We start from the raw sequence: 57,002 nt of genomic DNA, 5'->3' as shown, positions 1-57,002 counted from the left end.
AAATCGTGGGCGACCGGACCTTGCCGTTCTCCGACCACGAGGTCGCTGTGGCGGCACTCGGCAGTTTTGGAGGCTAGGCCATGGACGGGCAGGATGTTCCGGCAGCAAGCGCGTCGCCGACCGCGCCCTTGTGGACGGCGGGTGAGCTCGCGCAGGCCACTGGCGGCCGGCTTCAGGGCGTCGCCGAGGCGGACGTCACCGGTGCCTCCATCGATTCGCGCACCTTGCAGCCTGGCGACGCCTTCTTCGCCATCGCCGGCGAGCGCGACGGGCACGAATTCGCTGCTGCCGCCGCCGGGCGAGGGGCGGCGCTTTGCGTCGTCGCCGAGCCGAAGGTGGCGGATCTGCCGCCGGGCCTGAAGCTGCTGGTCGTCGACGACGTGCTTAAGGCGCTCGAGCAGGCCGGCCGGGCGGCGCGGGCACGTTCGCGCGCCCGCATCGTCGCGGTAACCGGATCGGTGGGCAAGACCACCACCAAAGAGGCGCTCAGGCTGGCGCTGGGCGCCGATGGGCCGACCCATGCCTCGGCCGCCTCCTACAACAACCATTGGGGCGTGCCGCTCTCGCTTGCCCGGCTGCCGGCGGGGGCCGCCTATGGCGTGTTCGAGCTTGGCATGAACCATCCGAACGAGATCACGCCGCTGACCGCCATGGTGCGTCCGCATGTGGCGGTGATCACCACCATCGAGCCCGTGCACATCGCCCAGTTTCCCAATGTCGAGGCCATCGCCGACGCCAAGGCGGAGATATTCTCCGGCGTCGAGCCGGGCGGGGCGGCGGTGATCAATCGCGACAATCCGCATTTCGAGCGCTTGGCCGCGGCGGCGCGCGCCGCCGGCATCGAGACCATTATCGGCTTCGGCGAGGCGCCGGAGGCCGAGGCGCGCCTCACCTGCGTTGCCCTCCAGCCGCAGGGCTCCACCGCCCTTGCCGACATCATGGGCGAGACCGTCAGCTTCAAGATCGGCCTGCCCGGCCGCCATATCGTGCAGAATGCGCTGGCCGTGCTCGCGAGTGCCAAGCTTGCCGGCGCCGATCTGGCGCTTGCCGCGCTGGCGCTCGCCTCGCTCGGTCCGCCGCCCGGGCGCGGCGTGCGGACGGCGCTCGCGGTCAAGGGCGGCACCGCGCTGATGATCGACGAGAGCTACAACGCCAACCCCGCCTCGATGCGCGCGGCGCTCGCGGTGCTGGCCGGCACGCCGGTGGAGGGACGCGGCCGCCGCCTCGCCGCGCTCGGCGACATGCTGGAGCTCGGTGCGACCGGCGAAGAACTCCATCGCGGCCTCGCGCCGGAGGCCGGCAGGGCCGACCTCGTCTTCTGCGCCGGGCCGCTGATGCGCGCGCTCTACGAGGCGCTGCCGGAAGGCCGGCGCGGTGCCTGGACCCCCGATGCCGCGGCGCTGCTGCCGCTGCTCGCCGAGCGCCTGCGCGGCGGCGACGTGCTCATGGTGAAGGGATCGAATGGCAGCCGCATGGGGCCGCTGGTCCGTGCGCTTGCCGAGCGCTTTCACATTCAAGTCGACGCCTCGGCGGAAGGTTGATCCGATGCTTCAATGGCTGGCCCAGTTCCAGGAGAGCGTCCCGGCGCTCAACGTGTTCCGCTACATCACCTTCCGCACCGGCGGCGCGATCATCACCGCCCTGCTCTTCGTCTTCATGTTCGGGCCGGCGATCATCGCGCTGCTGCGGCTGAAGCAGGGCAAGGGCCAGCCGATCCGCACCGACGGTCCGCAGTCGCATCTTCTGACCAAGAAGGGCACGCCGACCATGGGCGGGCTGATGATCTTCTCCGGGCTGATGGTGGCGACGCTGCTGTGGGCCAACCTCGCCAATCCCTATGTGTGGGTGGTGCTGTTCGTCACCATCGGCTTCGGGCTGATCGGCTTCTATGACGACTATCTCAAGGTGACCAAGCAGTCGCATGCGGGCCTGTCGGGCCGGGCGCGGCTTGCCATCGAGTTCCTGATCGGCGGCGTCGCCGCGATCGTCATCATGCATGTCGGCCGCGAGCCGCTGTCGTCGTCGCTGGCGTTCCCCTTCTTCAAGGATTTGCTGATCGACCTCTCCTGGTTCTTCGTGGTGTTCGGCGCCTTCGTCGTCGTCGCCGCCGGCAATGCGGTGAACCTCACCGACGGGCTCGACGGCCTCGCCATCGTGCCGGTGATGGTGGCGGCCGGTAGCTTCGGGCTGATTTCCTACCTCTCCGGCAACGTGCTGTTCGCCGATTATCTGCAGATCCACTACGTCGCCGGCGTCGGCGAACTGGCGGTGATCTGCGGCGCCTTGATCGGGGCCGGCATCGGCTTTTTGTGGTTCAATGCCCCGCCGGCTCAGATCTTCATGGGCGACACCGGCTCGCTGGCGCTGGGCGGCCTGCTCGGCACCATCGCGGTGGCCACCAAGCACGAGATCGTGCTGGCGGTGATCGGCGGCCTGTTCGTGCTGGAGGCGGTGTCGGTGATCGTGCAGGTGATCTCGTTCAAGCTCACCGGCAAGCGCGTGTTCAAGATGGCGCCGATCCACCATCATTTCGAGCAGCTGGGGTGGACCGAGCCGCAGATCGTCATCCGCTTCTGGATCATCGCGGTGGTGCTGGCGCTGATCGGGCTTTCGACGCTGAAGCTGCGCTGAGGCGCGATACCGGCGGCCCGGCCGGCCGGAGCCGCCGGTGCCCTCGATAGCCCGCGGCCTAGCTCTTCAGTACCTGCTTCACATTGTTGGCGTGCACCTCCTCATAGGGGGCGAAATAGGTGAGGATGCCGTCGGCGACGTCGCCGGCGATGAAGGTGCTGAGATCCTGATCCGCCAGCGCCATGTCGACATGGACCCGCAGCAGCTTCTTCACATAGCGGATCGTCGCCTCGATCAGCTCCGGCCCATAGCCGCCGGCGGCGATCACATCGGGGGCGCCGTGATTGGGCAGGATGCGCGGATAGCCCCATTCCCGGATCCGCTTGAGTTCCTCGACATGCACGACGAGCCGCTGCGGCTCCGCCACATAGGTGATCGGCTCCTCCAGCGTGTCGCCGGCCAGCATCAGGCCGAGATCGGGCAGCAGCAGGATCAACCCATCATGGCTGTGGATCTCCGCCGGCTGCAACTCCACCTTCAGGCGCCCGACCGCAAGCTCGGTCGGGCCGGAGATGATCCGGTTCGGCATGATCAGCGGCCGGATCGCCGGCTCGCCGGTCTCCAGCGCCGCGCGATGGTCGGCGAGGGCCTTCTCGGTCTTGTCGAGGGCGATGATCTCGCAATCCGCGAACACCTCGTTCCCGGCGACATGGTCGTCATGCCAGTGGCTGAGCACCACGCGGATCGAGGTGACGCCGGCCTCCTCCAGCGTCCGGCGCATCATCCGCGCATGGGTGAGCGAGATGTGGGTGTCGTAGAGAATGGCCTCGGTCCCGTCGACTACCGCATAGACGCAGACGCCGAGCGCATAGGCGCCGTCGTCGAGCCAGTTGGGCGCCGCCGAATGCGCCCGCGCGCCTTCGATCCGTCCGTCATAGAAGGCGAGGACGTTGGGATGCGGGCGCAGCACCCGGAGGGTGGAGCCGAGCGGGAGCAGGGTCGGGCTGGAAGCGGGCATAAGCGGGATTCTCGCGTTGGCGGCGGACGGCGCGATCTTTCCATCCGGCGCGGAAATGCGCTAGCCAGAGATGCCCTGTCCGGGCGCTTGCCGTTCCAAGGTTCCGCCCATCCCGAGGTCCCGCCTGCCATGATTCCCGTCACTACCTTCCGCGACCGCCGCGTCGCGCTGTTCGGTCTCGGCGGTTCCGGCCGCGCCACCGCCCACGCGCTGATCGCCGGCGGCGCCGATGTCATTGCCTGGGACGATGCCATCGCCTCGGTGGAGGCGGCGGACGACGAGGACATCCCGACCGGCGACCTCCGGGCGCTGGAATGGGGGGCGGTGGACGCGCTGGTGCTGGCGCCCGGCGTGCCGCTGACCCACCCGAAGCCGCATTGGAGCGTCGAGCTCGCCCGCGCTGCCGGCGTCGAGGTGATCGGCGATATCGAATTGTTCGTGCGCGAGCGGCGGACGCAGGCGCCGGGCGCGCCGATGGTGGCGATCACCGGCACCAACGGCAAATCGACCACTACGGCGCTGATCGCGCATCTGTTCCGCTTTGCCGGACGCGAGGCGCCGATCGGCGGTAATTTCGGCCCGGCGATCCTGTCGCTCGACCCGCCCGCGCCCGAGCGGGTGCATGTGATCGAGTGCTCGTCCTATCAGATCGACCTGGCGCCGACGCTGGACGCCAGCGTCGGCATCCTGCTCAATCTGTCGCCCGATCATCTCGACCGCCACGGCGACATGGCGCATTACGCCGCCGTGAAGGAGCGCCTGGTCGCCGGCGTCGGGACCGGCGGCACGGCGGTGGTCGGGGTCGACGACGAATGGAGCCGCGCCATCGCCGACCGCCTCGATGTAGCGGGCCGCAAGCTGGTGCGGATTTCGGTGCTGCACCGGCTCGGTGACGGCATCTGCCGCGATGGTGACACGCTGCTGGTGCGCGAGGGCGGCCGCACCGTCTTCACCGTGCCGCTCGCCGGCATCGGCTCGCTGCGCGGCGCCCACAACGCCCAGAACGCCGCCGCCGCCTTCGCCGCCGCTTCCGCGCTCGGTCTCGCGCCGGAGGTGATCGTCGAGGGGCTGAAGAGCTTCCCCGGCCTCGCGCATCGCATGGAGCAGGTGCGGACGATCGGCAGGGTGCTGTTCGTCAACGATTCCAAGGCCACCAATGCCGATGCGGCGGAGCGGGCGCTGACCAGCTTCGAGGACATCTACTGGATCCTGGGCGGCAAGCCGAAGGCCGGCGGCATCGAGCCGCTGCGCCCGTTGTTCGGCCGGGTGCGCAAGGCCTATCTCATCGGCGAAGCGGCGGAAGCCTTCGCGGCGACGCTCGGCGATGCCGTGCCGTTCGAGATGTGCGGCACGCTGGAGGCCGCCATCCCCGCCGCCGCCCGCGACGCTTCCATCTCGGTGGTGGCGCATCCTGTGGTGCTGCTTTCCCCTGCCTGCGCGAGCTTCGACCAGTTCCCGAATTTCGAGGTGCGCGGCGACCGTTTCCGCACGCTGGTGCAGGGGTTGCCCGACGCCTGATCTGCCTTAAGCGTCCGTCAACCTTAACCGGATGATACTGGCCGGCGGCGGGGGGTAGCCCGCGGCTGGAGAGTGGCGTTCCATGATTTCCCGTGCCGAGAGGACCGTGGTCGGCGAGTGGTGGTGGACGGTTGACCGTCTGCTTCTGGGGGCGCTGGCGGCGCTGATGATCATCGGCATCGTGCTGGCGCTGGCGGCCAGCCCGCCGGTGGCTTCCCGCCTCGGCATCGCCGACCCGTTCCACTTCGTGAACCGCCAGGTGATGTTCCTGCTGCCGGCACTGATCGTGCTGATCGGCACCTCCTTCCTGTCGCCGAAGCAGATCCGGCGGGTGGCGCTGGTGCTGTTCCTGCTGTTCCTCGGCCTGGTCTGCGCCACGCTGGTGTTCGGCCCGGAAGTGAAAGGCGCGCGGCGCTGGCTGAATATCGGCCCGATCGCGCTGCAGCCTTCCGAATTCCTCAAGCCGAGCTTTGTCATCATCGCCGCGTGGCTGTTCTCGGAGAGCGTGCGCCGGCCGGAAATGCCGGGCCAGATGATGGCGGTGGCGCTGCTTGGCAGCGTCGTCACCCCGCTGGTGCTGCAGCCGGACTTCGGCCAGACGATGCTGGTGTCGCTGGTGTGGGGCGGGCTGTTCTTCCTCGCCGGTCTGAGGATGATCTGGGTGGTCGGGCTCGGCGGCGTCGGCGCGGCGGGGCTGTTCCTCGCCTATCAACTGGTCCCGCACGTCACCAAGCGCATCGACCGGTTCCTCGATCCGGAATCGGGCGACACCTACCAGATCGATCTCGCCATCGATTCTTTCCTCAATGGCGGCTGGCTGGGGCAGGGGCCGGGCGAAGGCACCTTCAAGAAGATGCTGCCGGACGGGCATACCGACTTTATCTTCGCCGTCGCGGCGGAGGAATTCGGCGCGGTGCTGTGCATCATGATCGCCTGCCTGTTCGCCTTCATCGTGCTGCGGGCGTTGAGCCGGGCGATGCATGACGAGGACCCGTTCGTTCGTTTCGCCGTCGCCGGGCTTGCCATGCTGTTCGGGCTGCAATCCTGCATCAACATGATGGTCAACCTGCACATGATGCCGGCCAAGGGCATGACGCTGCCCTTCGTCTCCTATGGCGGCTCCTCGCTGCTGTCGCTGGCTTTCGGCATGGGCATGCTGCTGGCGCTGACCCGCCGCCGTCCGCGCAGCGCGACGCTTGCCGAGCTGGAGCGGCTCGGCACCCGCCTCGGCTCGCCGGCGTCGACGCCGGCCGCCGCGACCGCGTGAGGCCATGGCGATGGCCGTTGGAGCGGGCGATGCGCCTCTCGTCCTTATCGCTGCCGGTGGTACCGGCGGCCATCTGTTTCCTGCCGAGGCGCTGGCAAATGCATTGAGCCGGCATGGCGTGGTGGTCGATCTAGCGACCGACGAGCGGGCGGCGCGCTATGCCGGCCACTTCCCCGCCCGCCAGCTCCATGTGCTGCCCGCCGACACGATGCGCGGCCGTTCGCCGGTGGCGCTGGCAAGGACTGCGCTGGCGCTCGGGACCGGGCTGGTGAAGGGGCTGGCGCTGGTGCGCCGGCTGAAGCCGGCGGCGATCATCGGCTTCGGCGGCTATCCGACGGTGCCGCCGCTGCTGGCCGGCACGCTCTCCGGGCGACCAACACTGATTCATGAGGCCAACGGGGTAATGGGTCGGGCCAACCGGCTGCTGGCCCCGCGCGTCACCGCCATCGCCCTCGGCTATCCCGACGCTGTGGCGGGCGATGCCGCGCTCAAGGCCAAGGCGCATCACACTGGCAATCCGGTGCGCCCGGCGGTGCAGGCCGCCGCCCGCCTGCCGTTCGAACTTCCGGCGCCGGACGGGGAATTCCGGCTGCTGGTGTTCGGCGGCAGCCAGGGCGCCCGCATCATGAGCGAGATCGTGCCGCCGGCGGTGGAGAAGCTGCCGCCGGAGTTGCGCGCGCGGCTGCGGATCACCCAGCAATGCCGGCCGGAGGACATTGCCGACGTCCGCGCCGTCTACGACCGGCACGGGGTGCGGGCCGAGCTGGCGCCTTTCTTCGACGACCTGCCGGCGCGCATGGCGCTGGCGCATCTCGTCGTCGCGCGTTCCGGCGCCTCCACGGTGGCGGAGCTGAGCGTGATCGGACGCCCCTCGGTGCTGGTGCCGCTGCCCGGGGCGCTGGATCAGGACCAACTGGTCAACGCCACCTCGCTCGCCCGCGCCGGCGGGGCGCTGCTGATGCCGCAGGCCGAGTTCACGCCCGCGCATTTCGCTGCCGAGCTGGCGCGGCTCATGAATGAGCCGGCCGCGCTCGAGGCGATGGCGCGGACTGCGCGCGACACCGGCCGGGCGGATGCCGACGAGCGTCTTGCCGATCTCGTCCTGCGAATAGCCAAGATCGATGTTTAGGGCGGCGGGGATGACGGAGCGTCGTGCCTCGTCTAATTGCCTCGTCTCATCCTGCCCGCCCGCCGGAAGGCCAGTCGCCGACCGGCTGAAAAGGACATAGCCGCATGAAGCTTCCGCTCTCCCTCGGTCCCATCCATTTCGTCGGCATCGGCGGCATCGGCATGAGCGGCATCGCCGAGGTGCTGCACAATCTCGGCTATACGGTGCAGGGCTCCGACGTCGCCGAGAGCGCCAATGTGAAGCGCCTGACCGAGAAGGGCATCACGGTCCATGTCGGCCACGCCGCCGAGAATCTCGACGGCGCCGAGGTGCTTGTCGTCTCTTCCGCCATCAAGCGCGACAATCCCGAGCTGGTCGCCGCCCGCGCCAAGCGCCTGCCGGTGGTGCGTCGCGCCGAGATGCTGGCCGAGCTGATGCGGCTGAAGAGCTGCGTCGCCATTGCCGGCACCCATGGCAAGACCACCACCACCTCGCTGGTGGCGACGCTGCTCGACGCGGCCAATCTCGATCCGACGGTAATTAATGGTGGAATCATAAACGCTTACGGCACCAATGCCCGCCTCGGCGATGGCGAATGGATGGTGGTGGAGGCGGATGAGAGCGACGGCACCTTCCTCAAGCTGCCGGCTGAGGTGGCGATCGTCACCAATATCGACCCCGAGCATCTCGACCATTTCGGCACCTTCGAGGCGGTGCAGCAGGCGTTCCGCAGCTTCGTCGAGAACGTGCCGTTCTACGGCTTCGCGGTGATGTGCATCGACCATCCGGTGGTGCAGGCCCTTGTCGGCCGTGTCGAGGACCGGCGCGTCATCACCTATGGCGAAAACCCGCAAGCCGATGTCCGCATTACCGAAATCGACCTTAGGGGCGGCCAGTCGCGCTTCACCGTGGTGTTCCGCGACCGCGAGGGCGGCGTGGCGCAGGAGCTGCGCGACCTCGTGCTGCCGATGCCCGGCCGGCACAATGCGCTGAACGCTACCGCTGCCATCGCGGTGGCGCGGGAGCTCAAGGCGAGCGACGAGCAGATCCGTGCCGCGCTGGCCGGCTTCGGCGGCGTCAAGCGGCGCTTCACCAAGACCGGTGAGGTGTACGGTGTGACCATTTTCGACGATTACGGCCACCATCCGGTGGAAATCGCCGCGGTGCTGCGGGCGGCCCGCGCCTCCACCGAGGGGCAGGTGATCGCGGTGGTGCAACCCCACCGCTACACCCGGCTGGATTCGCTGTTCGACCAGTTCGCCACCTGCTTCAACGATGCCGACCACGTCATCGTCGCCGATGTCTACGCGGCCGGCGAGGCGCCGATCCCCGGCATCGACCGCGACCATCTGGTGGAGGCGCTGCGGGCGCGCGGGCATCGCTCGGTGCAGCCGCTGCCGTCGCCGGAGGCGCTGGCCGGCATGGTGAAGGGGCTGGCGAAGCCGGGCGACTACGTCATCTGCCTCGGCGCCGGCAACATTACCCAATGGGCCTATGCGCTGCCGGGGCAGCTGGAAGCGAAGGAGCTTGAGGCGAAGGAAACCGGCGCGTGAGCTTTCCCGACCTGACCGCCGACCTCGCCGCCCGGATGCCGGAGCTGCGCGGGCGGCTGCTCGCCAACCAGCCGCTGGCGCCGCTCACCTGGTTCCGCGTCGGCGGGCCGGCGCAGGTGCTGTACACTCCCGCCGACGAGGACGACCTCGGCTATTTCCTCGCCCGCCTGCCGGAAGAGATCCCGGTGACGGTGGTCGGGCTCGGCTCGAACCTCATCGTGCGCGACGGCGGCGTCGCCGGCGTGGTCGTCCGCCTTGCCAGGGGCTTTTCCGACATCGAGGTGGAGGAGGGGCATCGCCTGCGCGTCGGCGCCGCGGTGCCGGACGTCAAGCTCGCCCGCGCGGCGGCGGATGCCGGCATCGCCGGGCTGGCCTTCTATCGCGGTATTCCCGGCGGCATAGGTGGTGCGCTGCGGATGAATGCCGGCGCCCATCACGGCGAGACCAAGGACCGGCTGATCGAGGCCCGCGCCGTCGACCGGCAGGGGCGGCTGCACGTGCTGAGCAATGCCGATTTCGGCTTCAGCTACCGCCATTCCGGCGTGGCGGCGGATCTGATCTTCACCCGCGCGCTGTTCCAGGGCGAGCCGGGCGAGACGGCCGACATCCTGGCCGAGATGGACCGAATCACCGCCGCCCGCGAAGCCTCGCAGCCAATCCGCGAGAAGACCGGTGGCTCCACCTTCAAGAACCCGCCCGGCCAGAAGGCCTGGCAGCTGGTCGATGCCGCCGGCTGCCGCGGCCTCGCCCGCGGCGGGGCGCAGGTGTCGCAGATGCACTGCAACTTCCTGATCAATACCGGCGGCGCCACCGCGGCCGATATCGAGGAACTGGGCGAGGAGGTGCGGCGGCGGGTGAAGTCCGGCTCCGGCATCACGCTGGAGTGGGAAATCAAGCGGATCGGTGTCCCCGCCCCGGGGGCTACCCCGTAGATCGGCGCGGCGGCGGCTCCGAGGCCCGGCCTGCGAGCGGGGACGGCGCACGACCGTCGCGAGGGTGGAAGGGGCCGTCACGCGCGATCGCGGCGGCTGGGAGAGGGGCATGGCGGGGCAAATGGAGCGCGCCGGCTGCCGTGCCGCGAATCGCGGCGGCGGGGGCGAGAGGGGCCGGGTCGGCCCTGGCGGGCCGGCCGGTAGCGGGAGGCCGCGTTGGACCCGCAGGCGCGTGCCGCCGATGCCGGTCGGGGCGGCAAAAGTTAACATATTCGCAGTGGATGCCGGTGAAGGGCCGGCGGGCTTAATGCGGGCTTAACCGCCGGCAATCCGCCCGGGCGGGGATCGGTGAAGCGCTTCTACCCGCTAGAGAAATTCCTCCCGGCCTAAGGTTCTAGGATTACGGGGCAAAATGCGGTCCGGGCGGTTCGCGCCCCAATCTGCCCGCCAGAATTTTACCGAATATTTACCAAAAGGTACGGATGCTGTCCCTTACGGCGCACCGCGCGCTCGGCTGTCGGGGCATCAGCAGGACGGACTTCCGCCATGACGGCCGGACCGGAGACAAACCGGTCTGGTCTATCTGGAAGTCAACACGCAGCCCGGATGATCGAGACGTCGTCGGTGCCCGAACTGGCAGCCCATGCGGGTTATTCGTTCGGCGAGCTTGTGAGATGAATGGTGGTGGACGCGTCGCTCGATCGGTGAATCCGGGTCAAAAGCCCGGATACGGCACGGGCGCGGCCAAGGCGAATCAGGGACGCGGCAGCGCCGAGAACCGCGCAGCGCCGAATCGCGCGACGGCAGCCGCCGTCGCGGCGGATGGCGGGCGCACGCGCTTTGCGAATCGGGTGATCATCAGCGGCAAGCGGCTGCTGGTGGGCTTCGCCGGCTCGCGGGCGGCGAGCTGCGGCGCCGGAACTTGGCTGGTGGCGGCGCTGTTCGCGGCGACCGGCGCCTACGGCCTCCAGCGCGGCGGGCACATGCCGCAGGCGATCGAGATCGTGCAGGACATGGCCGACGGCGTCGCCAACATCGCCGGCTTCAAGATCCGCACCGTGAACCTTTCCGGCCAGAACCACGTCAGCCCCGGCGACATCCTCGCCACGGCCGGGGTGAAGCCGACCTCCTCGCTGCTGACGCTGGACGCCGAAGAGGCGCGCATGCGGCTGGAGCAGCTGGCCTGGATCAAGCGCGCCACGGTGCAGAAGCTCTATCCCGACCGGCTCGACATCCAGGTGGTGGAGCGCGAAGGCTTCGCGCTCTGGCAGAAGGACGGCAAAATCAACGTCATCGCCCGCGACGGCACGGTGATCGCGCCCTATTCCGACGACCCGCGCTACATCCGCCTGCCGGTCGTGGTCGGCGAGGGGGCGCAGAACCATGTCACCGAGATCGTCGAGGCGCTGGGGCTGGTGCCGGGGGTGCGCGACAAGGTGCGCGCGGCGATCCGCGTCGCCGACCGGCGCTGGACGCTGAAGATGCGCAACGGCATCGATGTGCGCCTGCCGGAGACCGGCATGGCCGGGGCGCTGCAGGAACTCGCGGTGCTCGACCGCGACAAGCAGTTGCTGACGCGCGACGTGACCATCATCGACCTGCGTCTGCCCGACCGCGTGTCGGTGCGCCTGTCCGACGCCGCCTATGAGGCGCGCCAGCCCGATCCCAAGGCCAAGAAGAAGGCGCCCAACACATGAGCGTGCGCGCGCCCTACGACATCGTTCCCAAGATGCGCCCGCTGTCGCCGCGCCGCTCCGGCGTGGTCGGCGTCTTGGAGATCGGCACTTCCAAGATCGTCTGCCTGATCGCCCGGCTGAAGCCGCGCGATGCCTCGATGACGCTGCGCCGCCGCAGCCACGCCATCGAGGTGCTGGGCGTCGGCCACACCAGCGCCCACGGCATCAAGGGCGGCACCGTCGCCGACATGGAGCGGGCCGAGCATTCCATCCGCCGGGCGGTGGACGCCGCCGAGCGCATGGCCGGGGCGCAGATCGCCTCGGTCATCGTCTCCATGGCCGGCGGACGCCTCGGCTCCGAGCATTTCAACGCCGAGGTCGAGCTGCCCGAGCCGGCGGTCGCCGAGGGCGATATCCGCCGCGTGCTCGACGCCGCCTCGGCTTTCGCCGTCGGCGACGGCCGCGCCGTGCTGCACGCGCTGCCGGTGAGCTACACCATCGACGGCGTGCCCGGCGTCGCCGAGCCGCGCGGCATGCTGGGCCGGCGCCTCGGCGTCGACCTGCACGTCATCACCGCCGACGCCTCGGCGGTGCGCAACCTGCTGCTCTGCGTCGAGCGCTGCCATCTCGGCGTCGAGGCGATGGTGGCGGCGCCCTATGCGGCGGCACTCTCGGCGCTGGCCGACGACGAATCCGAACTCGGCACCGTGCTGATCGATTTCGGCGCCGGCACCACCACCGTCGCGGTGGTGGTCAACGGCCATTGCGTGCATGTCGACGGCATCGCGGTCGGCGGCCAGCACATCACCAACGATGTCGCGCGTGGCCTCTCCACCCGCCTCGCCGATGCCGAGCGGCTGAAGAGCCTGCATGGCGGGGTGATCGCGGTCGGCGCCGACGAGCGCGAGATGCTCACCGTGCCGGCGATCTCCGAGGACCAGCGCGACCTGCCGCGCACGGTGCCGAAATCGCGGCTGCTGCACATCATCCGCCCGCGGGTGGAGGAAATCGTCGAGCTGATCCGCGACCGGCTGGTCGCCTCCGGCCATGCGGCCGACGCCGGCCGCCGCATCGTGCTCACCGGCGGCGCCAGCCAGCTCACCGGCCATGCCGAACTGGTCGGCCAGATCCTCGGGCCGCAGGTCGGCTCGCTGGTCCGGGTCGGCCGCCCGCTCGGCATTTCGCGGCTGCCCGAGGCGGTGCGCGGCGCCTCCTTCGCGGTGGCGGCCGGCCTGCTCGTCTATCCGCAGGTGGCCGGGCTCGAGCATTTCGAGGCGCGTCGCCGCCGCGTCTCCCAGGGCAGCTCCGACGGGTATTTCTCCCGCGTCGGGCACTGGCTGCGGGAGGCGTTCTGACCATGGTTCATCACATCCGCGCCGGCGGAACCGGCACCACAGAAATCGAGTCGGGACGTGTGCCCGCCGGCGTTAGGGGACAGATTCAATGACCATCAACCTCCAGGTGCCTGATATTCGCGAGCTGCGCCCCCGCATCACCGTGTTCGGCGTCGGCGGCGCCGGCGGCAACGCCGTGAACAACATGATCACGGCGGGCCTGTCGGGCGTGGACTTCGTGGTGGCCAATACCGATGCGCAGGCGCTGGCGCTGTCCAAGGCCGAGCGCATCGTGCAGATGGGCGTCGCCGTCACCGAGGGCCTCGGCGCCGGCTCGCAGCCGGAAGTCGGCCGCGCCGCCGCCGAAGAGGCGCTCGACGAGATCCGCGACCATCTCGCCGGCGCCCACATGGCGTTCATCACCGCCGGCATGGGCGGCGGCACCGGCACCGGCGCCGCCCCGGTGATCGCCCGCGCCGCCCGCGAGCTCGGCATCCTCACCGTCGGCGTGGTGACCAAGCCGTTCCACTTCGAAGGCCAGCGCCGCATGCGCATCGGCGAGATGGGCATCGCCGAGCTGCAGAAGAGCGTCGACACCCTCATCATCATCCCGAACCAGAACCTGTTCCGGGTGGCGAACGAGAAGACCACCTTCGCCGACGCCTTCGCCATGGCCGACCAGGTGCTGTATTCCGGCGTCGCCTGCATCACCGACCTGATGGTGAAGGAAGGCCTGATCAACCTCGACTTCGCCGACGTCCGCGCGGTGATGCGCGAGATGGGCAAGGCGATGATGGGCACCGGCGAGGCCTCGGGCGAGAAGCGCGCCTTGCACGCCGCCGAGGCCGCCATCGCCAACCCGCTGCTCGACGAGGTGTCGATGCGCGGCGCCCGCGGCCTGCTGATCTCGATCACCGGCGGCCGCGACCTCACCCTGTTCGAGGTGGACGAGGCGGCGACCCGCATCCGCGAGGAAGTCGACCCGGACGCCAACATCATCCTCGGCGCCACCTTCGACGAGACGCTGGAAGGCATCATCCGGGTGTCGGTCGTCGCCACCGGCATCGATCCGGCGGTGATCCCGGAGCAGATCCCGCACAGCCTGTCCAACCTCGCCGACATTGGCGGGCGCCGCATGTCCAATGCCGGCCGCGCCGCCGTCGAGGCCCGCCGCGATGCCGCCCTGCGCTCGGTCGCCTCGGCGCTGAGCGAAGAGCCCAGCATGCACCAGCAGGCTTATGAGCCGACCTTCGCCGCGCCCAGCGCCGGCGAGCACGTCTATGCCGACACCGGCTATGCCCAGCAGGCGCCGATGCCGGCCGCGGCCATCGACGACGTCACCATCCGCCAGCTGCCGCCCAAGCCGCAGCTCTATGTCGAGCCGCAGCCGACGCAGGCCGGGGCGTATGACTACCAGGACGAGGCGATCGAGCCGTTCATCCCGCCGCAGGCCGAGCGTCCCGAGCAGCGCGCGCCGCGCATGCCGCGCGTCGAGGAACTGCCGGTGCCGGCGCAGAACCAGATCCGCGCCGCCCGCGGCGAGCCGACCGAGCAGCAGCATGCCGAGAAGAAGCGGATGACGCTGCTGCAGCGCCTCGCCCATGTCGGCCTCGGCCGCCGCGACGAGGAGGAGGAAGTCGATCCGCCGGCGGAGATGCGTCCGGTGGTGCGCCGCGCGCCGCAGCAGCAGGGCTATGCCGAGGAGCGCCCGCTCGCCGAGCGTCGCCCCGAATCGTCGGAATTCGCCAAGCGCCCGGCCCAGCGTCCGGTGGACGCCCATGGCCGTCCGCAGGCGGCTCGCCCGGCCGAGGACGACCATCTCGACATTCCCGCCTTCCTGCGCCGCCAGGGCTGAGGCAGGCGGTAACGAGATCCCGGTAACGATCTGTTATCCACGTCGTAACGCAATGCAGCGCCCGGACCGGAAGGTCCGGGCGTTCGCTTTTGTTTTTAAGGCTTTATTTGCCATGCAGGGTGTATTGCAGGACGGTAACAGACGGTAAGCAAGCGTGATTTGGCACGCAGGTAGCCGCTGACTATCGTGCAGTCAGACAGTGCCGCCAGGGGATTCGCGTCTCCACCGAACCTTGGTGGCCGATTGTGACTGTATCGGGATCTTAAGGGGGAATTTCGCCGTCTTCGGCGTGTTCCTGGGATGACGGAATGAACGCAGTAAGTCAGACCACTCTTGCCGACAGCGTCGCCTTCAGCGGCGTTGGCGTTCATTCCGGCAAGGCAGCGCGTATGACGGTTGCTCCCGCCCCGGCCGATACCGGCATCGTTTTCCTGCGTTCCGACGCCTCCCGCTCCGTGCGCGCCTGCCGCGACGCGGTGCGTGGTAGCGACCTCGCCACCGTGCTGCGCGACGAGAGCGGCCCGGCGGTCTCCACCGTCGAGCATCTGCTCGCCTGCTTCGCCGGCCTCGGCATCGACAATGCTCGCGTCGAGATCGATGGGCCGGAAGTGCCGATCCTCGATGGCAGCGCCGATGAATTCGTCACCGCCATCGACGAGGTCGGCATCGTCGAGACCGGCAGCGCCCGCCGCTACCTCAAGGTGCTGAAGACCATCCGGGTCGAGACCGAGACCGGCTTCGGCGAGCTGTCCCCCTATGATATGGGCTTCCGGCTCGAGGTCGAGATCGATTTCGCCCACGCCGCCATCGGCCGCCAGCGCTATGCCGCCACCGTGTCGCCGGAAGTGTTCCGCCGCGATCTGGCGCCGGCCCGCACCTTCGGCTTCCTCAGCGATGTGAACCGCCTCTGGGAGGCCGGCTATGCGCTCGGCGCTTCGCTGGAGAACACCATCTGCGTCAGCGAGGACGGCGTGGTGAACGAGGGCGGGCTGCGCTGGTCCGACGAGTTCGTCCGCCACAAGGCGCTCGACGCGGTCGGCGATCTCGCCCTTGGCGGCCTGCCGCTGCTGGGGCGCTACCGTTCCTATCGCGGCGGCCACAAGCTGAATTTCGCGGTGGTCGACGCGCTGCTGGCCGATCGTTCGGCCTATGAGATCGTCGAAGCCCGGCTGCCCAGCCGTCGTGCCCTGCGCGGCACGGCCGGTCTCGGCATCGCGGTGGCGGTGCCGGCCCACGCGCCGGAACTCTGAGTTTTACCAACGGCGCATCCGGCGATTGTCGGTGACGCCACGCCGCCGGAGCGGCTTTGCGGGGCTTCGGCATCCCAGCCGCCATAATCCGGTCGGAAAGCGGCGCTAGCGGCTAACCAAGGACTTTTGTGCCGGGCAGGAGCCGCGGCAGGGAGCGGTGGCTCCGGATCGGGATCGAAAGCTGTGATGCGTCTTCTCCATCTCGCCGGTCGCAACGTGCCGGCGCCGCGAACCGCTCGTGTCGCCGGCCTGTTCGCGCTGGCCTTCGCCGCCCTCCCGATGGCCGGCTGCGCCAATCTGTTCGACACCAAGGAAGAAGAGCTGGTCGTGCCCGACGTGCCGGCCGAGCAGCGCTACAATGAGGCCCTGACCCTCATGCAGAAGGAGGACTACTCCGGGGCGCTGACGCGCTTCGAGGACGTAGACCGCCAGCACCCCTATTCGGAATGGGCACGCAAGTCGATGCTCATGACCGCCTATATCAACTACTCGCTGGGCAAGTATGACGAGTGCATCGGCGCCGCCAAGCGCTACCTCGCCTTGCATCCCGGCTCGCCGGACGCCGCCTATGCGCAATATCTGGTCGCGGCGGCGAATTTCGACCTGATCCCCGACATCTCCCGCGACCAGACCCGCACCCAGCGGGCCATGGACGCCCTCGACGAGGTGGTCCGCAAATATCCCGACACGGAATATGCGGTCAGCGCCAAGAAGAAGCTCGAGGTCGCCCGCGACCAGCTCGCCGGCAAGGAGATGATGATCGGGCGCTATTATCTCGATCAGCGCAACTATGCCGGCGCCATCAACCGCTTCAAGGTGGTGGTGACTCGATACCAGACCACCCGCCATGCCGAGGAGGCGCTCTACCGCCTGACCGAGGCCTATATGGCGCTCGGCGTGGTCAACGAAGCGCAGACCTCGGCGGCGGTGCTGGGCTATAATTTCCCGGAAAGCAGCTGGTACAAGGACGCCTACAAGCTGGTGGAATCGCGCGGCGTCAACCCGAAGATGAACGAGCAGTCCTGGATCGCCAAGGCGTTCCAGGGTTTCAAGCTCGGCTCCTGACGCGCCGACCGGCGCGCCGGTCGACCAGCGGCGATTTCTCGCCGTGCGACGTGAACACAACGCGAAAATGCTCTAGAACCTGCCTTGCGTCGGCGAACCTGCTTCGCCGGCTGGATTCGCTTCGGAGCTGACGCATGCTCGCTGCCCTGGCGATCAGGGACATCGTCCTTATCGAGCGGCTCGATCTCGCCTTCGAGCCGGGCCTGACCGTGCTGACCGGAGAGACCGGTGCCGGCAAGTCGATCCTGCTCGACGCCTTCACTTTGGCGCTCGGCGGGCGCGGCGACGGCTCGCTGGTGCGCCACGGCGCCGGCCAGGGGCAGGTGACGGCGGAATTCGACCTCGCCCTCGATCATCCGGTGCGGGCGCTGCTGGCGGAGGCCGGCATCGCCGATGACGGCGCGCTGGTGCTGCGTCGCATCCAGCATGGCGACGGGCGCACCCGCGCCTTCGTCAACGACCAGTCGGTGAGCGCGCAGATGTTGCGCTCGATCGGCGCCGCGCTGGTCGAGATCCATGGCCAGCACGCCGACCGGGCGCTGGTGGACACCTCGTCGCATCGCGTGCTGCTCGACGCCTTTGGCGGGCTCGCGGTGCCCGCCGCGGAAGTCGGGGCGCTGTGGCGGCGCTGGCGGGCGCTGACCGAGGAACTCGGCGCCGAGCAGGCGCGGCTCGACGAGGCGGCCCGCGAGGCCGATTTCCTGCGCCACGCGGCGGAAGAGCTTGCCGCGCTGGGCGCCGAGGTCGGCGAGGAGGAGCGGCTCGCCACCCGCCGCTCGGAGATGATGCGTTACCAGAAGATCGCCGCCGATCTCGGCGAGGCGCATGAGGCGGTCGGCGGGCACGGCTCGCCGGTGCCGGCGCTGGCCGCCGCCGTGCGCCGGCTGGAGCGGCGGGCGGGGGAGGCGGAGGCGCTGGTGCGCCCGGCAGTGGAGGCCATCGACGAGGCGCTGGGCGCGCTGGAGCTGGCGCGCACGCTGCTGGAAGCGGCTCTCAGCGCCGCGGATTTCGACCCGCGCGAGCTGGAGCGGATCGAGGAGCGGCTGTTCGCCCTGCGCGCCGCCGGCCGCAAATATAGCTGCCGCGTCGACGACCTGCCGCAGACCGCCGCGCGCTTCGTCGGCAAGCTGGAGGCGCTCGACAATGGCGGGCGGGCGCTGGCGGTGCTGCAGGCCCGCGCCGCCGAGGCGGAGGCGGCCTATCGCGCCGCCGCCCGCGACCTCTCCGAACGCCGCCACCGTGCCGGTGCGGCGCTCGATGCCGCGGTGAATGCCGAGCTGCCGCCGCTCAAGCTCGAACGGGCGCAATTCACCACCGATATCCAGACCGATGAGGGCTACGGCCAGGCTGACGGCTACGACCGGATCGAGTTCTGGGTGCGCACCAATCCCGGCACCCGCCCCGGCCCGATGATGAAGGTCGCCTCCGGCGGCGAGCTCGCCCGCTTCCTGCTGGCGCTCAAGGTGGTGCTGGCCGACAAGGGCTCGGCGCCGACGCTGGTGTTCGACGAGATCGATACCGGGGTGGGCGGGGCGGTGGCGGATGCCATCGGCGCCCGGCTGGCTCGGCTCGGCGCCCGCGCGCAGGTGATCGCCGTAACCCATGCGCCGCAGGTGGCGGCGCGGGCGGGCAACCATTACCGCATCGCCAAGGAGATGACCGCCGAGCGCGACCGCGTCGCCACCCATGTCGCGCCGCTGGCCCCCGACCATCGCCGCGAGGAGATCGCCCGCATGCTGTCGGGCGCCGAGATCACCGCCGAGGCCCGCGCCGCCGCCGACAGGCTGCTCAAGGGCGCCGAATCCGCTAAATCGCCCGCATGAACCCGTATGCCGACATCGACATCGAGAAGCTGACCGCCGACGAGGCGGCCAAGGAACACGCCCGGCTCGGCGAGGAGATCGCCGGCCACGACCGGCGCTATTATCAGGACGACGCGCCGACCGTCTCCGATGCGGATTACGACGCGCTGCGCCGCCGCTACGAGGCGATCGAGGCGGCGTTCCCGGAATTGCGCGGTATCGACAGTCTCTCGGAGAAGGTCGGGGCGGCGCCGGCGGCGAAGTTCGCCAAGATCCGCCACGCGGTGCCGATGCTGTCGCTCGGCAACGCCTTCGCCGACGAGGAGGTGGAGGAGTTCGTGGCGCGCATCCGCCGCTTCCTCGGCCTCGCTGCCGATGCCGATCTCGTCTTCACCGCCGAGCCGAAGATCGACGGCCTGTCGTGCTCGCTGCGCTACGAGAAGGGCGTGCTGGTCAGCGCCGCCACCCGCGGCGACGGCTTCGAGGGCGAGGACGTCACCGCCAATGTGCGGACGATTGCCGACATTCCCGAGCGGCTCGCCGGCGAGATGATCCCCGAGGTGTTCGAGGTGCGCGGCGAGGTCTATATGGGTCATGCCGACTTCGCGGCGCTGAACGGGCGCCAGCAGGAGGCCGGCAAGCCGGTCTTCGCCAATCCGCGCAACGCCGCGGCCGGCAGCTTGCGCCAGCTCGATCCGAAGATCACCGCCTCGCGGCCGCTGCGCTTCTTCGCCTATGCCTGGGGCGAGGTGAGCCCGGGCGGGCTGCCGGCGGCCTCCCAGTCCGGTGTCATCGAGGCGTTCGCGCGCTGGGGCCTGCCGACCAACGAGCTGACCGTGCGCTGCCATTCGGCCGCCGCGCTGCTCGCCCATTACCGCATGATCGGCGAGCGGCGGGCCGAGCTCGGCTACGACATTGACGGCGTCGTCTACAAGGTGGACCGGCTAGATTACCAGAGCGAGCTCGGCTTCATCTCGCGCTCGCCGCGCTGGGCCATCGCGCACAAATTCCCGGCGCAGCGGGCGGTGACGCAGCTCATCGGCATCGAGATCCAGGTCGGGCGCACCGGCGCGCTGACCCCGGTCGCCAAGCTCGCCCCGATCACGGTGGGCGGCGTGGTGGTGTCGAACGCCTCGCTGCACAATGAGGATTACATTGCCGGCATTGGCGGCGACGGCGCGCCGATCCGCGGTACCGTCGACGGCCGGCCGATCGACATCCGCATCGGCGATTTCGTCACCATCCAGCGGGCCGGCGATGTCATCCCGCAAGTGGTGGACGTGGTGCTGGAGCGCCGGCCGGCGGACGCGGCGCGCTACGTGTTCCCGCATGTCTGCCCGGCCTGCGGCTCGCACGCGGTGCGGGACGAGGGCGAATCGGTGCGCCGCTGCACCGGCGGCCTGATCTGCCCGGCGCAGGCGGTGGAGCGCATCCGCCACTTCGTCGCCCGCGACGCCCTCGATATCGAGGGGCTCGGCGACGAGAACGTGCAGATGCTGTTCGAGGCCGGGCTGCTGCGCACGCCGGCCGACATCTTCCGGCTGCACCGGCGCGGCGAGGAGGTGCGCAAGGCCTTCCTCGCCCAGCGCGAGGAGCGCGCCCGCCTGCGCGAGATCGAGACCGGGCAGGCGCGCAAGAAGGTGCTGACCGAGGAGGAGCGGCAGTTCCTCGGCATCGATAAGCTGTTCGCCTCCATCGACGAGCGCCGCGAGGTGCCGCTGGCGCGTTTCGTCTACGGGCTCGGCATCCGCCATGTCGGCGAGGTGACGGCCAAGGCGCTGGCGCGGACCTATCGCAGCATCGAGGCGCTGCGCGCGGCGCTGGAGGCCGCCGCGCCGGCGGTTCCGGGCGAAGCATGGATGAAGCTGCTCGGCCTGCGCTCGGTCGGCAAGATAAAGGCCGAGGCGCTGGCCGAGGCGATGGACGGGATCGACCCGAGCGGGATCGATCTGGGGGCGAACGCCGAGGCGACGCTGCGCGACGTGATCGCCCGCGCGCGGCTGAATGCCCCGCAGCGCGTGGCGGTGCGCGCGGCCTACGGCACCGACGCCGAGGTTCTCGCGGCGCTGGCCGAGGCGCGCCGGCAGATGCCGGGTGAGGCCTTCCTCGACCTTGCCGGCGTGCCGGATGTCGGCGAGGTGGCGGCGACCTCGCTCTGCGAGTTCTACGCCGAGGCGCATAATCAGAGCCTGCTCGACCAATTGCTGGCGGAAATCCGGGTGACGCCGGCCGAGGCGCCGGCCGAGGCGCCGGCGGCGGCTTCCGGCGCGGTTTCCGGCAAGACGGTGGTGTTCACCGGCGCGCTGGAAAAGCTGACCCGCGACGAGGCCAAGGCGATGGCCGAGCGGCTGGGCGCCAAGGTCGCCGGTTCGGTGTCGAGGAAGACCGATTACGTCGTGGCCGGCGCCGACGCCGGCTCCAAGCTCGCCAAGGCGCGCGAACTGGGTGTCGCCGTGCTGACCGAGGACGAATGGCTGGCGCTGGCGGGCGGCGGCTGAGCCGCCGGCCCGAGCCATCGCCCGCCATGACATAGAGATTCATCACGCCCGCTGAGGAGCCTGTCATGGCCGATACCGCGCTGCTGCTGATCGACATCCAGAACGACTATTTTCCCGGCGGCAAATATCCGCTGGTCGGCATGGAGGAGGCGGCCGTCGAGGCGGCCCGCCTGCTGGAGGCGGCGCGCCGCAAGGGGCTCGGCATCGTGCATGTCCGGCACGAGGATCCCTCGCCGGAGGCCGGGTTCTTCGGCTACGGCACCACCGGGGCGCAGATCAATCCCACGGTCAGCCCGCAGGAGGGCGAGCCGGTGGTGGTGAAGCAGAACGTCAATGCCTTTCTCGATACTGGGCTCGATGCGACGCTGAAGGGGCAGGGCGCCAGCCGGCTCGTCATCGTCGGGGCGATGAGCCATATGTGCGTGGATGCGGCGACGCGGGCGGCGCTCGATCTCGGCTATGAGGTCACGGTGGCGCATGACGCCACGGCGACGCGCGACCTCGGCTTCGGCGGCACCGAGGTGCCGGCGGCCAGCGTGCAGGCGGCCCTGATGGCGGCACTGGAATTTGCCGGCGCCGGCATGAAGAACGGCAGCGAAATCGCTGAAGACTGGGGCGTGTAGGCTGGGCGTTTTTGGTTGAGCGTGTCAGGCCGGGTGCGCAAGCGCGGCGGGCGCGAGGCTGGCATGTGACGCCGAGGCACCGGACAGGTAAGGCCGGCGGCGCGGCATCCCGGCGCCAAAAGGCAAGGGCCGCCGCGGGGGGAGACGCGACGGCCCTTCTTTGGAGCGTTCCGCAGGGCAAGGCCTTTGTGGAAAGGTATGACCCTGTAGAACACCCCAGCTTCTCGTGACTGGCCTTGCGAGACGGATTTACACTGCCGGGCAAGGCCGCCGTCGCGGCGCGATTACACGCGGCCAGTCAGCATCATCACAATCAGAATAACCAGAAGAATGGTGACAATTCCGCTCGGGCCATAGCCCCAACTGCGGCTGTATCCCCAGCTCGGCAGCGCCCCGACCAGAATGAGGATCAGGATGATCAGAAGAATAGTGGTCATGGTGGCGTCTCCATCGCGTCCCGTAGACTTGGGTTGCGAGGAGAACGCCGGCCACCTGCGATGGTTCCATTGAACCGTCGCGACACTCTTCGATAAACGAGCGCCGGGATAGATAAGGACGCGGCGGCGGCCGGGGCGGAGACGCGGTAGCCCCGGCCAGAAGGGAGGCCGGTCGAAGCGGGAGCCGGCGTCAGCCCCGCAGCGGCGCGGTGGCCTCGATGAGCCAGTCGGCGGCCGGGCCGTCGACGAGTGGGCCGATCAGCTCGCGCACCTTGGCGTGGTAGTCGTCGAGCCAGGCGATCTCCTCGTCGGTGAGCAGCACCGGGTCGATCACCCGCCGGTCGAAGGGTGCGAAGGTGATGGTCTCGAAGCTGTAGAGGGTGCGCTCGCCGCCGGGCGGGGTCGGCTCGGGCTGCACCACGATGAGGTTTTCCAGCCGGATGCCGAAGCCGCCCTCCTTGTAGAAGCCGGGCTCGTCGGACAGCACCATGCCGGCCTCCAGCGGCACGGTGCCGAGCTTGGAGATGCGCGCCGGCCCCTCATGCACCGAAAGATAGGCGCCGACGCCGTGGCCGGTGCCGTGATCGAAATCCAGCCCGGCCGCCCACAGGAACTGGCGGGCGAAGGGATCAAGCTGGGCGCCGGACGTGCCCTGCGGGAACACCGCGCGGGCCACCGCGATGTGGCCCTTGAGCACGCGGGTGTAGCGGTCGCGCATCTCGTCGCTGGGCTCGCCGACGGGGAGCGTGCGGGTGACGTCGGTGGTGCCGTCCTCGTACTGGGCGCCGGAATCGATGACGAACAATTCGCCGGGGTTGAGCTGGCGGTTGCTGGCCTCGCTGACCCGGTAATGCGGCAGCGCGCCATTGGGGCCGGCGCCGGCGATCGAGGGGAAGGACAGGTCCTTCAAGAGCCCGGTATCGCGGCGAAAGCTCTCCAAAGCGGCCACGCAATCGATCTCGGTGAGCTCGCCTTTGGGCGCCTCGGCATCGAACCAGGCGAGGAAGCGTACCAGCGCGGCGCCGTCGCGCAGATGCGCGGCGCGCATGCCGGCGAGTTCGGCGTCGTTCTTGGCCGCCTGCATCAACGCCACCGGGCTCGCCCCGCGCGAGACGCGCCCGCCGGCCGCCTCGATGCGGGAGGCGAGGAGGGCCGGGGCGGTCGCCTGGTCGAGGCGGATCAGCGCATTGCCGGTGGCGACCAGATCGAGGGCACGCTCCAGCATCACCGGCTCGGCGATCTCGGCATGGGCGGCGAGGGCGTCGCGCACCGCGTTGGAGAGCTTGCGGGCATCGACGAACAGCGTCGGGCGGCCCTCGCGCGGCACCACCGCCCAGGCGAGCGGCAGCGGCGTGAAGGAGACGTCGCCGCCGCGGATGTTGAAGGTCCAGGCGACGCCGTGCGGATCGGAGAGCACGACGGCGTCGAGCTTTTCCGCCGCCAGCTTGTCGCGGATGCGGGCGAGCTTCGATTCGGTGGTCTCGCCGGCCAGCGCCGGATCGCGCAGGGTGACCGGCGCCACCGGGGCGGCGGGACGGTCGGCCCACACCGCGTCGATGGGATTGCCGTCGACCGCCACCAGCACCGCGTCGGCGCTGGCCACCGCCTTGCGCAGCCGGTCGAGCGTATCGACGGTGATCAGCCACGGATCGTAGCCGAGCCGGGCGCCGGCGGGCAGATGTGCGGCGAGCCAGGCTTCGGCGCTCTGGTGCGCCAGTTGCACCACGGTGTAGGCGGCCGGATCGGTCTGGGCGGCCGCCTGGATGGTGTAGCGCCCGTCGACGACGAGGGCGGCCTCGCCGCGCAACACCAGGGCGATGCCGGCCGAGCCGGTGAAGCCGGTCAGCCAGGCGAGGCGCTCGTCGCAGGGCGGCACATATTCGTTCTGGTGCGCATCGGCGCGCGGGACGACGAAGCCGTCCAGGCCGCGCCGGTCGAGCTCGGCGCGCAGCAGCGCGAGGTGGGCGGTGCCGCGCTCGGGAGCGGCGGAATCGGCGAAGGACTGGAACTTGGCTTCAAACATGAAATGCACTCTCGAGAAAATCAGGCGGCCGTGCGTCAGGCGCGACTATGCATCGCCCGGCCGGCATCCCACAGCGACTTGGCGCCGAAGGCGATGAACATCACCCCGACCAGGCGGGTGATGAGGGTGCCGTGGCGCAGGAACACCCGCCGCACCGGGGCGAGGCCGGCGGCCCAGACCAGGATGATATCGGCGGCGATGAAGCCGATAAAGGCGGCCGCCATCAGGACGGGTGCGTCGCTCCAGGCGAGCGAGGTGGCGTAGCTGGCGGTCAGCGCCGTGTACATGGCCACCGACACCGGATAGGCCTTGGGATTGGTGAGGCCGAACAGCACCCCGGTGATCAGCGGCCGGCCGGCACCGATGGGGCCGCCGGCGCTGCCCTCCGAGGTCAGCGCCTTGACCCCGAGCCAGCACAGATAAAGGCCGCAGACGATGCCGAGCAGATCGAACAGCGTCGGGCCGAGCTGGTTGACGCCGATGATGGCGGCAAAGGCGAGCGTGCCCCAGAACAGGTCGCCGACCAGATGGCCGCTGACGAAGCGCACCCCGGCGCCGCGCCCCTGCGTGGCGGCGAGCGAGAACAACGCCAGGAAGGCCGGGCCGGGCATCAGCACGTATAGCGCGCCGGCCAGCGCGGTCATCGTAAAGAGTCCGTACGACATGTTCGGGGAACCGGCTGGACGAAGGGGGAAGATTGCGCCAGCATCGGCCCGATCCCTTGGTACGTCAATCTGACCGCCCGGCAAATGGAGCTTCCCCCAATGATCCGGACGGCCCGTCGCCGGCTGGCGCTGATCGCCCTCGGCGCCGTACTGGGCGTGCTGCCGGCGTTGCTGGCGGCCTCCGCGCCGGTCTCTGCCCAGTTGAATGTCGGCGTGCATCACGACAACCGGCCGTGGGAGTTCAGGGAGCCGTCCGGCGCCTATGCCGGCTTCGATATCGACATGGCGCGGGCGCTCGGCACCGAGCTCGGGGTCGAGGTGACGACGCGGCCGCTGGGCTTCGCCGAGCTGTTCGAGGCGCTCGATGCCGGCCAGGTCGACGCGGTGGCGAGCAGCCTCACCATCACGCCGGCGCGGCTGGCCCGCTTCGACTTCACCCAGCCCTATTACCGCACCTCGCAGGCGGTGGCGGTGCTGAAGACCGCTGGCGTCCGCGACCTCGCGGGCCTGGCCGGCAAGACGGTGGCGACGACGCCGAGCTCGACCAATGCGCAATGGCTGGAGGCGAGCCGGGACCGCTACGCGATCCGCTCCATCCGCTATGTCGACAGCATGGACGAGGCGCTGGCCCTGCTGCGCCGCGGCCAGGTCGCGGCCTATTTCGGCGACGAGCCAGCGCTGCTCTATGCCCTTTTGGAGAGCCGCGACCTCGCCGTCATCGCCCGGCTGCCGACCGAGGAGCGCTACGGCATCATGCTGCGGCGGGGCTCGCCATGGACCGGGCGGCTCGACGCGGCGCTGTCGGCCATCAAGGTGAACGGCACGCTGGCGGCCATTCACCGCAAGTGGTTCGGCTCCCGCCCGCCGCCGGATTCGCCGGTGACCACGGTGCTGCCCCGGCCCTGAGATCGCGTCCGGACCGGCCCGGCCTCGCCAAACGGGCATGCCGATGCCATTTTGTTCTCGTAGGAATCGCTGGCGCGGCTTTCGTGGAGGTCGATAAGACTTTCGCGGAAGCGGGCGCCGGCTTATTGAGGCGGGCGCGCTTTACTGGCGGCCGGGCGATGTCGCCCGACCGGAAGCGGCTCAGATGACGAGAACGAGCGGGCCCTTGGCCGACCCCTGGAACCGACCTGACGACGACATTCCCTTCGACCTGCCGGCGCATACGCCTCGCCCCGGCGGCATCGCCGCGCGCGCCCGCGTGGGTGCACAGCCGCCCGGCCCGGCCGGCCGGGTGCCGGCCTATCTCGACGGGCTGAACCCGGAGCAGCGCGCGGCGGTGGAGGCCACCGAGGGCCCGGTGCTGGTGCTCGCCGGCGCCGGCACCGGCAAGACGCGGGTGTTGACCACCCGCATCGTCCACATCCTTTCGCTCGGCCTCGCCTACCCGTCGCAGATCCTCGCCGTGACCTTCACCAACAAGGCGGCGCGGGAGATGAAGGAGCGCATCGGCGCCATGGTCGGCGAGCAGGTGGAGGGCATGCCGTGGCTCGGCACCTTCCACTCCATCGGCGTGCGCATGCTGCGCCGGCATGCCGAGCTGGTGGGGCTGAAGTCGGGCTTCACCATTCTCGACACCGACGACCAGATCCGGCTGCTGAAGCAGCTGCTGCAGGCCGAGCAGATCGACGAGAAGCGCTGGCCGGCGCGGCTGCTCGCCAACACCATCGACGGCTGGAAGAACCGCGGCCTGACGCCGGACATGGTGTCGGCCGGCGAGGGCGCCGCCTTCGCCAACGGCCGCGGGCAGAAGCTCTATGCCGATTACCAGGCGCGGCTGAAGGCGCTGAACGCGGTGGATTTCGGCGACCTGCTGCTGGAGAGCATCCGGCTCTTGCGCGAGAACCCGGACGTGCTCGCCGAGTATCACCGGCGCTTCCGCTACATTCTCGTCGACGAGTATCAGGATACCAACGTCGCGCAATATCTCTGGCTGCGGCTGCTGGCGCAGGGCTCGCACAATGTCTGCTGCGTCGGCGACGACGACCAGTCGATCTATGGCTGGCGCGGCGCCGAGGTCGACAACATCCTGCGCTTCGACAGCGACTTTCCCGGCGCCAAGGTGGTGCGGCTGGAGCGCAACTACCGCTCCACCGGCCATATCCTCGGCGCCGCCGCGCATCTGATCGCCCATAATGAGGGCCGGCTCGGCAAGACGCTGTTCTCCGAAGGCGAGAGCGGCGAGAAGGTGACGGTGACCGGCGCCTGGGACAGCCAGGAGGAGGCGCGCGCCATCGGCGAGGAGATCGAGGCGCTGCAACATCAGGGAAGGGCGCTGTCGCAGATGGCGATCCTGGTGCGCGCCTCGTTCCAGATGCGCGAATTCGAAGACCGCTTCGTCACCATGGGGCTCAACTACCGGGTGATCGGCGGCCCGCGCTTCTATGAGCGGGCGGAAATCCGCGACGCGCTGGCCTATCTGCGCGTCATCGCCTCGCCGGCCGACGACCTGGCCTTCGAGCGCATCGTCAACGTGCCCAAGCGCGGGCTCGGCGACGCGGCGCTGCGGCAGATCCACGACCATGCCCGCGCGGTCGGCGTGCCGCTGGTGGAGGCGGCGCGCCAGCTGGTGGGCTCGGAGGAGCTGAAGCCGAAGGTGCGGCTGACCTTGCGCGACCTCGTCGCCAGCTTCGACCGCTGGCGCGAGCAGATGGCGGCGATGCCGCAGAGCCAGCTCGCCGAGATCGTGCTGGATGAATCCGGCTATACCGAGATGTGGCAGAAGGACCGCTCGGCGGATGCCGCCGGACGGCTGGAAAACCTCAAGGAACTGGTGCGCTCCATGGAGCCGTTCGAGAACCTCGTCGGCTTTCTCGAGCACATCTCGCTGGTGATGGATGCCGAGGGTTCCGGTGCCGGCGACGCGGTGAGCATCATGACGCTGCATTCCGCCAAGGGGCTGGAATTCGACGTGGTGTTCCTGCCCGGCTGGGAGGAGGGGCTGTTCCCGCACCAGCGCGCGCTCGACGAGCAGGGACGCGCCGGGCTGGAGGAGGAGCGGCGGCTGGCCTATGTCGGCATCACCCGTGCGCGGCGCTTCGCCAAGGTGTTCTTCGCCTCCAACCGGCGCATCCACGGCATGTGGCAATCGAGCGTGCCGAGCCGGTTCCTCGACGAATTGCCGGAAAACCATGTGGAAGTGACGGAATCGCGCGGCGGCCATGGCTGGGGCGGCGCCACCAGCGCCGGCCGCTATGGCTATGGCCCGAGCCGCTTCGACGAGGCGCAGACCTTCGGATCGAGCTATTCGACGCCGGGCTGGCAGCGGGCGCAGAGCCATGCGCAAGCCAACGCACAGGCCAACGCGCAGAACAACTCCGCCGGCGGCCGCCGCGAGGGGCAGTTCGGCGGCTTCTCGGAGGGCGCCTCGCGCTACAGCCCCGGCGCGTCGCGGGGCGGGGCGTCCGGCGGGCGCGTCATCGAGGGGCATCTGGTGGCGAGCTCGACCGGGGCGCCGTCGCGCTTCGCGGTGGGCGCGCGGGTGTTCCACCAGAAGTTCGGCTATGGCGAGGTCGCCGCCGCCGAGGGCAACAAGCTCACCGTGCAGTTCGACAAGGCCGGCGAGAAGCGGGTGCTGGACAATTACGTCGAGGCGGTGTGAGCCCGATGCCGGGGCGCTGGCGTTTCCCGCCGGGCTTTCGTAAACAGCGCCCACTCCTTTCCACCCCGTGAGGCCGGCCATGCTCGAAGGACTTCCGCCCAACGGCGCGTCGCATGTGATGCGCGTCGATGTGCCCGAGCACCAGGCGCGGGTGATCGCCGAATATCTCGGCGAAAGCTTCGACCCGGCCGAAGTGGCGACCTCGGCCTTCGAGATCGAGGACCGCGCCGAGGGCTCGGGCTGGGCGGTGGAGGCCTATTTCGCCGAGGCGCCGGACGAAGAGGGGGTGCGCGAGCTGATCGCGCTGATCTCGCCGGAAGCGGCGGCGGCGGCGGTGTTCTCGACGCTCGACAAGAAGGATTGGGTGGCGGCCTCGCTGGAAGGGCTGGCGCCGGTGGCGATCGGCCGCTTCGTGGTGCACGGCTCGCATGACCGCGACCGGATCGGCGGCGGCAGCACCATCGGCATCGAGATCGAGGCGGCACTGGCCTTCGGCACCGGCCATCACGGCACCACCAAGGGCTGCCTCGCCGCCATCGCCGCCACCGGCAAGCGCCGGCGACCGGGCCGGACGCTGGATGTCGGCACCGGCACCGGGGTGCTGGGCATGGGCGCGGCGCTGCTGTTCCGCACGCCGGTGCTGGCGAGCGATATCGACCGGGTGGCGGTGGCGACGGCGCGGGAGAATGCCCGCGCCAACCATGCGGCGCCGTTCATCCGCTTCCTGCACGCGCCGGGGCTCGGCGCGGGGGAGTTCCGTGCCGGCGGTCCCTATGACCTGATCCTGGCCAACATCCTGCTGGCGCCGCTAAAGGGCATCGCCCGGCCGCTGCGGCCGCTGCTGGCGAAGGGCGGCACGGTGGTGCTGTCGGGGCTGCTGCCCTCGCACGCCAATGCGGCGCTGGCGGCCTATCGGGCGCAGGGGCTCTATCTCAAGCGCCGCCGCACCATCGAGGGCTGGACGACGCTGGAGCTGACGGCCGATGGCAGCCGGCCGCGGCGCTAGGCGCCGGGACCTACCAGCCGCACCTGGCCGGCGCGATCAGTCGCGGGCGAACAATTCCAGCGCGGCGACGTGGCGGGGATCGAACTTCGCCATGTGGGCGTGGCGGGCGATCTCGATGCGGGCCTGCTGGGTGCGGGCCTCGATGAGCCGGTCGAGCAGGCGGCCGAACACGCCGCGCGACGGGGCGTCGGCAGCCGGCTGGCGGGCGGCGGGATCGGTGTGAATCGCAGCAATGGCAAAAGACGCGGCCATGAGTTGTCTCCATTGGGGAGCTAAGGTTTATGCCGTGCAACATAAACCTTTCGCGCCGCACAAAAAGCGACATGAACTCATGGCTGGCCTGCAACTATCGCAAGGCCCGAAGGGCTATTGCTTCCCCCCGCAAGGCGAGAAAGGGCGAGCGAAGGGGCTTTCCGGCCTCGCGGCAGGGGCCCTGACGTTGTTCCCGTCAGGGGAAGGATTTGCAGGTAAGCAATGTCGCCGCGCCTTTCGACGCGACGTCAGCCCGCCTTGCTCGCCGGGCCCGGCTTGTGCCGACCCGGCGTCAGGACAGGCGAATGGGCATGTTGACCGGCCGGCCGAGCCCGTCGGGCTGCGGCAGGGCACCGTGCGCCGCCTTCATCAGCGCAAGGCGCTCCAGCACCTCGTCCGGGAAGGGCGAGGGCCGGCGGTTGCCGGTTTCCACATGCTGCGCCACCAGTTCGCAGGTCGCCGCCGTCCAGCCCTCGCGGGCATGGTGCATCTCCTGGAACAGGTGCATGCGCTTCTCGTCGTAATTGATGAGGCGCAGGGTGACCCGCACCTCATGGCCGGCGCGCAAGGTGCGCAGGAAGCGCTGATGCGATTCCACGGTGAGGAAGGAGGAGCTGCGGGGCTGCATCAGATGCGGCCCGAGCCCGACCAGAAACACCGCCTCCTCGACCGCGCGATCGAACAGAAGGCTGTAATATGCGGTATTAAGCTGCCCGTCGTAATCGACCCAAGCTGGCTCGACCGTCATGACGGACGAGACGAATGGGGCGAAGAATACGGGTTCGAAATCGATCCCGTCCAGCATGACACCATTCCCGACTTTATCGAGCGCCGACATTCTTGATGAACGTCACGTCCGTGCGCTGCCTTATTGACAAGCATTGTGCCGACTTTCCATGCAGTCGTCACCTATCGAAATGGCTTTAGAAGGGCGGAATTGGAGTGTTTCCGGGGAATCTGCCGGCACGCCGGCGAATCACCCGTTACAGACACCTCGCCCCCGGCGCGCGTAGGGTATATGGCTCGCGCGCGCAGCAGCGCCGCAGGGCAGACGAAAGAGGAGGCGGAGATGGCCGAGCTGATGGACGGTATGACGCAGGAGCGGGCGGCCGAAACGGCGGTGGCCGCGACGGTAGCCAGCCTTTCGAAGCACTTCGGCGACCGCCTCGCCACCGGCCGGACCATTCGCGAGCAGCACGCCAACACGCTTACCTGGCTCGGCAACGAAGCACCCGACGCTGTGGTGTTCGCCGAGAGCGAGGAAGACGTTCAACTTATCGTGCGCATCTGCGCCGCGAACGGCGTGCCGGTGATCCCGTTCGGCACCGGCTCCTCGCTGGAAGGCCAGATCAACGCGCCGAAGGGCGGCATCTCCATCGACCTGTCGCGGATGAACCGCATCCTCGCGGTGAACATGGAGGATCTCGACTGCGTGGTGGAGCCCGGCGTCACCCGCAAGCAGCTCAACGACCATCTGCGCGATGTCGGCCTGTTCTTTCCCATCGATCCCGGCGCCGATGCCTCGCTGGGCGGCATGGCCTCCACCCGCGCCTCCGGCACCAATGCGGTGCGCTACGGCACCATGAAGGACAACGTCATCGCGCTGAACGCGGTGCTGGCCAATGGCGAGGTGATCACCACCGCCCGGCGCGCCCGCAAATCGGCGGCCGGCTATGACCTCACAAGGCTGCTGGTCGGCGCCGAGGGCACGCTCGGGGTGATCACCCGGCTGACGCTGAAGCTCTCCGGCCAGCCGGAGGCGATCTCGGCCGGGGTCTGCCCGTTCCCGACCATTCGCTCGGCCTGCGATGCGGTGATCGCCACCATCCAGAGCGGCCTGCCGGTGGCGCGCATCGAACTGCTCGACGAAGTGCAGGTGAAGGCGTGCAACGCCTACTCCAAGCTCGACCTCGCCGAGCAGCCCACCCTGTTCGTCGAGTTCCACGGCACCGAGGCCGGCGTGCACGAGCAGGCCGAGCGCTTCGGCGAGATCGCCGCCGATTTCGGCGGCGGCGCCTTCGCCTGGGCGACGCGCCCGGAGGACCGTTCCAAACTGTGGCAGGCACGGCACGATGCCTATTGGGCCTGCCTGCCGCTGAAGCCGGGCGCCAAGGCGCTGGCGACCGATGTCTGCGTGCCGATCTCGCGGCTGGCCGAATGCGTCGACGAGACCAAGCGCGACATCGAGGAGATGGGCATGGTGGCGCCGATCGTCGGCCATGTCGGCGACGGCAATTTCCACACCGTGACGCTGGTCGACATGGACGACCCGCATGACGTGGCGAAGGCCAGGGATTTCATCTCGCGCATGGTGAAGCGCTCGCTGGCCATGGGCGGTACCGCCACCGGCGAGCACGGCGTCGGCCAGGGCAAGCGCAAATATATGGAGGCCGAGCACGGCACCGCGACGCTCGACGCCATGCGGGCGATCAAGCAAGCGCTGGATCCCCAGGGCATCATGAATCCCGGCAAGATCCTGCCCTAGCAGGATCCGGCGCCGGAGAACCGCCGGCACCCCACCATCATGCTGTTGCATCGGTGTGGAGAATGCAAATAACGTCAAGTATCTAAGACTGTCGGTGGCCGGCCCTTCCCGCATGTGGCGAGGGCCGGTTGCCGATCGCGGAGGAACCGGGTGCAGAATTTCCTGCTCACGCTGGCGGGGGCCGTGATCCTGGCGATCGCCGCCGCCTTTGCTGCCCCCTATCTGATCGACTGGACGCCGTGGCGGGCGAGCTTCGAGACGCAGGCGGCGCGAGTGATCGGCGCGCCGGTGGTGATCCGCGGCCCGATCGATGCCCGGCTGCTGCCGACCCCTTCCGTGGTGCTGCGCGACGTGTCGATCGGCGTCGATGCCGGCGGCACCGGCATGTCGGTGCGCGAGCTCTCCGCCAGCCTGACGCTGGGCGAGCTGATGCGCGGGCGGATCGCGGTGCAGCACCTCACCCTCGACGAGCCGAGCGGGCGGCTGGTGCTGGACGCCACCGGCCGGGTGGCGAAGCCGACCGGCGCCGGGACCCCGGCCGATCTCGGCATCGCCGCCTTCACCATCCGCCAGGGCCGGCTGGAACTGATCGACCGCGCCAGCGGGCGCATGCTGCGCCTCGACGACATCGCCGCCACCGGAGCGCTCACCAGCCTGGCCGGGCCGCTGCGGCTCGACGGCGAGGTGACGGCGGCCGGCGCGCGGCGGAAGCTGAAGCTCGGGCTCGCCGGCGTCGCGCCGGACGGCACCTCCCGGCTGCGGCTGTCATTGCAGCAGATCGATTCGCCGTTTCTCATCGATGCCGACGGCACCCTCAGCCTCGCCGGTGGCCGGCCGGTCTTCGCCGGCAAGGCCAGCCTCTCCACCGCGCCGGCGGCGCGCCCGGGGAGTGCGGGGGCTAATGGTTCCGCGACCCCGAACGGCACTGCGGCGCCGGCCGGCTGGAGCCTCAGCGGCACGGTGAACGCCACGCCGGCGACGCTGGAGGCGAAGGATCTGACGCTGGCGCTCGGCTCGGCCGAACGGCCGGTGGAACTCGCCGGCAGCGGCCGGTTGTCGACCACCCCGGCCAGCCAGGGCAGCCCCGGCACCTCGCGGCTGGAACTGAACCTCGCGGCGCGGCAGATCGACCTCAACGCCGCCACCGGCGGGGCGCCGCCGCTGGCGGCGCTGAACGAAGTGGCTCGCGCGGTCGCCCCGCTCGCCGGAGTGACCGGCGCCGGCACGCTGGACCTTGCCGCCGACACGGTGCTGATCGCCGGGGCGGCGATGCGCGAGGTCAAGGCCGGGCTCGACTGGTCGGGCGGCAGCTGGGCGGTGCGCACGCTGGAGGCGCGGCTGCCCGGCGGCGCGCGGGCACAACTGGCCGGCAAGGTGGCAAATCCCGCGGCCGGCGCCGCGCCGGTGGCGAATGCGTTGGGCGATGCGGCGCTGTTCGCCGGCACGGTGGCGGCGAGCGCCGAGGACCTGCCGGCCTTCCTCGCCTGGGCAATGCCGCAGGCGGGCGGCTTTGCCGCCGGGCTTCCCGCCGGCGCCGCCAGGCTCGACGCCGGCATCGCGCTCGGCGCCGACAAGGTCGAGCTTTCGGCGATGACGCTGGCCGCCGGCGGGCTGGCGCTCACCGGCTCGGGTTCCTATGCCTTCGCCGATGGCGACCGGCGCGGCCGGATCGATGCGGCGCTCGCCGGGCGCGGCGTCGATCTCGACCCGCTGATCGGGCCGGCGCGGCGGCTGATGGCGGCGGGCGGCGAGGCGCTCGATATCGGCCTCACCTTCTCCGGCCGGGCGGTGCGGCTCGCCGGGGTGGATGCCGCCGGCATCGACCTCGCGCTCACCGCCGGGACGCAGGGCATCGACGTCGAGCGGCTGGCGCTCGGCAATTTCGGCGGCATCGACCTGAGAGGCGCCGGACGGGTGGCGGCGGCCGGCGACCCGGATGGCGGGCTGCGCGCCACGGTGAGCGGGGCGCGGGCGGACGGGCTGATGGCGCTGGCGCGGCTTGCCGGCTTCGAGCCGGCGCGCGACGTGCTGGCGAAGCTCGGTTCTGATCTGGCGCCGGTGAATGCCGAGGTCACGCTCGCCTCGGCCGGCGGGCGCATGGACCTCACCGTCACCGGGCGGCTCGGCGCCTATTCCGGCAAGGGCGCGCTCGGCATTGGCGGCGCGCGGGCGGCGACCGGCTCGCTCGCCCTCGACATCGCCGATGGCAGCGCCTTCCTGGCCCGGCTCGGGGTGCCGGGGCTGCGGCCGAAGCTCGGGCCGGCGCGGCTGGACCTGACGGCCGAGCCCGGCATCGCCGCCACCTTTGCACTTGCCGGCGCCCGGCTCGCCGCCGAGGGCACGGTGGCGCAGGCGGAGGATGGAGCTCTGACGCCGGATCTGGCGGTGACGCTCGATGATGCCGACCTCGCGCGGCTGCTGCCGGACCTCGCCGTGGGGGGCGTGCAGACGCTGCCGGCCCGGCTCGCCGCGCGACTGACCCGCGAGGGCGACGGCTATCGCCTCGCCGGACTGACCGGCAGCCTGTCCGGCACGCCGCTGGCGGGGAGCCTGGTTTACCGTCCGGGCACGCCGGAGCCGGTGGAGGCCGATCTTTCGCTGCCGGAGTGGCGGCTGACCACCGCGCTGGCGCTGGTTGCCGGCCGGAGCAGCGGCGAGGGGCGCTGGCCCGCCACCGGCTTCGCGCCGGCGCCGCTGGCCAAGGCGGCGGGGCGGGTGCGGCTCGACATCGGCCGGCTGGAACTGCCGGGCGGGCTGGCGCTCGACCGCGCGAAGCTGCGCGCCCGACTGGGCGGCGGCCGGGTGATCGTGGAGGAATTCGCCGGCGGGCTCGCCGGCGGTGCGCTTGCCGGCCGGCTCGACCTCTCGCGCAACGGCGCCACGGTGCGGGCGGATGGCAGCCTGACGCTCAAGGGGATGCCGTCGGCGCCGCTGCTTGCCGCCGGCGGCGTGGCGCGGCCGATGGCGCGGGGCGTCGCCGACCTCTCGCTCGACTTCACCGGGGCGGGCAATTCGCCACGGGCGCTCGCCGCCAGCCTGGCCGGGCAGGGCAGCCTGGCGCTGGATGGCGTCGAGATCGCCGGAACCTCGCCGGCGGCGCTGCAATATGTGATGCTGGCCACCGAGCGCGGGCTGCCGCCGGAGCCGCGCCGGGTTTCCGAACTGTTCGAGGAAGGGCTGGCGCGCGGGCCGCTGAAGCTGCCCCGTGCCGAGACGACGCTCAGCCTGGTCGGCGGGGTGGCGCGCAGCGGGGTGGCGCGGCTTGCCATCGGCGACCAGCGCTTCGCGCTGTCCGGCGGCCTCGACCTTGCCAGCCTCGGCATCGAGGCGCTCGTCGAGATCGAGGATGTCGGCAAGACCGGCGGTGCTGCGGGTACGGCGGCGATGCCGGCCGCCGCGATACGCTGGAGCGGGCCGCTGGCGGCGCCGGTACGGCGCACCGACGTCACCGCCCTGGTCGCCGCCATCAATATGCGGGCGCTGGAGCGCGAGACCAAGCGGCTGGAGGCGGAATATGGCCGCACGCCGCTGACCAATGCGGGGCATGCCACCGACACGCCGCTGCAGCCGGCCCCGCCGCTGCCGCCGCCGATCGTGCTTCCCCCGACACTGGTGCCGCAATCCAGCCCGGTGCCGGCGCCCCGGCTGGTGCCGCAGGCGCCGCCGCTGCGGCAGGTTCAACGCGAAGTCCCGCAGCGCGAAGTCCCGCAGCGCGAAGTACCCCAGCGCGACGTGCCGCGGCGCGAGGCGCCTGCCGCACCGGCGTCGCCGCCGCCCTTCCAGATGGAGCCCGGCTCCCCGGCGCCGCCGCTCTCGGCGCCGATCGACATTCCGCCGGATGCGCTGCTCAACCCGATCATGCAGCCGCCGCTGGCGCCCTAGCAGGCTGGCGGGTGCCGTCGCCGTCTCAGCCGGTGACGAAGGCGTCGCGCGTGTAGCCTTGCAGGTAGAGCAGGGCGGTGAGGTCGGCATGGTCGATGCGGATCTGCGCCGCCGCCGCCACCGCCGGCTTGGCGTGATAGGCGATGCCGAGCCCGGCGGCCTCCAGCATGGCGAGATCGTTGGCGCCGTCGCCGACCGCCATCGTCTCGTGGGCGGCAAGGCCGAGCGCCTCGCGGTTCTCGATCAAGGCCGCGAGCTTGGCCTCGCGGCCGAGGATCGGCTCGGCGACGGTGCCGGCGAAGCTTTCCGCCTCGACGATCAACTCATTGGCGCGGTCGGCATCGAAGCCGATCGTCGCGGCGATGCGACGGGTGAACAGGGTAAAGCCGCCGGAGACCAGCAGCGTGCGGGCGCCGTGGGCGCGCATGGTGCGCACCAGTTCGATGCCGCCGGGGGTCAGCCGGATGCGCTCGGCGATCACCTCGTCGACGACGGCGACCGGCAAGCCCTTCAGCAGCGCCACGCGCTCGCGCAGCGCCGGCTCGAAGGCGATCTCGCCGCGCATCGCCCGTTCGGTGATGGCGGCGACATGCGTCTTCATGCCGGCATAGTCGGCGAGCTCGTCGATGCATTCCTGGCCGATCATGGTGGAGTCCATGTCGGCGAGGAACAGTTTCTTGCGCCGCCCTTCGGCGGCCACCAGGGCGACATCGACCGGGGCGGGCGCCAGCGCCGCGCGCAACGCCTCGATATCGGCGCTGCCGGAAAAGCCGATCTCGACGGCGATGCCCTCGGCCAGCACGCGGGGGGCCTGCGCGTCCGGCAGCCGCGCGGCGGCGCGGGCCGTCAGCGCGGCATCGACGGCGGGCGCGGCGGGGTTGGCGACGAGGACGGCGTAATGGCTCGGCGAATGGCTCGACATGTTCGGCTCGACTATGGGGTTGCCGACGGGCCGGCGCCGGGCAACAAGGCGTTGCGCGGGTAGTGCGCGCGGGAGGGATGAAGCATGGAGACCGGCGGGCAAGCGCCCATCCGGCCGCGCGCGGTGCTTATCGCAGGGCCGACGGCGAGCGGCAAGTCGGCGCTGGGGCTCGCTCTGGCCGCGCGCCTCGACGGGGCGGTGATCAATGCCGATTCCATGCAGGTCTATGCCGATCTGCGGGTGCTTTCTGCGCGCCCGACCGTCGAGGAGGAGGCGCGAGCGCCACATCTTCTCTACGGCCATGTCGACGGCGCCGCCGATTATTCGGTCGCCCATTGGGTGGAGGATGCGCGGCGCGCCATCGCCGAGGTGGAGGCGGAAGGCCGACTGCCGATCCTGATCGGCGGCACCGGGCTGTATTTCAAGGCGCTGACGCGGGGGCTGTCGCCGATGCCGCCGGTGCCGGAGGCGGTGAAGGCGCAGGTGCGGGGGCGCGGCGAGGCGGCCGAAGCGCTGCATGCGCGGCTCTCGCGTCTCGACCCGCGCACCGCCGCCCGGCTGCGGCCCAGCGATACCCAGCGGCTCACCCGCGCCATCGAGGTATTCGAAGCCACCGGCCGGTCATTGGCGGACTGGCAGGAGGAGGCGACGAGCCCGGCGGTGCTGCGGCCGCACGAGACGTTCGGGGTGTTCCTCGCCACCGACCGCGCGGTGCTGCGTTCGCGCATCGCCGACCGCTTCCGCCAGATGATGGCGGGCGGGGCGCTGGAGGAAGTGCGCCGGCTGGTCGCGCGCGGGCTGCCGGCCGATCGCACCATCCTCAAGGCGCATGGCGTGCCGCATCTGGCGCGGCATCTGGCGGGAGAACTGTCGCTCGATGAGGCGATCGATGCGGGGATCGCCGATACCCGCCGCTACGCCAAGCGACAGGACACCTGGTTCCGCCACCAGCTCGACGGCTTCGCCTGGATGACCCCGCCCGACGCGGTGCGGGCGGTGGCCGAGGCCCTCGGCACGGGCGATTGAACGGATGCGCGGATGCCGTCCGCGCCTCTGCCTTGCCGTCATGTGTTTCAGAGATCGAGGTCGGACAGGCCGGGATGATCGGCCGGGCGCGGGCCGGAACGATCCCAGTGGAACTTGCGGTCGGCCTCGCGGATCGGCAGGTCGTTGATGCAGGCATAGCGCCGCACCATCAGGCCGTTCTCGTTGAACTCCCAGTTCTCATTGCCGTAGGAACGGAACCAGTTGCCGGAATCGTCGTGCCATTCATAGGCGAAGCGCACGGCGATGCGGCTGTCGGTGAAGGCCCACAGCTCCTTGATCAGCCGGTAGTCGAGCTCCTTTGCCCATTTGCGGGTGAGGAAGCCGACGATTTCCTCGCGGCCGCTGACGAATTCGGCGCGGTTGCGCCATTTGCTGTCCGGCGAATAAACCAGCGAGACCCGGTGTGGGTCGCAGGAATTCCAGCCGTCCTCGGCGCCGCGCACCTTCTGGATGGCGGTCTCGCGGGTGAAGGGCGGCAATGGCGGGCGTGTCTCGGTCATGGCGTGTTCCTCCTGTCGTCAGACATCCATGCGCTCGTGCGGCCGTATTGGTGCGGCCGCGCAGCATCAATGCATAGGGGCGGCCCCGGCGTGTACCCGGTTCGCCCGCCGCCGGACCGGAGGGCTTGTCAGGATGTCGCGCCGGAGGCACGCACGCGCCGCGCCGGCAGCGGGCGCAGCCGCAGCACCACCTCGCTGGCCAGCGCCACAGCGAGGCCGAGGCCGGCGACCCACCAGGCCGGGCGGATCGAATAGGCGAAGGCGAGATTGGCCTGGAGCACCCGCACCGGATCGATGCCGGTGGCGGCGAGATACCAGCCGGCCTCCAGGAGCGCGGTGGCGAGGCCGGCACTGAGGGCGAGCAGCACCAGCGGGGCGAGGCCGGTGCCGCGCCCATAGCGCTGAAGCACCCGCCAGCCCATCAGCCACAGGAAGAAGCCCGCCATCAGCGTCGGCTCGGTGACGTCGAGCTTCTGCTGCATGAAGAAGTGCAGGATGGCGAGCGCGGTGATCGGATAGGCGAGCCGATGCAGCCGGCTCCAGCGCTCGGCACCCAGGCGGGCGATGGCGCCATCCCAGGAGGTGGCCGAAAGAGAGGCGAGCCCGAGCAGCGCCACGAAGCCGATGGTGAGATAGATGCGCAGCACGATCTCGCGCGCCACCACCGACAGCGAGCCCATATCGATGCAATAGAGGCCGAAATGCACCGCCACCAGCGCCGCGGCGCCGAGACCGAGGGTGCGGCGGGCATTCAGCAGCTTCGGCCAGTTGAACAGCCGTCGCGCCGGGGTGACGGCGAGGGTGATCAGCAACAGCCGCACCGCCCAGTCGCCGAGGAAGCGCAGCGTCTCGACCAGCGGGCGGGCGCCGAGGGCGGGGCCGCCGCCCAGCCCGCCGGAGGCGCCGCCGCCGAGCCCGCCCGCCGCGCCGGGACCCAAGCCGGCGCCCAGACCAGAGCCCAATCCCGGTGCGCCAAGGCCGAGCGGATCGGTCGCCGCGAGGTCGCCGCGCAGGATCCGGATGGCCAGCAGCGCAAACGGCAGCAGCACCAGCAGCAGGGCGGCGATCTTCTCGGGACTCCATTGGTAGGAGCCTCTGGCACCGGAGCGTTCGCGGAGAAAGGGCATGGGCGGCTCGCTGAATGTCGACGGACCAAGACTAGAGATACGCATCCCTCTCGGTCTTCATTTCAGCACGGTGTCGCACGTCTTCGTGAACGGGCCGCGCGTCTTCCGCCAGCGCGCCGGGCGACAGCGCCCGGAGGCGCGCTAGGCGGCGAACACCCGCGTCACATGACCCATCTTGCGGCCCGGCCGGGCCTCGGCCTTGCCATAGAGGCTGAGCATGGCACCCGGCTCGGCGAGCACGGCGGGCCAGGTTTCGGCTTCCTCGCCGATGAGATTGGTCATCTCGACGCGGGCGCCGAGCCGCTCCACCGCGCCGAGCGGCCAGCCGGCGATGGCGCGTACATGCTGCTCGAACTGGCTGGTGCGGGCGCCGCCCAGCGTCCAGTGGCCGGAATTGTGCACGCGCGGGGCGATCTCGTTGACCACCAAACGCTCTTCCGCGCCCTTGCCGACCACGAACAGCTCCACCGCGAACACGCCGACATAATCGAGCGCGTCGCCGATGCGCCGGGCGATGTCGGCGGCGGTGGCGACCGAGGTGGCGCCGAGGCGGGCGGGGACGGTCGACTTGTACAGGATATGGTGGCGGTGCTCGTTCTCGGTCACCTCATAGGCGGCCACCGTGCCGTCGAGCGCGCGGGCGGCGACCACCGAGACCTCGCGCTCGAAGGGCACGAAGCCTTCCAGCACCGCCGGGTGGCGGCCGATGGCTTTGAACGCGGCGGCGGCATCGTCGCCGGGGCGGATCATCACCTGGCCCTTGCCGTCATAGCCGAAGCGGCGGGTCTTCAGGACCGCCGGCCGGCCGATACGGGCCAGCGCGGCTTCGAGCGCGGCCTCGTCGTCCACCGCCGCGAAGGGGGCGACCTCGATGCCGAGCGCGCTGATGAAGCTCTTCTCGGCGAGGCGGTCCTGGGTGATGCCGAGCGCCTTGGCGCCCGGATGCACCGGCACGAATCGGGCGAGGTGCCCGGCGGTGTCGACCGGCACGTTCTCGAACTCATAGGTGACGACGTCGACGGCGCGGGCGAAGCGCTCCAGCGCCGCGAGGTCGTCATAGGCGGCCTGGGTGTGGGCGTCGGCCACCTGGAAGGCCGGGCTGCCGTCCTCCGGCGCGTAAATATGCGCCTTCAGCCCCAGCGGGGCGGCGGCGAGGGCGATCATGCGGGCGAGCTGGCCGCCGCCGAGAATGCCGATGGTCGAGCCGGGCTTCAGCATCAGGCGGGCTCGCCGGAGGTGGGCTCGAAGGCGACCGACGCGGTGCGGGCGGCGCGCCAGGCGGCGAGGCGGATCGCCAGCGTCTCGTCGGACAGCGCCAGCACGGCGACGGCGAGGAGGGCGGCGTTCACCGCGCCGGGCTTGCCGATGGCGAGGGTGCCGACCGGGATGCCGGCCGGCATCTGCACGATGGAATACAGGCTGTCGAGCCCGGACAGCGCCTTGGATTCTACCGGCACGCCGAACACCGGCAGGGTGGTGAGCGAGGCGACCATGCCGGGCAGATGCGCGGCGCCGCCGGCACCGGCGATGATGGTCTTGTAGCCGGCCGTCTTGGCGCCCTTGGCGAAATCGAACATCCGCTCCGGGGTGCGGTGGGCGGAAACGATGCGGCAGTCATGGGCGACGCCGAGCTCGTCCAGCGTCTGGGCGGCGTGGCGCATGGTTTCCCAGTCGGACTGGCTGCCCATGATGATGGCGATCGGCCGCGCATCGGCGGTCGTGACGGCGGACATGTACGGCCCTTCCCCGGAAAAGAAGGCGCGGATTATAGGAATCCGCCCCCCTGCGGCAAGGGAAAACCGCGAGCCGGTGCATCGAGAGCCGGGAGGAAAGCAAAGACGGGAACAGGCATGGCGGGAGGCGTTCATGCTTAACACCGCCTTTACCACCCCCCGGCAGAGTGTCGCCCGCAGACCTGTTCCGCTCGCCCCCCGGATGTTGCGTCGAAGCGACGGCTTCGGCGCATTGATCTTTTTGTCGGCTTTGTGAGTTGAACGGTTGAGGTATTGAGCGAGAACAGGGGCCGGATTTCGCCCCTGATCGGGTGACGGCGAGGAGCGGAGAGCATGATGTCCGGGCGTATGAATGGCGGCACCAAGCTCCGTCTCGCGGCAATGGCGCGCACCTTGCTGGCCGGAACCGCGGTGTGGGCCGGGCTCTGTGTCCCCGGTGGATTCGTTACCGGCAACGCCGGGGCGCTGGCGCAGGGTCTGTCGGAAGCCGGCATGCAGGGGGGCTCGGGAGCCGGATTGACCGGCATCCCGACCTCGGCGGCGCGCGCCGGCAACGGCACCGCCGACAGCGTATACGCCTTCGATCCGGCCGCCGCCGGCATGCGCAAGGCCGGGCAGGGCGCTTCGCTGCTTGCCGCGCTCGGCGGCGAGCCGGCGCCCTTCGACATTAACGCCGCGCGCAGCCAGCCGCAGATGGTGGAGCCGGCGCCGGGCGCCGCTCCCGCCCCCGCCGCCGCACCGGCGGCCCACGAGGCCGCGCCGCCGGCGGTCGGTGCCGGGGCTCCGGCTCCGGGTGCCGCTACGCCGGGCGCTGCGCAGCCGGCCACCGCCACCCCGGCAACGGCCACCGGCGTCTCGGCGACCGAGCCGGGGGCGCCCTCGGCGGTGGCGGCGCGCATCGGCGAGCTGATCACCGACCAGCTGCCGCGCTTCGCCGCCCGCGCCAACGAGCAGCAGGCGCTCGCCGCCTTCTATGCCGAACGCCAGTACCAGCCGTTGTTCACCGCCGGCACCGCGTGGTCGCCGCTCGGCACCGCGGTGCAGCAGCAATTCGCCGCCTCCTGGCAGGACGGCCTGCAGCCGACCGACTATGAGGTGCCGGCGCTCGCCGCGCATCCGAGCGACGCCGATCTCGCCGCCGCCGAGCTCAAGCTGGCCTCGACGCTGATGCTCTATGCCCGCCAAGTGCAGAGCGGGCGCTTCGATCCCAAGCGGATCTCGGCGAATATCGATCCCTCGCCGACGGTGCCGGATCCGATCGTCGTGCTGTCCGAGGTGGCCGGTGCCGCCGATGCGCGGGCGGTACTCGCCGGCTATGCCCCGCAATATGACGAATACCGCCTGCTGAAAGCCCAGCTCGCCAGCACGCAGGGCGAGCGGCGCGGCGCGCCGCCGCCGCACGTGCCGGCCGGCCCGACGCTGCGGCCCGGCGACGACGATCCGCGCGTGCCGGCGCTGCGCGCCCGGCTCGGCGTGCCCGGCGCGCCGACGGACACCTATTATTCGCCGGAACTGGTGGATGCGGTGCGCGCCTTCCAGGCCTCGGCCGGCGAGCGCGCCGACGGCGCGGTCGGCCCGGTGACGCTGGCGGCGCTGAACGAGGCTGGCGAGGACCGCACGGCCGACATCATCGCCAATATGGAGCGCTGGCGCTGGCTGCCGCATGCGGTGGCGCCAGCTTATGTGATCGTCAACATCCCCGAATACATGGTGCGCATCGTCGTCGACGAGCAGACGATCCATGAGACGCGGGTCATCGTCGGCAAGCCGGAGAACCAGACGCCGGTGATGACCGAGAACATGCAGTACACGGTGTTCAACCCGTCCTGGAACGTGCCGCCCGGCATCATGCGCAACGAGATGCTGCCGAAGCTCCGCTCCGATCCCTATGCGCTGGCCCGCCAGGGCATCGACGTGGTGCGCAACGGCCGCACCGTCGATCCCGGCACGGTGGACTGGAGCCGCGGCTCGCAGGGCTATTCCTTCCGCCAGCCGCCGGGCGAGCGCAATGCGCTGGGCAACATGAAGTTCATGTTCCCGAACAAGCACTCGGTCTATCTGCACGACACCCCGAACCGCTCGCTGTTCGCGCGCGACCAGCGGGCCCTCAGCCATGGCTGCGTGCGCGTGCACGAACCGATGAAGTTCGCCGAGGTGCTGTTCTCGCTCGGCCTGCCGGGCGATGGCTGGAACCAGCAGCGCATTTCCAAGCTGATCGGCGGCAAGGAGAAGTACCTCAACCTGAAGCAGCGCTTCCCGGTGCACCTCGTCTATTTCACCACCTATGTCGATGGCGACGGCCGGCTGGTGAGCCGTCCGGACCTCTACGGCACCAATGCCGCCACCAAGGCGATTCTCGGTATTGGCGGCGCGGCGCAGGTGGCCGACCGCGGCAACGCTCCGCGGCGCCGCTGACCGGCAGAGACGACGGTAATGCTGTGATCGTATCGACACGGCGGGCAGAAAAATGACCCGCCAGCGACCGATCTGACGCAATTTTGTTGATGCGGCACTCTTTCGCCACAGTCGCTTTCTAGCCAGAGAGCCAATGAGTGCGGGGGTTGGGCCGTAAACGTGCCCTTAACCAAACCTGACAAGACTATGTTCACCATGTCCGGACCGGCGGCAATGCCGGTTCGTCTCAAGGAAACGTTCGCTTATCGGGTTTGGGGTTCGTGCGCATCCATCAACGCTTCAATCACATCCGATCATCGCGTCTTCTGTCGCACCGCGTCGTGAAGGCGGCTGTCCTGGCTGCGCTGGTGACGGTCTGCGGCACCGACATGCTGCAGGACGCGGTCGCCAATGGCGATACCCGCACGCTGACGCTGCATCACGTCCATTCGGGCGAGAGCGCCACCGTCACCTTCAAGCGCAACGGCCGCTACGATCCGGCGGCGCTGAAGCAGCTCAACGTGCTGTTGCAGGATTGGCGGCGCAAGCAGCCGACCAACATGGACCCGCAGCTGTTCGATATCGTGTGGGAGGTCTATCGCGAGACCGGCGCCACCCAGCCGATCGAGGTGATCGGCGGCTTCCGTTCGCCCGAGACCAACGCCATGCTGCGCGCCCGCTCGCGCGGCGTCGCCCAGACCAGCCTGCACATGCAGGGCAAGGCGATGGATTTCTACATTCCCGGCGTGCCGCTCTCCAAGATCCGCGAGGCGGGGCTGCGGCTCCAGCGCGGTGGCGTCGGCTTCTACCCGACCTCCGGCTCGCCCTTCGTGCATCTCGATACCGGTGGCGTGCGGCACTGGCCGCGCATGAGCCGTCCCGAGCTTGCCCGCGTATTCCCCAACGGCAAGACCGTGCATGTGCCTACCGATGGCAAGCCGATGTCCGGCTATGCCCTGGCGCTGGCCGAGGTCGAATCGCGCGGCAAGGAGCCCGGCGGTGCCGGCGGCGCCTTCGCCGGCCTTGGCAGCGGCAACAATCCCAAGCCGAAGAACCTGTTCGCCTCGCTGTTCGGCAAGGGCGATTCCGAGGACGACGAGGACAGCGCGGCGCCGGCCAAGGTCGCTGCCGCCCCGGCGCGTCCGGCCCCGGCCGCCGCTCCCGAGGCTCCGGCTCCGGCGGCTGCCGCCCCGGTGGCGGTGGCTGCTGCCGCGCCGGCCGCCGTTCCGCTGCCCCAGCCCGCCCCGCAGGCGCGCAATGCGCCGCTGGTGCCGGCCGAGGCGCCGGCGAACATTCCCTTCGCAGTGGCGTCCGCCGCCCCGGCGCAGGCCGCCGCCGCTGCCTTGGTGCCGTTGCCGACCGCCCGTCCGGGCGACGCGCCGAAGGCCGGTGCCGTCGTCGCCGCGCTGGCGCCGGTCGCGGTGCCGATGCCGACCGCCCGGCCGTCCGAGGCGGGCCGGCTGCCTGAACTCTTCGTCGCCAACGGCGCGAACGGGCAGGGCCCGGTGCTGGCCTATGCCTCGGCGACCGCCGGCGTGTTCCCCTCCAACCGGCTGCAGCCGGGTCGCGCGGCGCAGCCGGCGCAGGTTCCGGGGGTGAACGCTCCGCTGGCAGCCGGCCCGGCGCCGCATGCGCCGGCACGCACGCACGCCGCCGCATCGCCGAAAGCCACCGGTCCTTATACGTCGGAGATGCAGGCCGAGATTCGCGGGCTGTTCCTGAGCCCGACCGTGGCGACGCATGTGGTGATGCGGACGCCGGAACTGCGCCGCTTCGCCGCCTTTGTCGCGCCGCCGCGCCAGGTGGTGGCGGCTGGCTTCGGCAAGGACGGTTCCAACGGCCTGTCGACCAGCCGCTTCAGCGGCGCGGCGGTGGTCGCGGTGCCGGTGATCGCGGTGATCGACGGCCCGGCGCCGCTCGCCCGCAAGCTCTGACGGCGGCCCCCCGACGCGGGGGCCGATCCAGTTGCCGTCCATTCTGCGCGCAGCGCTTGAGCGACCTTTGCACGGAAAACGGCCCCGGCTGATTGAAGCCGGGGCCGTTTTCCGTCGATCCGGTGAGTTCAGCCGATCGCAACCGGCTTGGCGGCCGGCGGAGCGGGGCTCCGCCGCCTGCTCAGTTGCCGATCATGCCCAGCGCCTGCAGATAGAGGTCGACGATCGCCTCGTGCTCGGCGCGCTGGTCGGCGTCCTGCTTGCGGATCTTCAGGATCTCGCGCAGCGCCTTGACGTCGAAGCCGGTGCCCTTGGCTTCGGCGAACACGTCCTTGATGTCCTCGGAAATGGTCTTCTTCTCTTCCTCGAGACGCTCGATGCGCTCGATGAAGGATTTCAGCTGTTCCTTGGCAAAGCCGGCGGCGGCATCGGACAGCGGCTGGTCGTTCGGAATGTCGGACATAGTTTCTCCCGCCGGAGCGATCCGGCTCGTCGGGTGATGAAAAACGGGCGGCGATCAGGAGCGGAAGCGCTCGCCGGCGTCAAGTTCGCCAAGGGGAAGTGCGGGCGGCTGCGCCCGCTATCCACCGCCATGCACAGACTCGCCTGCGTTTGGCGGGCTCAGTGGCCGGGGCCCTTGAAGGCGGCTTTCTGTTCCGGGCTTGCCCCGGCTTGGTGCGCCGCCTTCCAGTCCTCATAGGGCATGCCATAGACGGCTTCGCGGCTCTCGTCCTTGGTGAGCGGCAGGCCGCGCTCCTGGGCGGCATCGAGATACCAGTTGGCGAGGCAGTTGCGGCAGAAGCCGGCGAGGTTCATCAGATCGATGTTCTGTACGTCGGTGCGCTCGCGCAGATGCTGGACCAGACGGCGGAAGGCGGCCGCCTCGAGTTCGGTGCGGCTGGTCTCGCCGGGAGCGGTGATGTCGTCGGGCATGGAATCCTCCGGTCGGTTCCCCGCCGCGCTCAGGCGGCGGTCAGTTCGGCGATGTCGAGCGGCGTCACCGGCCCGGTGCGCGAACCGAACAGCCGCCGCTCATGCAATTCCGCGCTCGCCAGGATGCCGGGCAGCAGCTTCGCCAGCCGGTCGGCCCAGGCGATCTGGCCGTCGAGGTCGGCGATGAGGTCCTGGCGGATCTCGATCAGCACATGGGCGAGGCCGGTGGCGGTGCCGTGGCGATACAGGCAGTCGTTCTTCAGCGCGCCGTCATAGGGCTCGTTGTCGCCGACGATGAGGTCGCCTTCCGCCTCCAGCCCCTCGATCAGCGGGCGGGCGAAGCGGGGGTCGAGGTCCCAGAGCAGGGCGATGTGCCAGGGCCGCGGCGAACCGCGCCACACCGGGGTGAACGAGTGCACCGAGAAGATCGCCGGCGCCAGGCCGGTCGCCGTCATGCGGGCGATCTCGGCGGCGACGGCGCGGTGATAGGGGCGGTGGAAACGGTCGAGTCGGTAGGTGGTCTCCGCCTCGTCCACATGACGGTTGCCGGGGATGATGGCGCCATCGGACAACCGCATCACCAGCGTCGGGTCGTCCTCGCCGCGATTGGGATCGATCAGCAGTCGCGAGAAGTGCGACAGTACCGCCGGGCAGCCGAGCGCGCTGGCCAGCGCCCGCGTCACGCCGGCGGCGCCGATGTCGTAGCCGATGTGACGCTCCAGCTCGGCGGGCGGCAGGCCGAGCGTGCCGTAGCGCGCCGGCAGGGCATTGGAGGCATGGTCGCAGATGAGGAGGAGGCCGGCCGCGGCATCGCCGTCGATGCGCTCGAAGGGATGAAAGGCGTCGTCGGCCGGGTCGAGGTCGGCGGGCGAGGGTTCATCGGAAAGATCGGGCCGGCGCATAATGTCCCTATGCTACGAAAGTGGCGGCGGAGATAGTGACGAGCGGGCTCTGGTGCCATAGGAATACGCCCGTTTCGCGTCGCGCGGGAACCGGATTCGACCGATCCGCGCGCAAGAATGAAAGCTCGGCGGGGCAAAGCCAGGGGTTGCAATGACAGACGGATCGGCGCGCGCGTTTCTCGACAGGCTGTTCTCCGCGGCGGTGGCCGCTGCCCATCCCTCTACCTGTCTTCCCCCGGCGCTGCCGCCGCCGCCGGCTACCGGCCGGCTGATCCTGCTCGCCGCCGGCAAGGCGGCCGGCTCGATGCTGGAAGTCGCCGAATCGTATTATCTCGACCAGCACGGCTTCGATCCCGCGCGGCTCAAGGGCATTGGCGTCGCCCGCCATGGCTATGGCCGGCCGACCCGGCAGCTGGAAATGGTGGAAGCCGGCCATCCGGTGCCGGACGCCGCCGGCCTTGCCGGGGCGCAGAAGGCGCTCGACCTTGCCGCCTCGGCGACCGAGGAGGATCTGGTGCTGGTTCTGCTCTCCGGCGGCGCCTCGGCCAACTGGATCGCCCCGGCCTATGGCGTCGAGCTCGACGACAAGCGGGCGCTGACCAAGGCACTGCTGCGCTCCGGCGCCAACATTACCGAGATCAACACCGTGCGTAAGCACCTGTCGCGCATCAAGGGCGGCCGGCTGGCGACGCTGGCGCAGCCGGCGCATGTGGTGACGCTGTCGATCTCCGACGTGCCGGGCGACGATCCGGCGGTGATCGGTTCCGGCCCCACCGTGCCGGATCCCACCACGCTCGCCGAGGCGCGCGATGTGCTCGCCCGCTACCGCATCGATCCGCCGGCTTCGGTCGCCGTGGCGCTGCGCGACACCGCCAATGAATCGCCCAAGCCGGGCGATGCCGCCTTCGCCAATGCCGAGTATTATTTGATCTCCCGGCCGTCCGACAGTTTCGTCGCCACCGAGCAGCTGGTGCGTGACGCCGGCTATGAGCCGGTGCTGCTCGGCGACAATCTCGAGGGCGAGGCCCGCGAGGTGGCGGCGGCGCAGGCGGCGCAGGCGAAGGAGTTGAAGGCCGCCGGCCGCAAGGCGGTGCTGATGTCCGGGGGCGAACTCACCGTCACCATGCGCGGCAATGGCCGCGGCGGGCCGAACCAGGAATTCGCGCTGGCGCTCGCGGTGGCGCTGGAAGGCGCGAGCCAGATCTATGCGGTGGCCGGCGACACCGACGGCACCGATGGCGGCGGCGGCGATGCCACCGACCCGGCCGGCGCCCATGTGACGCCCGACACGCTGGCGCGCGCCGCGGCGGCCGGTCTCGATCCTGCCGCCTTTCTCGCCAATAACGATTCGACGAGCTTCTTCGAGGCGATCGGCGATTTGCTGGCGCCGGGCCCTACCTGCACCAACGTCAATGATTTCCGTGCCGTTCTCGTCGATCCCTGACCTGCCCAAGCCGGGACAGCCGCGCCGGTGCGCGCGGCTGATGCTTGCCGCGCTCGCCGCCCTGCCGGTTCTGGCGACGCTGGCCCCGGTGCCGGCGGCGGCGGATTTCCGCCTGTGCAACCGCTCGAACAGCCGGGTCGGCATCGCGCTCGGCTACAAGGATGGCGAGGCCTGGGCGACCGAGGGCTGGTGGAACCTCGGCGCCCGCAGCTGCGAGACGCTGCTGCGCGGCGACCTGGTGGCGCGGTTCTACTATGTCTATGCAATGGATTACGATCAGGGTGGGGAGTGGGCCGGCAAGGCCTTCATGTGCACCCGCGACAAGGAATTCACCATTCGCGGCATCGAGAACTGCCTGGCGCGCGGCTTCGACCGTACCGGCTTCTTCGAGGTCGATACCCAGGAACAGAAGAGCTGGACGGTGCAACTGACCGAGGGGGGGCAGAAGCCCACCGCGCAGGCCGGGGGCGCCGCCGCGCCGCTGCCGCCGGTAAAGGCGCCATAAACACGCTGCACAGGCCGCCTGGCGAGGCCTCGGGCTCACGGAAGTGGCGCTGCGCGGCTGTCGTCGGGTAGCCGTTGTCGAGGATGATCTTGCCCCCGCGGGCGAGAGGCATAGCGGGGGTCGCCGCGGCGTCATTCCGCGGGACACCGAATCATCGATTGTCGAAGGACGTTCCCACGCTCGGCTACAGGCCGTGCCGGGCACCTCGACGCTCAGCCAACGGCGTCGGCCGGATTTCTGCACCTACCCGGAGTTCCCTTGCTCTACCGGAGCCCGGTTCTTGCCGGGCCGGCGGCTGAGGCGTTGAAGCCGGAATGCCGGGCTTCAGCGAGACAGATGGCCGGCGGCGTGCCGGCGAAGGCCTCGGCCTGCCGTAGCGGCGCGCCGAGGCTCCCCGAGGCTTTCCGAAGCCACCGGCGGGTCGCGGCGCGCCCTAATCCACCGGCAGGGCGGTGAAGCGTACCTGGCCGTCGGCGTCGCCGATCATCAGCAGCGCCGAGCGCCGGCCGTCCTTCTTCAGCGTGGCGATGCGGTTCTCCACATCCTTCGGCGTGCCGGTCGCCTCCTGGTTCACCTCCAGGATGAGGTTGCCGGCGACGAGGCCGCGATCGGCGGCGGGGGTGCTTGGCTGCACCGCCACGATCACGACGCCCTTGGCGTCGTCCTTCAGCTTGAACCGGGTGCGCAGCTCGGGCGTGAGCTCGGCGATCTCCATCCCCATCAGCTTGGTGGTGGTCGTGGCATCGGGCGCCGGCTTGTCGGGCGACGCCGGGGCTTCGCTGTCGGCCGGCTTGTCGTTCTCGTCGAGGCGGCCGACGGCGAGCTTCAGGGTCTCTTCCTTGCCCCTGCGCACCACCACCACCTCGACCTGCTTGTCCACCGGGGTGTCGGCGACGATGATCGGCAGCGCGCGCATGTCCTTCACGTCCTTGCCGTCGAACTTGACGATGACGTCGCCGGCCTTGATGCCACCCTTGGCTGCCGGACCGTCATCGGTCACCGAGCCCACCAGGGCGCCGCGCGTCTTGCCGAGCGACAGGCTCTCGGCGATCTCGTCGGTGACCTGCTGGATGCGCACGCCGATCCAGCCGCGCCGGGTCTCGCCGAATTCCTTCAGCTGGGCGATCACCGGCACCGCGGTGTTGGCCGGCACCGCGAAGCCGATGCCGATCGAGCCGCCGGAGGGCGAGATAATGGCGGTGTTGATGCCGATGACGTTGCCGTCCATGTCGAAGAGCGGACCGCCGGAATTACCGCGATTGATGGCGGCGTCGGTCTGCAGGAAATTGTCGTAGGGCCCCGAATTGATGTCGCGGTTGCGCGCCGAGATGACGCCCACCGTCAGCGTGCCGCCGAGGCCGAACGGATTGCCGATCGCCATCACCCAGTCGCCGACGCGCAGCACGTCGGAATCGCCGAACTTCACCGAGGTGAGCGTCTTGCCTTCCGGCGGCGTCACCTTGAGCAGCGCGAGATCGACCTTGGTGTCGCGGCCGACCAGCTCGGCCTTGAGCTTGCTGCCGTCGGCGAAGTTGGCATAGATCTCGTCGGCATCGGCGATGACGTGGTTGTTGGTGACGATGAAGCCGGTCGGGTCGATGACGAAGCCGGAGCCGAGGGAGGAGACGCGCCGCGGCCGGCCACCATTCTCCTCGCCCTGCTGCTGGCGGCGCTTGAAGAATTCCTCGAAGAACTCCTCGAAGGGCGAGCCGGGCGGCAGTTCCGGGGTCGGCACGCTGCGCGACGGCGCCACGGTCTGCGAGGTGGAGATGTTGACCACCGCGTCCATCACCCGCGCGGCGGTATCGGCGACGGTATCCGGGCCCTTGGTGGCGGCGGCGATGGCCGGGGCGGCGGCGCCGAACAGCAGGGACAGGCCGAGCATCGCGGCGAGCGACAGGGTGGAGAGAGCGGCGCCTCGATGGGGTGCGGACATGGTGCCTCCTTCGCGTCCCGACGGGATCGGCCCCTTCCGCTACGGCGCGGAACAGGGCTCCATCGGCGAACGCTTAACCGGGGGCGGGCGCGATGCAAGCCAAAAGCGCGCGAGCCGTGCTGGGCCCTTGGACGCGGGGAGCGCCGCCGGATGCGCATGGCACCCGGCGGAAGGATCAGCCGCGAATGAGCCAGACCACAAGCAGGCCGACAAGGGCACCGACGAGGCCGGCAATGCGCAGCGGCACGTCCGGCAGTTTCTCCATCGCCTCCATGGCGCGGCGCATCGCGCCGGGAGCGGCTGCCAGCATCAGGCCCTCGATCACCAACACCAGACCGAGCGCGACGATGAGATCGGACATCGTCGCCCGAACTCAGTTCGCCGGCTGGGCGGGAGCGGCAGCCGCGCCGGGCGCCGGGGCGACAGCCGCCGGGTTGGGCGCGTTGAAGAAGCGGAAGAAGTCCGAGGTAGGCGAGACCACCATGCGGGTGTCGGTATTCTTCATCGACGCCTCATAGGCCTGCATCGAGCGGTAGAAGTCGAAGAAGCTGCGGTCCTGCTGATAGGCGTTGGCGAAGATCGAGTTTCGCTCGGCCTCGCCCTCGCCGCGCAGCTTGTCGCCCGTGGCGTTGGCCTCGGCGACGATGATCGTCGAGTCGCGGTCGGCGCGCGCGCGGATGGTCTGCGCCTGCTCGGCGCCCTGGGCGCGGATCTCCGAGGCTTCGCGCTGGCGCTCGGTCTGCATGCGCTGGAACACCGCCTGGCTGTTGGCTTCCGGCAGGTCGGCGCGGCGGATGCGCACATCGATGACGTTGATGCCGAAATTCGCGGCTTCGCGGTTCACCTGGTCGCGGATGCGGGTCATCAGCATCTCGCGCTCGTCGCGCACCACCTGGATGAAGGTGCTTTCGCCGAGCACCCGGCGCAGCGACGAGTTCAGGATGGTGGCGAGGCGGGAATTGGCCCCCTCCACCGTGCCGACCGCCTGGTAGAAGCGCAGCGGGTTGGTGATGCGGTAGCGGGCGAAGGCATCGACGACCAGGCGCTTCTGGTCGGCGGCGATCACTTCCTGCGAGGGGTTCTCGAGGTCGAGGATGCGCTTGTCGATGAGGATCACGCTGTCGACCAGCGGGATCTTGGCATTTAGGCCGGGCGTTTCGATGACGCGGATGGGCTCGCCGAAACGCAGCACCAGCGCCTGCTGGGTCTGGTAGACGGAGAACAGCGCCGAGAACAGCACGATGGCGGCAAGGGCGACGACGACGGCAAGGACGAGACCGAGACTGTTTCTCATTTCGCGGCTCCCTGCGCGGCGGGGGTCGTCGGGCGGGGTTCGAGGGCGCTGAGCGGCAGATAGGGCACGACGCCCTGGCCGCCGGCGCCGTTGGTCTGCGTATCGAGGATCACCTTGTCCATGCCGGCGAAGATGCGTTCCATGGTTTCGAGATAGAGGCGCTGGCGGGTCACGTCGGGCGCCTTCTGATATTCGGTGAGCACGCTGAGGAAGCGCGAGGCCTGACCGCGGGCCTCGATGATGGCGCGTTCCTTGTAGCCCTGCGCGCCCTGGGTGATGCGGGCGGATTCGCCGCGCGCCTCGGGGACGACGCGGTTGGCATAGGCCTGCGCCTCGTTCTGCAGGCGCTCGGCGTCGGCGCGGGCGGCCTGCACGTCGCGGAAGGAATCGATGACCTGCTGCGGCGGGTCGACCTTCTGCAGCTGGACCTGGGTGACCAGCACGCCGGACTGGTATTCGTCCAGCGTCCGCTGCATCAGGTCATGCACCGCGGTTTCGATGTTCTGGCGGGCGCCGGTGAGGATCGGCTGGATGTTGGTGCGGCCGACCACCTCGCGCATGGCGCTTTCCGCCACCGCCTTGATGGTGCCTTCCGGGTTCTGGACGTTGAACAGGAAGTTGGCGGCGCCGATGTCCTCGGTCGAGCCGGGGGCGGCTGGCTTCACCATCCAGAACACCGCGAAGTCGACGTCGACGATGTTCTCGTCGCCGGTGAGCATCAGGCTCTCTTCCGGCACGTCGCGCATGGCGGCGCCGCGGCGCGGATCGTCACCCGAGCGGATGCCGATGTCGATGCGGTTGACGCGGGTGACCTGCGGGGTCAGCACCGTCTCGATCGGGTAGGGGAGGTGGTAGTTCAGGCCGGGATTGGAGGTCGAGACGAACTTGCCGAAACGCAGCACCACGCCCTGTTCGTCGGGCTCGACCCGGTAGAAGCCGGAGAGCAGCCACACGATCACGGCGATCGCCACGATGGCGAGAATGCCCTTGCCGCTGCCGAAGCCGCCGGGCACCACGGTGCGTAGCTTTTCCTGACCGCGGCGGATCAGATCTTCGAGATCGGGAGAGTTCGGACCCGGCGATTGCGGGCCACTGCCCCAGGGACCACGCGGACCACCACCCCATGGTCCGCCGCTCTGGTTCTTCCACGGCATACGCGCCAACTCCCGTTTGCGTGCCCGATGGGTCCAGGCTCGCAAACGCAGAACCGTCAGACGCTATCGTGCTGAAAAGGCCACGCGCCCCTGACATGAGAAGACGCGACGACGGCGGTTATAGGTGACGCTGCACCCGGATACAACGCGCCGTCGCGTACGCTGATATGGTATGGCGGGATTGTTACGCAACGTTAGGGCGTGAAGCCGCGTTCCGCTCGGTGGCTTCCGATGTCTCGCGGCGCGCCGGCATCGCGCGGTAATGGGCGAGCACGTAGAGACGGATCGCCGACGACAGGTTGCCCTGGTTGCGTCCGGAATCGATCGACGCAACGATGTCCGACAACGTACTGCGCTTTTCGGCGGCAATCTCCTTCAGCGCATCCCAGAACTGGTCCTCGAGGCTGACGCTCGTCTTGTGTCCGGCAATGACGATCGACCGCTTAACCACGGGGCTCTTCATGTTTCGTCCTCTCGAATTCGCCTATGCCCATCCAAGGCCGCGTCGCTCTTCTGCTTCGCGGCGTCGTCGGCGTTCCTCTGCGCCTTCGACACCCCAAACGCCAAACGCCGCTCCGCAGCGGTTAGTTCCGCGGCCTCGCGTGCTTTTTTCTTGCGGTAACGCCGCAGGTTGATCAGGTCGGCCACGTCGTCTCTCCCTATCGGCCCGCACGGTCGCCGTGGACTGAAACGAACGCCGATCGCGTCCTCGCTTCCAGTCTAGCGCCGTGCTGGTTCAAGCTGAGATGTAAAAGCGCTTCTGTCACAGAATAAATCGAAGATAAACGTCGAAAGTTGTTGCGAAAATAAAAGCGTTTTTCTTTGTATCGCGCCCCTGTGGCGGCATTCTGTTCATTTCCTTCCCTTCGTCCGGTGAAGCCGAAGGTCCGGGCCGGAGACGGAGGTATCGGGCCGCCGTTCACGTCTTCGTGAAGAGTCGGCGGCGGTGCCGGGCAACGGATGCGGTCGAGGCCGGGACCTCGTCCGAGGTCGCATTTGCCGGCCGGCGCGCCCATGCTAAACCGGCGCCGCGCCGCGATCCGCCGCCCATCGGGGCGGTGTGCCGGCCGATGCCTGTAGCGCCCGATCCGAAAGGTTTCCCCATGACGAAGACCCGTATCGAAACCGATACTTTCGGCCCCATCGAGGTCGAGAGCGACAAGTATTGGGGCGCGCAGGCGCAGCGCTCGCTCGGCAATTTCAAGATCGGCTGGGAAAAGCAGCCGCTGCCGGTCGTCCGCGCGCTCGGCATCGTCAAGCGGGCGGCGGCGGAGACCAATCTCGAACTCGGCCGGCTCGATCCGGCGCTGGCCAAGGCGATCGTCGCCGCGGCGCAGGAAGTCATCGAGGGCAAGCTCGACGCGCATTTCCCGCTCGCCGTCTGGCAGACGGGGTCCGGCACCCAGTCCAACATGAACGCCAATGAGGTGATCTCGAACCGCGCCATCGAGATGCTGGGCGGCGTGCAGGGCTCCAAGAAGCCGGTTCACCCCAACGACCACGTCAACATGAGCCAGTCGTCGAACGACACCTACCCGACGGCGATGCACATCGCCTGCGCGGAGGAGATCGTCCACCGTCTGCTGCCGGCGCTCTCGCAACTGCGCAACGCCCTGAACGACAAGGCGCACCAGTGGGCCGGCATCATCAAGATCGGCAGGACGCACACGCAAGATGCCACCCCCCTCACTCTGGGTCAGGAATTCTCCGGTTATACGCAGCAGGTCGAGAACGGGATCACCCGGATCGAACAAACTTTGCCGGCGCTGATGCAACTCGCCCAGGGCGGCACCGCGGTCGGCACCGGGCTGAACGCGCCGGTCGGCTTCGCCGAGAAGGTGGCCGAGCATATCGCCGCCATTACCGGACTGCCCTTCACCACCGCGCCGAACAAGTTCGAGGCGCTGGCCGCCCATGACGCCATGGTGTTCTCGCACGGGGCGATCAACACGGTGGCGGCCTCGCTGTTCAAGATCGCCAACGACATCCGGCTGCTCGGCTCCGGCCCGCGCTCCGGCCTCGGCGAGCTTTCGCTGCCGGAGAACGAGCCGGGCTCCTCGATCATGCCGGGCAAGGTGAACCCGACCCAGTGCGAGGCGCTGACGCAGGTTTGCGTGCAGATCTTCGGCAACAATGCCGCGCTCACCTTCGCCGGCAGCCAGGGCCATTTCGAGCTCAACGTCTACAACCCGGTGATGGCCTATAATTTTCTGCAGTCGGTGCGGCTGATGGCGGATGCGGCGGTGAGCTTCACCGAGAACTGCGTCGTCGGCATCGAGGCGCGCGAGGACAACATCAAGGCGGCGCTGGAGCGCTCGCTGATGCTGGTCACCGCGCTGGCGCCGAAGATCGGCTACGACAACGCCGCCAAGATCGCCAAGACCGCGCACAAGAACGGTACCACGCTGCGCGAGGAGGCGGTGGGCGGCGGCTATGTCAGCAACGAGGAATTCGATGCGGTGGTGCGCCCCGAGAAGATGATTTCGCCGGGCTGACCCGTTCATCTTCCATTCATCTGGCTGAATGAACTGTTCATACAAGTAAACAAATAGTCTTCGTTCCACATTACCGAAGTTTCATTTGAGCCTTCGGGCAATTCGCGCCAACATCGGCCTCATCGAAAAGGAGATGAGGCCGATGAAACGCACCATCCTCGCCGCAACCGCCGCCGCGCTGCTTGCCAGCGTCACTTTCGGTATCGCCGCGCCGAATCTGCGCGCCGGCGGACCGGAGCGTCCCAGCCCCGAACAGAT

48 protein-coding genes and 1 pseudogene (2 of these 49 only partly in view) are annotated in these 57,002 nt (G+C 69.7%); 29 read left to right on the top strand and 20 right to left on the bottom strand.

The features are described 5' to 3' along the window. The 3 genes in view from KHC24_RS09595 to mraY are tightly spaced (at most 4 nt apart) and all read left to right on the top strand, a layout consistent with a single transcriptional unit that may run on beyond the window. Positions 1–77: the end of a UDP-N-acetylmuramoyl-L-alanyl-D-glutamate--2,6-diaminopimelate ligase gene (locus KHC24_RS09595; RefSeq protein ID WP_271180493.1), read on the top strand. 1,420 nt of this gene lie to the left of the window's left edge; only the last 77 of its 1,497 coding nucleotides appear in the window; its start codon lies off the left edge, out of view; it ends in the stop codon at positions 75–77. Between the two features lie 3 nt (positions 78–80). After that, positions 81–1,541 (top strand): UDP-N-acetylmuramoylalanyl-D-glutamyl-2,6-diaminopimelate--D-alanyl-D-alanine ligase, encoded by a 1,461-nt coding sequence (locus KHC24_RS09590; protein WP_213362980.1) that lies wholly within the window; start codon positions 81–83, stop codon positions 1,539–1,541. Between the two features lie 4 nt (positions 1,542–1,545). Continuing rightward, the gene (gene mraY, locus KHC24_RS09585; protein ID WP_213362979.1) at positions 1,546–2,631 is read left to right on the top strand and encodes a phospho-N-acetylmuramoyl-pentapeptide-transferase; all 1,086 of its coding nucleotides are present in this window, start codon (positions 1,546–1,548) and stop codon (positions 2,629–2,631) included. Positions 2,632–2,689: 58 nt separating this feature from the next. On the opposite strand, the gene KHC24_RS09580 is transcribed toward mraY, so the two are convergent. Further along, complete coding sequence (locus KHC24_RS09580) at positions 2,690–3,589, bottom strand: MBL fold metallo-hydrolase (RefSeq protein WP_213362978.1); 900 nt, start codon at positions 3,587–3,589, stop codon at positions 2,690–2,692. A 129-nt stretch (positions 3,590–3,718) separates the two neighbouring features. Here KHC24_RS09580 and murD point away from each other — a divergent pair, with 129 nt between their 5' ends. From murD to KHC24_RS09515, 14 genes and pseudogenes are all read left to right on the top strand, one after another. Continuing rightward, entirely contained in the window at positions 3,719–5,107 is a 1,389-nt protein-coding gene (gene murD, locus KHC24_RS09575; protein WP_213362977.1) for a UDP-N-acetylmuramoyl-L-alanine--D-glutamate ligase, read from the top strand. A gap of 82 nt (positions 5,108–5,189) precedes the next feature. Continuing rightward, entirely contained in the window at positions 5,190–6,374 is a 1,185-nt protein-coding gene (ftsW, locus tag KHC24_RS09570) for a putative lipid II flippase FtsW (protein ID WP_213362976.1), read from the top strand. 10 nt (positions 6,375–6,384) lie between these two features. Continuing rightward, positions 6,385–7,503 (top strand): undecaprenyldiphospho-muramoylpentapeptide beta-N-acetylglucosaminyltransferase, encoded by a 1,119-nt coding sequence (gene murG / locus KHC24_RS09565; RefSeq protein WP_213362975.1) that lies wholly within the window; start codon positions 6,385–6,387, stop codon positions 7,501–7,503. 104 nt (positions 7,504–7,607) lie between these two features. Then, a complete protein-coding gene (gene murC / locus KHC24_RS09560; protein WP_213362974.1) occupies positions 7,608–9,035 on the top strand; it encodes a UDP-N-acetylmuramate--L-alanine ligase in 1,428 nt (475 codons plus the stop codon). Then, on the top strand, positions 9,032–9,967 hold the full coding sequence (gene murB / locus KHC24_RS09555; protein WP_213362973.1) for a UDP-N-acetylmuramate dehydrogenase: 936 nt from the start codon (positions 9,032–9,034) through the stop codon (positions 9,965–9,967). The genes murC and murB overlap by 4 nt, the downstream gene beginning before the upstream one ends. Before the next feature lie 398 nt (positions 9,968–10,365). Further along, positions 10,366–10,645: pseudogene (locus tag KHC24_RS25035) on the top strand (D-alanine--D-alanine ligase); the annotation flags it as partial. Between the two features lie 173 nt (positions 10,646–10,818). Continuing rightward, positions 10,819–11,664, top strand: coding sequence for a cell division protein FtsQ/DivIB (locus tag KHC24_RS09550; protein ID WP_271180492.1), 846 nt, complete (start codon positions 10,819–10,821; stop codon positions 11,662–11,664). Continuing rightward, positions 11,661–12,998, top strand: a complete 1,338-nt coding sequence (ftsA, locus tag KHC24_RS09545) for a cell division protein FtsA (protein WP_246546448.1) — start codon at positions 11,661–11,663, stop codon at positions 12,996–12,998. Before KHC24_RS09550 ends, ftsA begins: the two co-directional genes overlap by 4 nt. An 88-nt stretch (positions 12,999–13,086) precedes the next feature. Continuing rightward, positions 13,087–14,832, top strand: a complete 1,746-nt coding sequence (gene ftsZ / locus KHC24_RS09540; protein ID WP_213362971.1) for a cell division protein FtsZ — start codon at positions 13,087–13,089, stop codon at positions 14,830–14,832. Positions 14,833–15,140: 308 nt separating this feature from the next. After that, positions 15,141–16,082, top strand: a complete 942-nt coding sequence (lpxC, locus tag KHC24_RS09535) for a UDP-3-O-acyl-N-acetylglucosamine deacetylase (protein WP_213362970.1) — start codon at positions 15,141–15,143, stop codon at positions 16,080–16,082. Positions 16,083–16,268: 186 nt separating this feature from the next. Then, complete coding sequence (locus KHC24_RS09530) at positions 16,269–17,147, top strand: outer membrane protein assembly factor BamD (RefSeq protein ID WP_213362969.1); 879 nt, start codon at positions 16,269–16,271, stop codon at positions 17,145–17,147. A gap of 134 nt (positions 17,148–17,281) precedes the next feature. After that, positions 17,282–18,970, top strand: a complete 1,689-nt coding sequence (recN, locus tag KHC24_RS09525; RefSeq protein WP_213362968.1) for a DNA repair protein RecN — start codon at positions 17,282–17,284, stop codon at positions 18,968–18,970. Further along, the gene (gene ligA, locus KHC24_RS09520; RefSeq protein ID WP_213362967.1) at positions 18,967–21,447 is read left to right on the top strand and encodes an NAD-dependent DNA ligase LigA; all 2,481 of its coding nucleotides are present in this window, start codon (positions 18,967–18,969) and stop codon (positions 21,445–21,447) included. Before recN ends, ligA begins: the two co-directional genes overlap by 4 nt. A 65-nt stretch (positions 21,448–21,512) precedes the next feature. Continuing rightward, positions 21,513–22,070: a cysteine hydrolase family protein gene (locus KHC24_RS09515; RefSeq protein WP_213362966.1), complete on the top strand. Its 558-nt coding sequence runs from the start codon at positions 21,513–21,515 to the stop codon at positions 22,068–22,070. A gap of 284 nt (positions 22,071–22,354) precedes the next feature. Here KHC24_RS09515 and KHC24_RS09510 read toward each other — a convergent pair whose 3' ends face one another. From KHC24_RS09510 to KHC24_RS09500, 3 genes are all read right to left on the bottom strand, one after another. After that, on the bottom strand, positions 22,355–22,507 hold the full coding sequence (locus KHC24_RS09510) for a DUF3309 domain-containing protein (protein WP_213362965.1): 153 nt from the start codon (positions 22,505–22,507) through the stop codon (positions 22,355–22,357). Positions 22,508–22,697: 190 nt separating this feature from the next. Next, on the bottom strand, positions 22,698–24,530 hold the full coding sequence (locus tag KHC24_RS09505; RefSeq protein WP_213362964.1) for an aminopeptidase P family protein: 1,833 nt from the start codon (positions 24,528–24,530) through the stop codon (positions 22,698–22,700). A 35-nt stretch (positions 24,531–24,565) separates the two neighbouring features. Continuing rightward, positions 24,566–25,174: a LysE family translocator gene (locus KHC24_RS09500; RefSeq protein WP_246546444.1), complete on the bottom strand. Its 609-nt coding sequence runs from the start codon at positions 25,172–25,174 to the stop codon at positions 24,566–24,568. A 120-nt stretch (positions 25,175–25,294) separates the two neighbouring features. Between KHC24_RS09500 and KHC24_RS09495 the strand changes: the two genes are divergently transcribed. The 3 genes from KHC24_RS09495 to KHC24_RS09485 all read left to right on the top strand — a co-directional run bounded on the left by KHC24_RS09495 (position 25,295) and on the right by KHC24_RS09485 (position 29,805). Continuing rightward, positions 25,295–26,101, top strand: a complete 807-nt coding sequence (locus tag KHC24_RS09495) for an ABC transporter substrate-binding protein (protein WP_213362962.1) — start codon at positions 25,295–25,297, stop codon at positions 26,099–26,101. Between the two features lie 184 nt (positions 26,102–26,285). Beyond that, positions 26,286–28,799 (top strand): ATP-dependent helicase, encoded by a 2,514-nt coding sequence (locus tag KHC24_RS09490; protein ID WP_213362961.1) that lies wholly within the window; start codon positions 26,286–26,288, stop codon positions 28,797–28,799. A gap of 79 nt (positions 28,800–28,878) precedes the next feature. Further along, complete coding sequence (locus KHC24_RS09485; RefSeq protein WP_213362960.1) at positions 28,879–29,805, top strand: 50S ribosomal protein L11 methyltransferase; 927 nt, start codon at positions 28,879–28,881, stop codon at positions 29,803–29,805. A 36-nt stretch (positions 29,806–29,841) separates the two neighbouring features. Here the strand turns inward: KHC24_RS09485 and KHC24_RS09480 are convergent, their stop codons facing one another. Continuing rightward, a complete protein-coding gene (locus KHC24_RS09480; RefSeq protein WP_213362959.1) occupies positions 29,842–30,057 on the bottom strand; it encodes a hypothetical protein in 216 nt (71 codons plus the stop codon). Positions 30,058–30,349: 292 nt separating this feature from the next. Continuing rightward, positions 30,350–30,862: a thioesterase family protein gene (locus KHC24_RS09475; protein ID WP_213362958.1), complete on the bottom strand. Its 513-nt coding sequence runs from the start codon at positions 30,860–30,862 to the stop codon at positions 30,350–30,352. Positions 30,863–31,138: 276 nt separating this feature from the next. On the opposite strand from KHC24_RS09475, the gene KHC24_RS09470 reads away from it, so the two are divergent. Continuing rightward, entirely contained in the window at positions 31,139–32,542 is a 1,404-nt protein-coding gene (locus tag KHC24_RS09470) for an FAD-binding oxidoreductase (protein WP_373878545.1), read from the top strand. A gap of 150 nt (positions 32,543–32,692) precedes the next feature. Next, on the top strand, positions 32,693–36,424 hold the full coding sequence (locus KHC24_RS09465; RefSeq protein ID WP_213362957.1) for an AsmA family protein: 3,732 nt from the start codon (positions 32,693–32,695) through the stop codon (positions 36,422–36,424). A 25-nt stretch (positions 36,425–36,449) separates the two neighbouring features. On the opposite strand, the gene serB is transcribed toward KHC24_RS09465, so the two are convergent. Then, the gene (gene serB, locus KHC24_RS09460; RefSeq protein ID WP_213362956.1) at positions 36,450–37,346 is read right to left on the bottom strand and encodes a phosphoserine phosphatase SerB; all 897 of its coding nucleotides are present in this window, start codon (positions 37,344–37,346) and stop codon (positions 36,450–36,452) included. 84 nt (positions 37,347–37,430) lie between these two features. On the opposite strand from serB, the gene miaA reads away from it, so the two are divergent. Beyond that, positions 37,431–38,372, top strand: a complete 942-nt coding sequence (gene miaA, locus KHC24_RS09455) for a tRNA (adenosine(37)-N6)-dimethylallyltransferase MiaA (protein ID WP_213362955.1) — start codon at positions 37,431–37,433, stop codon at positions 38,370–38,372. A 47-nt stretch (positions 38,373–38,419) separates the two neighbouring features. Here the strand turns inward: miaA and KHC24_RS09450 are convergent, their stop codons facing one another. The 4 genes from KHC24_RS09450 to purE form a co-directional block, all read right to left on the bottom strand. Continuing rightward, on the bottom strand, positions 38,420–38,893 hold the full coding sequence (locus tag KHC24_RS09450; protein ID WP_213362954.1) for a nuclear transport factor 2 family protein: 474 nt from the start codon (positions 38,891–38,893) through the stop codon (positions 38,420–38,422). A 128-nt stretch (positions 38,894–39,021) separates the two neighbouring features. Beyond that, a complete protein-coding gene (locus KHC24_RS09445; RefSeq protein WP_213362953.1) occupies positions 39,022–40,020 on the bottom strand; it encodes a protein-methionine-sulfoxide reductase heme-binding subunit MsrQ in 999 nt (332 codons plus the stop codon). 141 nt (positions 40,021–40,161) lie between these two features. Further along, entirely contained in the window at positions 40,162–41,238 is a 1,077-nt protein-coding gene (locus tag KHC24_RS09440; protein WP_213362952.1) for a 5-(carboxyamino)imidazole ribonucleotide synthase, read from the bottom strand. Beyond that, a complete protein-coding gene (gene purE / locus KHC24_RS09435) occupies positions 41,238–41,753 on the bottom strand; it encodes a 5-(carboxyamino)imidazole ribonucleotide mutase (protein WP_213362951.1) in 516 nt (171 codons plus the stop codon). The genes KHC24_RS09440 and purE overlap by 1 nt, the downstream gene beginning before the upstream one ends. Positions 41,754–42,086: 333 nt before the next feature. Here purE and KHC24_RS09430 point away from each other — a divergent pair, with 333 nt between their 5' ends. Both KHC24_RS09430 and KHC24_RS09425 read left to right on the top strand, forming a co-directional pair. After that, positions 42,087–44,168, top strand: coding sequence for a L,D-transpeptidase family protein (locus KHC24_RS09430; RefSeq protein ID WP_246546441.1), 2,082 nt, complete (start codon positions 42,087–42,089; stop codon positions 44,166–44,168). Positions 44,169–44,488: 320 nt separating this feature from the next. Then, a complete protein-coding gene (locus KHC24_RS09425) occupies positions 44,489–46,081 on the top strand; it encodes a peptidoglycan L,D-endopeptidase MepK (RefSeq protein ID WP_271180491.1) in 1,593 nt (530 codons plus the stop codon). 181 nt (positions 46,082–46,262) lie between these two features. Here KHC24_RS09425 and KHC24_RS09420 read toward each other — a convergent pair whose 3' ends face one another. The 3 genes from KHC24_RS09420 to KHC24_RS09410 all read right to left on the bottom strand — a co-directional run bounded on the left by KHC24_RS09420 (position 46,263) and on the right by KHC24_RS09410 (position 47,916). Then, positions 46,263–46,544, bottom strand: a complete 282-nt coding sequence (locus KHC24_RS09420; protein ID WP_213362950.1) for a DUF2312 domain-containing protein — start codon at positions 46,542–46,544, stop codon at positions 46,263–46,265. A 158-nt stretch (positions 46,545–46,702) separates the two neighbouring features. Further along, on the bottom strand, positions 46,703–47,014 hold the full coding sequence (locus KHC24_RS09415; RefSeq protein ID WP_213362949.1) for a DUF1244 domain-containing protein: 312 nt from the start codon (positions 47,012–47,014) through the stop codon (positions 46,703–46,705). 29 nt (positions 47,015–47,043) lie between these two features. Next, positions 47,044–47,916, bottom strand: a complete 873-nt coding sequence (locus KHC24_RS09410) for an N-formylglutamate amidohydrolase (RefSeq protein ID WP_213362948.1) — start codon at positions 47,914–47,916, stop codon at positions 47,044–47,046. A 151-nt stretch (positions 47,917–48,067) separates the two neighbouring features. Between KHC24_RS09410 and KHC24_RS09405 the strand changes: the two genes are divergently transcribed. Next, complete coding sequence (locus KHC24_RS09405; protein WP_213362947.1) at positions 48,068–49,360, top strand: glycerate kinase type-2 family protein; 1,293 nt, start codon at positions 48,068–48,070, stop codon at positions 49,358–49,360. A 40-nt stretch (positions 49,361–49,400) separates the two neighbouring features. Next, positions 49,401–49,865 (top strand): DUF1036 domain-containing protein, encoded by a 465-nt coding sequence (locus tag KHC24_RS09400; protein ID WP_246546436.1) that lies wholly within the window; start codon positions 49,401–49,403, stop codon positions 49,863–49,865. A 433-nt stretch (positions 49,866–50,298) separates the two neighbouring features. On the opposite strand, the gene KHC24_RS09395 is transcribed toward KHC24_RS09400, so the two are convergent. The 6 genes from KHC24_RS09395 to KHC24_RS09370 all read right to left on the bottom strand — a co-directional run bounded on the left by KHC24_RS09395 (position 50,299) and on the right by KHC24_RS09370 (position 54,897). Continuing rightward, positions 50,299–51,801 carry a Do family serine endopeptidase gene (locus KHC24_RS09395; RefSeq protein ID WP_213362945.1) on the bottom strand — a complete coding sequence of 501 codons (1,503 nt, stop codon included), beginning with the start codon at positions 51,799–51,801 and terminating at the stop codon, positions 50,299–50,301. Positions 51,802–51,976: 175 nt separating this feature from the next. Further along, complete coding sequence (locus KHC24_RS09390) at positions 51,977–52,162, bottom strand: DUF2065 domain-containing protein (RefSeq protein WP_213362944.1); 186 nt, start codon at positions 52,160–52,162, stop codon at positions 51,977–51,979. 12 nt (positions 52,163–52,174) lie between these two features. Then, positions 52,175–53,095, bottom strand: a complete 921-nt coding sequence (gene hflC / locus KHC24_RS09385; protein ID WP_213362943.1) for a protease modulator HflC — start codon at positions 53,093–53,095, stop codon at positions 52,175–52,177. Then, on the bottom strand, positions 53,092–54,249 hold the full coding sequence (gene hflK, locus KHC24_RS09380) for an FtsH protease activity modulator HflK (protein ID WP_213362942.1): 1,158 nt from the start codon (positions 54,247–54,249) through the stop codon (positions 53,092–53,094). Before hflK ends, hflC begins: the two co-directional genes overlap by 4 nt. A 184-nt stretch (positions 54,250–54,433) precedes the next feature. Continuing rightward, on the bottom strand, positions 54,434–54,712 hold the full coding sequence (locus tag KHC24_RS09375; RefSeq protein ID WP_213362941.1) for a ribbon-helix-helix domain-containing protein: 279 nt from the start codon (positions 54,710–54,712) through the stop codon (positions 54,434–54,436). After that, positions 54,709–54,897: a DUF4169 family protein gene (locus KHC24_RS09370; RefSeq protein WP_213362940.1), complete on the bottom strand. Its 189-nt coding sequence runs from the start codon at positions 54,895–54,897 to the stop codon at positions 54,709–54,711. The genes KHC24_RS09375 and KHC24_RS09370 overlap by 4 nt, the downstream gene beginning before the upstream one ends. A gap of 422 nt (positions 54,898–55,319) precedes the next feature. Between KHC24_RS09370 and fumC the strand changes: the two genes are divergently transcribed. Continuing rightward, a complete protein-coding gene (gene fumC / locus KHC24_RS09365) occupies positions 55,320–56,744 on the top strand; it encodes a class II fumarate hydratase (RefSeq protein ID WP_373878544.1) in 1,425 nt (474 codons plus the stop codon). Between the two features lie 142 nt (positions 56,745–56,886). After that, positions 56,887–57,002, top strand: the 5' portion of a protein-coding gene (locus tag KHC24_RS09360) for a Spy/CpxP family protein refolding chaperone (RefSeq protein ID WP_246546433.1). 613 nt of this gene lie beyond the right edge of the window; the window shows 116 of its 729 coding nt (coding positions 1–116); the start codon lies at positions 56,887–56,889; its stop codon lies beyond the right edge, outside the window.

The organism is Ancylobacter defluvii, assembly GCF_018390605.1.
In the GTDB taxonomy this organism is placed as follows: Bacteria; Pseudomonadota; Alphaproteobacteria; order Rhizobiales; family Xanthobacteraceae; genus Ancylobacter; species Ancylobacter defluvii.
Note: the sequence above shows the minus strand (reverse complement) of the source record. Positions and strands in the feature narration are given on the sequence as shown.

Coding starts and splice junctions, on each gene's coding strand:
- ftsW (WP_213362976.1), top strand. CDS start 5,190: ATGATTTCCCGTGCCGAGAGGACCGTGGTCGGCGAGTGGTGGTGGACG.
- KHC24_RS09580 (WP_213362978.1), bottom strand. CDS start 3,589: ATGCCCGCTTCCAGCCCGACCCTGCTCCCGCTCGGCTCCACCCTCCGG.
- KHC24_RS09500 (WP_246546444.1), bottom strand. CDS start 25,174: ATGACCGCGCTGGCCGGCGCGCTATACGTGCTGATGCCCGGCCCGGCC.
- KHC24_RS09530 (WP_213362969.1), top strand. CDS start 16,269: ATGCGTCTTCTCCATCTCGCCGGTCGCAACGTGCCGGCGCCGCGAACC.
- KHC24_RS09405 (WP_213362947.1), top strand. CDS start 48,068: ATGACAGACGGATCGGCGCGCGCGTTTCTCGACAGGCTGTTCTCCGCG.
- KHC24_RS09590 (WP_213362980.1), top strand. CDS start 81: ATGGACGGGCAGGATGTTCCGGCAGCAAGCGCGTCGCCGACCGCGCCC.
- KHC24_RS09475 (WP_213362958.1), bottom strand. CDS start 30,862: ATGCTGGACGGGATCGATTTCGAACCCGTATTCTTCGCCCCATTCGTC.
- ftsA (WP_246546448.1), top strand. CDS start 11,661: ATGAGCGTGCGCGCGCCCTACGACATCGTTCCCAAGATGCGCCCGCTG.
- murC (WP_213362974.1), top strand. CDS start 7,608: ATGAAGCTTCCGCTCTCCCTCGGTCCCATCCATTTCGTCGGCATCGGC.
- serB (WP_213362956.1), bottom strand. CDS start 37,346: ATGTCGAGCCATTCGCCGAGCCATTACGCCGTCCTCGTCGCCAACCCC.
- miaA (WP_213362955.1), top strand. CDS start 37,431: ATGGAGACCGGCGGGCAAGCGCCCATCCGGCCGCGCGCGGTGCTTATC.
- ligA (WP_213362967.1), top strand. CDS start 18,967: ATGAACCCGTATGCCGACATCGACATCGAGAAGCTGACCGCCGACGAG.
- KHC24_RS09420 (WP_213362950.1), bottom strand. CDS start 46,544: ATGTCCGACATTCCGAACGACCAGCCGCTGTCCGATGCCGCCGCCGGC.
- KHC24_RS09440 (WP_213362952.1), bottom strand. CDS start 41,238: ATGCTGAAGCCCGGCTCGACCATCGGCATTCTCGGCGGCGGCCAGCTC.
- ftsZ (WP_213362971.1), top strand. CDS start 13,087: ATGACCATCAACCTCCAGGTGCCTGATATTCGCGAGCTGCGCCCCCGC.
- hflC (WP_213362943.1), bottom strand. CDS start 53,095: ATGAGAAACAGTCTCGGTCTCGTCCTTGCCGTCGTCGTCGCCCTTGCC.
- KHC24_RS09375 (WP_213362941.1), bottom strand. CDS start 54,712: ATGAAGAGCCCCGTGGTTAAGCGGTCGATCGTCATTGCCGGACACAAG.
- KHC24_RS09505 (WP_213362964.1), bottom strand. CDS start 24,530: ATGTTTGAAGCCAAGTTCCAGTCCTTCGCCGATTCCGCCGCTCCCGAG.
- murG (WP_213362975.1), top strand. CDS start 6,385: ATGGCCGTTGGAGCGGGCGATGCGCCTCTCGTCCTTATCGCTGCCGGT.
- KHC24_RS09445 (WP_213362953.1), bottom strand. CDS start 40,020: ATGCCCTTTCTCCGCGAACGCTCCGGTGCCAGAGGCTCCTACCAATGG.
- KHC24_RS09400 (WP_246546436.1), top strand. CDS start 49,401: ATGCTTGCCGCGCTCGCCGCCCTGCCGGTTCTGGCGACGCTGGCCCCG.
- KHC24_RS09510 (WP_213362965.1), bottom strand. CDS start 22,507: ATGACCACTATTCTTCTGATCATCCTGATCCTCATTCTGGTCGGGGCG.
- fumC (WP_373878544.1), top strand. CDS start 55,320: ATGCCTGTAGCGCCCGATCCGAAAGGTTTCCCCATGACGAAGACCCGT.
- recN (WP_213362968.1), top strand. CDS start 17,282: ATGCTCGCTGCCCTGGCGATCAGGGACATCGTCCTTATCGAGCGGCTC.
- hflK (WP_213362942.1), bottom strand. CDS start 54,249: ATGCCGTGGAAGAACCAGAGCGGCGGACCATGGGGTGGTGGTCCGCGT.
- KHC24_RS09485 (WP_213362960.1), top strand. CDS start 28,879: ATGCTCGAAGGACTTCCGCCCAACGGCGCGTCGCATGTGATGCGCGTC.
- KHC24_RS09450 (WP_213362954.1), bottom strand. CDS start 38,893: ATGACCGAGACACGCCCGCCATTGCCGCCCTTCACCCGCGAGACCGCC.
- KHC24_RS09430 (WP_246546441.1), top strand. CDS start 42,087: ATGATGTCCGGGCGTATGAATGGCGGCACCAAGCTCCGTCTCGCGGCA.
- KHC24_RS09480 (WP_213362959.1), bottom strand. CDS start 30,057: ATGGCCGCGTCTTTTGCCATTGCTGCGATTCACACCGATCCCGCCGCC.
- KHC24_RS09470 (WP_373878545.1), top strand. CDS start 31,139: ATGGACGGTATGACGCAGGAGCGGGCGGCCGAAACGGCGGTGGCCGCG.
- KHC24_RS09390 (WP_213362944.1), bottom strand. CDS start 52,162: ATGTCCGATCTCATCGTCGCGCTCGGTCTGGTGTTGGTGATCGAGGGC.
- mraY (WP_213362979.1), top strand. CDS start 1,546: ATGCTTCAATGGCTGGCCCAGTTCCAGGAGAGCGTCCCGGCGCTCAAC.
- KHC24_RS09415 (WP_213362949.1), bottom strand. CDS start 47,014: ATGCCCGACGACATCACCGCTCCCGGCGAGACCAGCCGCACCGAACTC.
- purE (WP_213362951.1), bottom strand. CDS start 41,753: ATGTCCGCCGTCACGACCGCCGATGCGCGGCCGATCGCCATCATCATG.
- KHC24_RS09410 (WP_213362948.1), bottom strand. CDS start 47,916: ATGCGCCGGCCCGATCTTTCCGATGAACCCTCGCCCGCCGACCTCGAC.
- murD (WP_213362977.1), top strand. CDS start 3,719: ATGATTCCCGTCACTACCTTCCGCGACCGCCGCGTCGCGCTGTTCGGT.
- KHC24_RS09495 (WP_213362962.1), top strand. CDS start 25,295: ATGATCCGGACGGCCCGTCGCCGGCTGGCGCTGATCGCCCTCGGCGCC.
- KHC24_RS09395 (WP_213362945.1), bottom strand. CDS start 51,801: ATGTCCGCACCCCATCGAGGCGCCGCTCTCTCCACCCTGTCGCTCGCC.
- KHC24_RS09490 (WP_213362961.1), top strand. CDS start 26,286: ATGACGAGAACGAGCGGGCCCTTGGCCGACCCCTGGAACCGACCTGAC.
- lpxC (WP_213362970.1), top strand. CDS start 15,141: ATGAACGCAGTAAGTCAGACCACTCTTGCCGACAGCGTCGCCTTCAGC.
- KHC24_RS09515 (WP_213362966.1), top strand. CDS start 21,513: ATGGCCGATACCGCGCTGCTGCTGATCGACATCCAGAACGACTATTTT.